Here is a 56,429-nt window from a genome sequence, read left to right on the forward strand (position 1 = left end):
TGGGCGCTCAATGTCATGACCGTCCATCCGGTATAGGGCACCTGGACAAGCAGGCCCTCCTGAACGAGCTGATGGAAGGCGGTCCTGATCGTTCCGCGCGAAACGCCCACCTGCTCGGCCATCTGGATCTCGGTAAGCCGAGCGCCCAGCGGGATGTCTCCAGACAGGATCGCATCGCGCAGCCGGTCAGCCGCCTGGGCCTCGGTGGTGCGCTTCTGCACCTTCTTGACGGTGAAAATCGAGCTCGTATCCATGACCGATGCAATACCAAATCGGGACCAGATTGTCGAACAAGAAACAATTTTGGATTCAAGGCCCTGACGGGAAAGGAACGGCTCCCCGAAGGGAGCCGCCGGAAGATCAGCCGCCGATTTCGACCGGGGCATAGTTGCCGTCGTCGCCCTTCTTCCACTCGTAGATGACGAATTCCGGCCGCGTGAGATCGCCCTTGGCGTCGAAGCCGAGATCGCCGATGACGGTGGAGAACGGCCCGTTCGCCTTGATGAATTCGGCGAGCGTGGCCGAGTCCTTCGACTTGCTCTTCCCGATGGCCTGCGCGATGACCTGCAGGGAGGCGTAGGAATAGAGGGTATAGCCTTCCGGCTCGAAGCCCGCCGCGCGGAACTTGTCGACGATCTCCTTGCCGGCGGGATTCTTGCGCGGATCGGACGCGAAGGTCATGAGGATGCCGTCGACGGCGTCGCCGGCGATAGAGGCCAGTTCGTTCGAATTGACGCCGTCGCCCGCCATCATCTTCGCGTCAAGGCCGAGATCCTTCATCTGCCTTTTGATCAGGCCGGCTTCGGTGTGATAGCCGCCGTAGTAGATGAACGTGGTTCCGGCCGCCTTCATCTTCGAGATGAGCGCCGAATAATCCTTCTCGCCGGGCGTGATGCCCTCGAGGAGCACTTCCGTGATGCCGGCCGCGTTCAGCGCCTTCTTGGTTTCCTCGGCAAGGCCCTGGCCATAGGGCTGCTTGTCATGGACGATTGCGATCTTGCCGTCCTTGAAGTTCTCCAGGATGTACTTCGCCGCGATCTCGCCCTGCTGGTCGTCGCGGCCATTGGCGCGGAAGGTGTTCCACAGGCCGCGCTCGGTATAGACCGGATTGGTGGAGGCCGGCGTGATGTTCAGCATGCCGTTTTCCGCATAGACCTCCGATGCGGGGATCGAGACGCCGGAATTGTAGTGCCCGATGACGTATTGCACGCCGTCGGCGACGAACTTGTTGGCGACGGAAACGCCCTGCTTGGCATCCGAGGCATCATCGCCGAGCACGATCTTGATCTGCTCGCCATCGATGCCGCCCGCCGCGTTGATGTCCGCGGCAGCCTGCTCGGCGCCCTTCTGCAATTGAAGGCCGAACACGGCGTTCGGGCCGGTGATGGGTCCTGCCACGCCGACCACGATATCCGCGTGCGCTGCATGCGCGAGCCCGCACGAAAGCAGGACGCCAGCAGCCAGTCGAATATATGCTTTCATTTCACCCTCCTGAGGATACGGGCAATTGATCTGTTTGCCGCGCACGGCGCCCGCATGCGCACGCGGCGTTCATAGCGATCGGGCCGCAACTGCCGGCCGGAAACCCTCTTCGTTCGTTCCCTTCGGCTCCTGGCACACGGCCCTTCCATCGAATGGAGAAGCGCTCCATTCGCACGGCAATCGATTATCGATGGTTAAACTTACTGTCAATTGATTGTTTGACAATCAATTATTTTTCGGCCATTGGCTATGCGCAGGCAGATGAGCGACCGCCGTCCCGCCCCTCCCGGAAAACGCATCGCCGAGTGTAAAAGATGAACAAAATCAGGAACTCAGAAGCATTGCTCGCACAGGGCGACGTCCAGTCACGGCGGATCGTGCTCGAAATCGCGGATCGCACGCTGGAGCGGCTCGACAGCTACCACCGCATCCGCTCCATCATGCGAATGGACGGCGATGTGCTCACCATCGGCACGCGGTCCTGGGACCTGTCGAAGAAGCGGAACGTCTACCTGTTCGGCGCGGGCAAGGCCTGCAACCACATGGCGATGGCGGTGGATCACGTTCTCGGCGACCGCCTGACACGCGGCATCGCCATCGTGAAGATCCACGAGGAGACCGACCGTTTCAACAAGACGGAAGTCCATGTCGGCGGCCATCCGCTGCCGAACGAAGAGGGTTTCCGGGCTTCGAGGAAGATGATCGAGATCGTCGATCACGCGGGGCCGGACGATCTTTTCATCGCCGTCATCAGCGGCGGCAGCTCGGCACTGATGTCCTGCCCCATCGACGGCATTTCCCTCCAGGACGAGATCGACACGACGGACGTGCTGCTGAAGTCCGGCGCCGGCATCGTCGAGATCAACGCCGTGCGCCGGCACATTTCGGCGTTGAACGGCGGCATGCTCGCCAAACGCATTCAGGATGTTGGCGCGGAGCTGATCGGCTTCGGCATTTCCGATGCGGTCGGCTCGCCGGCGACGGGCGATATCTCCGTCCCCTATGCCGCCTACAAGAGCACGCCCATCGGCCCCGACGCCACGACGCTGGACGACGCGCGGGCGACCATCGTCAATTACGACGTCGCCGATCGCCTGCCGAAAAGCGTGGTCGACTACCTGATGAATGCGGGGCCGGACAAGGAAACGCCGAAGGCCTTTCCGGACAACACCTATTTCCTGCTCAACACGCTGCCGGATTCCTGCGTCTACGCCAAGGAAGCCTGCGCGGAGATGGGCATTCCCGCCGTCATCCTCACCTCCTTCCTCGAAGGTGAAAGCCGCGATGCGGGCACCTTCCTCGCCTCGATGGCGCGCGAGATCCAGACCTACGGCAATCCGGTCAAGGCGCCCTGCGTGCTGCTCAGCTCCGGCGAGGTCACGACGCAGATCCTCGACAATTCCACCATCAAGGGCCATGGCGGCCCCGGCCAGGAGATGACGGTGAGCTTCGCCATCACGGCCGCCAAGACGAAAGGCGCCTGTCTGCTCTCCATCGACAGCGAAGGCACCGACGGCACGGCGAAGGTCGCCGGCGGCATCACCGATTCCACCAGCCTCAAGGCGGCAACCGGCAAGGGTATCAGCCTCTACCAGGCGCTGCGCGAGCACAGCTGCTTCCAGGCGCTCGACGCCATCGGCTCCGCGGTTTTCACCGGCAATACCGGCACCAACCTCTGCGACCTCAACATCCTCTACGTCCCGGCGCTCGAGAAGGGCAAATGACCATGGAAGACAAGATCACATCCGTCCGTGCCCAGCAGATCATCGACTGCAAGTGCCGCCCGGCCGTCGAGGTCGAGATTCGTACGGAGAGCGGCGCCGTCGGGCGCGGGGCTGCCCCCACCGGCACCTCGGTCGGCATGCACGAGGCCTTCATCCTGCGCGACGGAGACCGGTCCAGCTACAACGGCCTCAGCGTCCACAAGGCGGTCGAATATGCCATCGATATCATTGGTCCGGCCCTCGTCGGCATGAACGTCTTCGACCAGCGCGCCATCGATATGAGGATGATCACGCTCGACGGCACGCCGGACAAGCACAATCTCGGCGGCAATACCATCTATTCCGCCTCCATCGCCGCCTTCCGCGCGGCGGCCGACTCGCGCCGCATGCCGCTCTACAGGCACATTGCCGGCCGGGACATCCACACAGTTCCGGTGCCCTGCTTCAACATCGTCAACGGCGGACGCTACGAGACGCTGACGCAGGCCTTCAACGAATTCCTGATCGTTCCCTACGGCACCGACAGCATCGACTTCGCCGTCGAGATGGCCGTGACGGTGTTCCAGAAACTCGCTGAAGTCCTGACGAAACATCTCGGCCACAAGCCGCAGGTCGCAAGCTCCTACGGCTATGCCGCGCCCTCAGACGACCCGGAGGTCATTCTTGCCCTGATGCAGGAGGCCATCGACGCCTGCGGCTATACCGGCCGCATCGCCTTCGCGCTCGATTGCGCCTCGAGCGAGATATACGACAAGGAGGCCCACACCTACCTGCTGAAAGGCAAGCAGGTCACCAGCGACGAGCTGATCGCCTATGCCAAGGGCCTGACGGAAAAGTTCAATATGGTCTTCATCGAGGATCTCCTCGATGAGAACGACTGGGACGGCTATAGCAAGGCGGTTCGGGAGCTGACCCGCACCATCGTTCTCGGCGATGACCTCACCGTCACCAGCCCTGCCCTCCTGAAACGCGCCCATGAGACGCGGGCCGTCGATGGCTTCATCCTAAAGCCCAACCAGGTCGGCACGATCACCGAGGCGATGGACGCCCACCGTTTCGCCAGCGAGCATGGCATGTTCTCCGTCCCCTCCGGCCGCTCCGGCGGCATGGTCGACGATGTGGTGATGGATTTTTCCGTCGGCCTCGAAGTGCCCTTCCAGAAGAACGGCGCACCGCGCTCGGGCGAGCGCATAGAGAAGCTGAACTTCCTGATGCGCGCCAATGCCGCAAGCCCCGGCTGCCGCCTCTACGACATCAAGCCCCTCCTCCGGTTCTAAATCTCAAGAAAAGGTTGTTTCCATGTATCCCAGGATCGATTTCACCTATCTCTCGGAACCCGACATGATCGCCGCCGGCGTGCTGGACGCCGGGCGCTGCGTCGAGGTGTGCGAGGAGACCTTCAGCCTGCTCGGCAAGGGCGACTACCTGATGGGCGGCGCCAACCACAACAGCCACGGCCTCAACATCGTCTTTCCGAAGGAGACGACGTTCCCGAACATGCCGGTCGCCGGTCCCGACCGGCGCTTTGCCGCCATGCCCGGCTATCTCGGCGGCCGCTTCGACGTCTGCGGCAACAAGTGGTACGGCTCGAACCACGCCAACATGGAAAAGGGCCTGCCGCGCTCGATCCTGACCATGATGCTCAACGACAAGGACACCGGCGCGCCGCTGGCCCTGATGTCGGCCAACCTCTTGAGCGCAGCGCGCACCGGCGGCGTGCCGGGCGTCGCCGCAAAGCATCTCGCCAACAAGGACGCCGAGGTCGTCTCGGTCGTCGGCTGCGGCCCCATCAACAAGGCCTGCTTCACCGCGATCATGACCCAGCTCGGCGCGGTCAGGAAGGTCGTCTGTTTCGACCTCTTCCTCGACAAGGCGAAGGAATTCGCGAGCTGGGCGGCGGCGGAATACGGGGGCGAAGCCGTCGGCGTCGACGATACCGAGGCCGGCTTCCGCGGCGCGGACGTGATCACCGTCGCAGCCTCCCGCCTGAAACCGCTGTTCTTCAAGGACGAGTGGATCAAGGAAGGCGCGACGATCCTCGTTTCCGGCCCGTTCAACACGGACGAATCCTTCCTGACCAGCGCCAGGATCGTCTACGACCATACATCCCTGCAGGAAGCCTATGTCGAGGACGCCATCGCCTCCGGCAACAAGGATGCCTATTACGGCGGCGTCATCGGCGGCCCGTTCTTCCGCCTCATCGATGCCGGCAAGCTGCCGACGCTGAAGGATTCGACGGGCCTCGGCGATGTCGTCAACGGCGAGAAGCCCGGTCGAGAGAACAGCAGGGAACGCGTGATCTTCATCGCCTGCGGCATGGCCGTCTTCGATATCAGCTGGGGCTTCGATCTGCTCCAGAACGCCAAGGCCAAGGGGATCGGCCAGAGCCTCAACCTCTGGGAAAGACCCAGTCAGGGATGATCCTTGAGGGTCATGCGCCCCACGCCGTGGGGCGCAGGTCTTTTCACGGCGGCCCGCCCGTCAGGCGCGTGCCCGATTGGCGAGCCAGAAAGAGATCTGCGCGACGATGCCCGCGCCGAACAGGACCGAGCCGGCAGCAAGCATCGGATTGCCGCCGAGGCCGCCAAGCGCCGTGCAGGCGGCCCCGATCGCCATCTGCGCGGAGCCGTAAAGTCCCGAAGCGGAACCGGCGGCCTGCGGGTTGACGCCGAGCGCCTCCGTCAACGCCGCCGGGGACGCGAGCCCCGCGCCGAAGCTGAAGACCAGCATGGGCATTACCGCGAGCGCTACATTCAGCCAGCCCGAAAGGGCGGCGGCGAGAAACAGGGTCGCGGCGATGCAGCTTATCAGATTGCCGAGGATCATCAGGCGCACGGTCGGCATGCGTGAGACGGCGCGGCTTGCAGCAAGGCTTCCGAACCATATGCCGGCGACATTGATCGCCAGATAGACACCGACCTCGTAGGTCGGCCGGTGAAGCTGGTTGACGAAGATGAAGGGCGCCGCGCCGATATAGGCATAAAGCGCGGTGGTGGCGCAGCCTCCGCCGATCGTATAGCCGAGAAAGGCCCGCGAGCGCAGCAGCGCCAGATAATTGCGCATGACCTGCCGCACGTCCTTTCCGCCGGCCGCCGGGCGATCGCGAAGCAGCGCATGGATGAGCGCGAGATTGGCAAGGCCCAGCAAGGTGAGCGCGACGAAGATCGACCGCCAGCCCGTCGTCTCGGCAAGCGCGCTTCCGATCAGCGGCGAAAGCCCGGGGCCGGCCATCGTCATCAGGTTCATCAGCGAGAGTTTGCGGGCGGCCTCGGCACCGGACGCACCGTCACGCACGAGCGCCCGGCCGAGCACGAGGCCCGAACAGCCGCCGAGCGCCTGGAACAGGCGCGCGACGATCAGCACCTCGACGGTCGGCGCAAAGAAGGCCGCAAGGCTCGCCGCCGTATAGACCAGCATGCCGGCGATCAGCACCGGCCGGCGGCCATAGCGGTCTGACACCGGCCCATAGACAAGCTGCCCGACGGCAAGGCCGGCAATATAGGTGCTGAGCGTCAGCTGCGTGGCATGGGTCGTTGCGCCCAGGGATCTGGCCGCCAATGGAAGCGCCGGCACGAAGATATGCATGGCAAGCGTGCCGCTGAGCGTGATCAGCGCCAGCAGCCATAAAGGCGTGCGGACAGGCGCGGCAGGCGCCACGGCCTCCGACCGGTCGGACAGGATCGTCATGATTTTCTATCGCTTTCGTTCATGGTCAGCAGCTGTCCGCAGACCTGTTCGAGAACATGGCGGGAGATCGCCAGATCGGTCTGCGTGATACCGGCAAGGACTTCGTCCTCGATGCCTTGCGACACGCTTTCCACCTGCCGCACCAGCGCCCTGCCCGCCGCGGTGATGGCGATCGCCTTGGCCCGCCGGTCCTCCTCGTCGGGATGCTGCTCGATTAGGCCGGCCGCATCCAGATTGGCGAGGATGCGGACGACCGAGGACGTATCGAGCGTCAGCACGGCGGCCAGATCCTTCTGCCGCATGGGTCTGCCTGCCTGCGCCAGCCGCAACAGCGGCAGCCATGTCGCCTCCGAAAGGCCGAACACCTGAAGCCGCGCATCGACAGCCTTGCGCCATTGGCGCGAGACCAGACTGACGAGCGTGCCGAGGCGGCGGCTGGAAAGAGGAAGCATCGGGTTCGATGACATCGCGTCACCTATTTAGTTTGCATGCAAACTAAATAGGTGACATGCAAACCAATTGCAAGACCCCGCGTGTCGTGAGGATGGATGCCTGCCCAAGGCCATTTCGGTTCGGCGCGAAGCATCGCTGCCTATCTTCGCCTCGGCTCGGCACGCGGGTTCGATGATGCAGAGACCAATCTGCTTTTGCGCAGTCCATTGCGATTAGAAAGCAAGGATCGAGGTTCGGCGTGGCTGCAGAGATGGGCTCGCTCATCAGCACGAAACAAGGAGCGACAGCCATGGCCAAGCCGAAGACGACCGCGCCCGACCAGACATTCCTACCCTTCGACCTCTACCTTTCGGAGAACATCCGAGGCTGCTGCGTAGCGCCCGAGCGCGGTGCATCCAGCATCCTTTCCGGCCCGCAAAGCTCACCTGTTCGATGCTCGGCCATTTGATCGCGGCCGCAGGAGGAGCGTGAAGAGCGGGGCACCGATGAGGGCGGTGATGAGGCCGGCGGGGAGTTCGTTGGGGGCGATCAGGCTGCGTCCGACGATGTCGGCCATCGCCAGCAGGAGCGCGCCGAGGATCATCGCGACGGGCAGGAGGCGAGCGTGTCTTGGGCCGGTGAGCAGGCGGGCGGCGTGCGGGGCAAGCAGGCCGATGAAGCCGACGGCGCCCATGGAAGAGACGGCGACGGAAACGCACAGGCCCGCGCAGGCGATCGTCACGATGCGCATTCCTTTCGAGGCGAGGCCGAGGGCGCGAGCCGTTTCGTCGCCGAGGGCGAGCGTGTCGAGATGGCGCGCGGCCGCGACGGCGGCGAAAAGCAGGAGGGCAAGCCAGGGCATCAGCATGAGGGCATCCTCGTAGCCGCGGCCATGGGTGGAACCGGCAAGCCACGACAGCGCTTCGGCCGTCTGCAGCCGCGCCTCGACCACGACGAGGGTTCCGGCCGCGCCGAGGCTCGCCGCCGTCGCCACCCCGGCAAGCACCAGCTTTTCGGGCGAGCGGCGCAGGCCGAAGGGCAGGACCAGAAGAAGCGCGGCGAAGGCGCCGCCGGCCGTCACCATCTGGAAGGGCAACGAGCCGGGCGCAAGCCCCGCAAGCAGAGCCAGCAGGCTGAAGAGCGCCGCGCCCTGCGTCAGGCCGACCGTTTCCGGGCCGCAGAGCGGGTTGCGGGTCACGGCCTGGAGCAGGACGCCGGCGGCGGCGAGAAACGCGCCCGCGCCGAGCGCGATCAGGAGGCGGGGCGCCCTGAGATCGAGATTCGCGAGCACCTCGCCGGGGGAAAGCGAGAGGCCGTCGCCGAAGGCGAGACCGGCGAGCAGGATCGCGGGAACCGCGATGGCGATGCCGCCGGCAAGAGAAAGACCGCCGAGCCGCTTCGACAGGCCGGGATCGCGATGCCTTCGCTCCGCGCCGGTGCGGGCGACCCGCAGGACGACCAGCATGGCCGGCGCGCCGAAACAGGCGATGACCGTTCCCGTCGGCAGGACCGTTCCGCTGGTGGAGAGAAGCTGGACCGTCACGTCCGCAAGCAGGACCACGTTGGCTCCCCATAGCGCCGACAGAGGCAGGAGGCAGCGATGGCGTATAAGCCCCAGTGCGCGCAGGAGATTGGGGACGGCAAGCCCGACGAAGCCGACGGGGCCGGCAAGCGCGACCGCCGCGCCCGACAGGACGACGCTTGCCGCAAGGCCGAGCAGCGTCGTTACCCGGGTCATGCCGAGGCTTCTTGCGGCATCGTCCCCGAGCGCAAGCAGATCGAGCGCGCGGGTCGTTCCCAGCAGAAGGGCCAGCGCCGCCAGGATCGCCGGGCCGGCGGTCGCGACCTTCTGCCAGCCCGTCTGGTCGAGAATGCCGGATGACCAGAGGACCAGCCCGGAGGCGCGCTCGTCGGCCATCAGCACGATCGCCGAAGCGAGCGCGGAGAAACTGAGCGAGATCGCGACGCCGGCCAGCGCCAGGCGGACGGGCGGGGCGCGAAATCCGCCGCCCAGCGTCAGGCAGGCGGCCGCGCCGGCCATGCCGCCGAGGACGGTGGCCGCAAGCGACGGCATCTGAAAGGGCAGAAGCAGCGTGGCGATGACGAGGGCGAGATGCGCCCCGCTGGTGACGGAGAGAATATCGGGAGCGGCAAGCGGGTTGCGCAGCGTGGTCTGCATCACCGCGCCGGCGACCGCCAGTGCGGCGCCGATCAGCATCGCGGCGGCGACACGCGGGGCGCGGACCGTTTCCAGTATGGCTTGCGGCAGGGTCGCCGGGCGCTGCGGGAAAGTCAGCACATCGGACCAGCCGATAAGACTGCTGCCGAGCCGGAGATCCAGCACCGCCAGGACGAGCAGCAGGAAGAGGCCGGTGAGCCACAGGCCATTGCCGGAGACAGCTCCAGACATGGCCCTCGATATGGGCAGCCTTGCATCCGTCATCGCACGTCCCGGCTGTCGTCGATCCAGTCGACCAGGCAGAAGGGCCGGCCGTCGCGCGGATGGGGCACCACGTCGACCTTGCAGCCGAAGGCCTCCGAGAGGAGCGCCGGCGTCAGGGTTTCGGCGGGGGTGCCGATGGACAGCACTTCGCCCTTGCGCATCAGCACGACGTCGTCGGCCAGGTCCATGACCTGGTTGAGGTCGTGGAGGACGGCCACGATCGTCAGGTTCTCCCACCGGTTGAGACGGCGTAGCAATGTCAGCAATTCGGCCTGGTGGCGAATGTCGAGAAAGCTCGTCGGCTCGTCGAGGAAAAGTAGCTTCGGCTCCTGCGCAAGCGCCATGGCCACCCAGGCGCGCTGGCGTTCCCCGCCGGAAAGCGTGGCGATCTGGCGTTCCCGCATCGCGCCGAGATCGACCCGCTGGATGGCGGCCTCGATGGCCCCGCGGTCCCGCGCGGTCAGGCGCCCGAGCCAGGGACGGTGCGGATAGCGGCCCTGTTCGACCAGTTCCTCGACATTGAGCCCTGCCGGGGTTTCGGGATTCTGGCTGAGCACGGCAAGCTGGCGGGCGATATCGCGGCGGGAAAGCTCGACGAGGGGCCGGCCGGCCAGCGTCGCGACGCCGCTCGTCGGCGTTTCCAGTCCGGCGAGGCATTTCAGCAGCGTGCTCTTGCCGGAACCGTTGGCGCCGCAGATGGCGGTAATGCGGCCGGGGCGTATCGAGACGCTGACGTCGCGAAGCGCATGGGCCCCCTCGAAGACCATGCCGACGGCTCGCGTCTCGGCAACAGGAGCCATGCTCATGAACGAACCTCACGCATCGCCTTGCGCAGCGCCGAAAGGCTGCGGTAGCCGACATCGACGGCGGCCTCGTCGAGGCGCGCGCCCTCCGCCCGCCGGCGCATGACATGGGCCATGCGCATGCGCCGGCGCCATTCGGAAAAGCTCATGCCCGTCTCCATGCGGAAGCGGCGGGTCATGGTGCGGCGGCTCATGCCGAGCCTGTCGGCCCAATGGTCGATGTCGAGATCGATGGAGGGCGTGTCGGCAAGGTCGTTGCACAGTTTCTGAAGCCGCCTGTCGGTCGGCATGGGCAGGGCGAAAGGGCTTTCCTCGGCGCTGGCGATCTCCTCGAGGATCAGCGCGACGAGATGGCCGCCACGCCCCTCCACGTCATAGAGGATGGGCTCGCCGAGCAGGGCCGAAACGGTGGCGGAAAGCAGCGCCGACATCGGGATGACCCGGATGGGCTCCCAATTGACCTGCGGCGTATCGTTCGCCTCGATATAGAGCGACTGCATGGCGACGCGGCCATGTGCGGTGACGGCATGGGGCACGTTGGGCGCGATGAGCAGGCCGTAGCCGCTTGGGACGATGAAGGAGGCGGAGGGGATGCGGGCCGTCATGAAGCCGTCCTTGATCAGCAGGAGTTGCCCGCGGCGATGGCTGTGCCAGCCGGAATCGACGCTGCCCTGATAGACACGTGCCATCGCGGCCATGGGGCGCGGGACGTTCTGAAGATCGATGGCTTGCGGCCGCCTCATATCGCCTCCATGCTGCGCGGGACGCTTCGTTTCCCCTGCAGAAGGGGCGCTGCCGCCTTCCGCGGCGGGAGCCATAGTCTGAACGAGACGATTTTTCAAAAGCATGGATTGGCCCGTTTTCGGCGAAAATGGAAAGAGGGTGCGAGTAGGCCGGAACGTGGCCCGATCGCGCCCAAATTTGACCTGACAATATTGAGTAAAAAAGTCTACTTAAATCGTGAAAATCGGTGGGAATGCTGGAAAACCGGCACCGGCTTGCACCGCTCCCGCCGCATGCCTTCATGAAACGACAGGTCTGCCCAATGATGAATTCCGTCCCCTTCCCCCGCGAAATCCTTTCCCGGCATCGCGGCAACGCAAGATATGCCGCCCTGGTTTCGGGCGTCGCGCTGCTGACGCTCTCCGGCGCGGGCGCGCTCGCGCAGGACAGCGCCGGCGTGACGCAGCTGCAGGCCGTCACCGTCGAGGGCGGCAACGCCAGGAAGGGCGCGCGCCTGGAGCAGCGCGGCTATGTGGCGCGCGACAGCGCATCGGCCACCAAGACCGCCACGCCGGTCAAGGAAACGCCGCAGTCCATATCCGTCATCACGCGAGGCGCCATGACGGACCGCGCCGTGCAGACGGTTTCCGACAGTCTCGTCTACAGCGCCAACGTCAACGGGCAACGCTACGGCAACGACACGCGCTCGGAATACTTCACCGTGCGCGGCTTTCCGGCCGATCTCTATCTCGACGGGCTGCGCATTCCGCAGATCGCCAACCAGCCGGGCGGCTATGCGGGCTTCCGGGTCGATCCCTATTTCCTCAATCGCGTGGATGTGCTGCGCGGCCCGAGCTCGGCCCTGTTCGGCCAGACGAATGTCGGCGGCGTCATCAACATGGTCAGCAAGGATCCGTCCGAGACGCCCGGCACGGAGGTCTACGGCCGCCTCGGCAGCTTCAACCTGAAAGAGGTCGGCTTCGACACGACCGGGCCGCTCGGCGAAGACACCGGCATGAGCTACCGGGTCGAGGGTATCTATCGCGACAGCGATACGCAGGTCGATTTCGGCAAGAACGACCGCTTCGCCATCAGCCCGACTATCCGGTGGTCGCCGGACGAGGACACGAGCCTGACGGTCTACGGCGCCTATATGAAGGACGATGCGGGCCAGACCGGCGCGATCATCCCCGCCGTCGGCAGCGTGCTTCCCAACAGCCTCGGCCTCACCATCCCGCGGGATTTCTCCGACGGCGATCCCTCGCTCGCCATCTATGACAAGGAAACGGCCTATATCGGCTACCGTTTCGAGCATGCACTGAACGAAGACCTGACCCTGCGGCAGAACTTCCGCTATTCCTATCTCGACACCAACTACCAGAACCTCTTCACCAGCGGCTGGGTCCTCGGTTCGCAGCAGACGATCACCCGGACGGTCTACAATGCCCAGCCGACGCTCAATGCGCTGGCGCTCGATACCAGCCTGGAATACCGCTTCGACACCGGGCCGGTACAGCACACCGTTCTCGGCGGCCTCGACCTGCAATGGCAGAAGCTCGCCAACGATACCGGCTCACGCGCGGGGCCGACACAGGATGTCTTCAACCCAATCTACGGCCCTGCCGTCATGCCCGCGACGCTGACCGACCATCTCGACCAGGTCCAGCGGCAGGTCGGGATCTACGCCCAGGACCAGATGGAGCTGGGCAACTTCCGCCTCACGGTCGGCGGGCGGCAGGACTATGTCAGCATCGATTCCGACAACACCAAGCTGGCGACCGGCGTGACGACATCCTATTCGCAAGACCCCAGCGCCTTCACCGGCCGGGTAGGCGCGGCCTATGTCTTCGACAACGGCTTCGTTCCCTATGCCCTCTATTCCAAGTCCTTCCTTCCGGTGCTGACGCTGGCGCCCCAGCTGCTCAAGCCGACGACCGGCGAGCTGAAGGAAGTCGGCGTCAAGTACATGTCGCCGGACGAGGACTTCTCCGTCATGCTGTCCGGCTTCGAGGCGACGCAGCAGAACGTCGTCCAGCGCGTCGCCACCGTCTACCACCAGACGGACGAGATCCGCGTGCGCGGCGTCGAGCTCGAAGCCACGGCTAATCTGTGGGACGGGCTGAACATCATCGCCGCCGCAAGCGTGCAGGATCCGGAAATCACCCGCAGCCAGACGGCCTCGCAGGTCGGCAAGATGCCCTTCACCGTGCCGAAGCAGCAGCAATCGCTGTTCGTCAGCTACGAGGTTCCGACGCCCGACGGCTGGGACGGCAAGCTCACGGTCGGCGGCGGCGTGCGCCATATCGGCAAGACGGCGGGCGACAGTACCAACAGCTTCTTCGTACCGGGCTACACACTGGTCGATGCCTTCGCCCGCTACGAGCATGACCGCTTCGCTTTCCAGCTCAACGGCTATAATCTTGGCGACAAGACATACGTCGCGGGATGCGCCACGGCCACGCAATGCTACTATGGACAGGGACTGACCGTCGTGGGCACGGTGAGCGTCAAATGGTGATCGGCACGAGCCGCAGGGCCTTCCTCGCCGGCGTGGCGGCGCTGTTCGCCGCACCGCCTCCGAGCGTTGCGGCCATGGCGACAAGGGTCGTCACGCTCGAATGGACGGCGACGGAGATCGCGCTCTCGCTCGGGCTGCGTCCTGTCGGCGTCGCGGAACTCGACGCCTATCGCAACTGGGTCGCGGTGGAGAATGAAGGGCTGGCGGCTGCGGTGGATGTCGGCCGGCGCCAGCAGCCGAGCCTGGAGGCGATCCGCAAGCTTTCACCCGATCTCATCCTCTCCTCCCGCCTCCGGCATCAGGCCCTGCGGGAAAAGCTCGCCGCACTCGCACCGACGGAACTCCTCGACGACCAGCCGGCGGACGGCGACATGCTGGCGGCCGTCTATGCCGGCGTGCGCCAGGCCGGCAAGGCGCTCGGCCGCGAGGATGCCGCGGCAGCGCTTCTTTCAGGGTTCGATGAACGCGTGGCCGCGTTGAAGGACAAGGTGCTCGCCGGCAATGCCGGGCGGAAGCTCGTCGTCGCGCAGCCCCTGCCGGGCACCCCGCGCCTTCGCGTCTTCTCGTCCAATGCCGCCATCGCGCAGCTTCTCGACAGGATCGGCTTTCCGCCGGGCCTTTCCCTGCCGCCGCAGCCCTTCGGCTTCACCGCGATCGACCTGGAGGGCCTCGCCGCGCTCGACGGGGAGACGATGCTGGTCCTGCTTTCCGACAGCGTTCCACAGGAATTGGCGGAATCCGCGCTCTGGCCGATGCTGCCGGTCGTGGCCGCCGGCAAGGTCATCACGGCGGGCGCTGCGAACTGGCCCTTCGGTTCCGTGGCGGCCCTCACCCGGATGATGGACACCATCGCCAGAAAGCTTGCCTGAGAAAGCGGGACGCGATGCAGCAGCCGGATGCCTTGAAGGCCTTTCTCGCGAAGATGTCCGCCTTCGGCGTGCAGACGGCGCTCCTCCCGCTCGCCCATGACAGCCTGCCCTTGTCCGCCCTTCTGGAAAGGGACCGTCTTGCGGAGATGCTCGGCAGATACGGCCGGCGCTACGGGCAGGGGCAGGAACGCCGCGCCGTCGCCACGCAATGGTCGAAGCATTATTTCCTGCAGGTCGTGACGCCCGTTCTCGCCGCGGCAATCCTCATCGACTGGCGGCTGCCGCTTCCCCTGGAGACGACGGCGCTGGATATCGATGCCGAAGGCGCGATCACGGCCCTTCGCGTTTCGTCCTACGGCAAGGCTGTCGCCCCCTCCTCCGGCACCGACCGTTTCTCGTTCCTGACGCACGCACATCTGCCCTTCGTCGTGGATGCGATCAGCCAGGCCAGCGGGCTTTCCCGCCATGTCCTGTGGAGCAACGCCGGCAATCTCTTCGAAGGCGTTGCACGGCGGCTGGAGGCCGTTGCCCCGGAGGGTTCCGCCGGCATCCGCGACGCCACGGCCCTCATGGAGACCAGCCATCTGGAGGATGGGACGCGCAACCCGCTATACCGCCCCATCCTCTATCTCGATGAAGCACGAACCATCCGCAAGCGCCGCGTCTGCTGCGCCCGTTATCTCATTCCATCGCTCGGCTTCTGCCGAACATGTCCAAGTCCCTTGATGCAGGAAAACGCCGCCGGACATATCGATGCCCGCTCGTAGTGGCCGCTTCTTCAAGAAACCCTACCCGGTCCGCTGCGCCGTCGGCATCAGCGCCCTCGCCATCGAAGGCATGCGCGTCGAGGTGACGGCAATGGCGGTGAAGACCGTCGGTTGAAGGGTTTTAACAGATCCCTCGCTCGAACGGCCAGCGGTGTCAGCCATCGCGCTGAGGGGTCGGTTACTTCTGCGGCATTACATGATGCAAAAGCTCCGAGACCTATGGGTTCTCGGGGCTTTTTTGTTTTGGTTGCAGGAAGGGAGAGAGGCATTTTCCGGTTGACAAGCCGGGGCAAATCGCCGCTTCGATGATTCATTATATTCTTCAAAATATAGCGACGGCAATGCTTCGACCTATCGAAATCATACTCTCCCAAGGCAGGATCGGCGACCGCACCAGCGGGGCGATACCGGGCGCGGCGGCGCTTGCCCATGCTCTCTCCCATAGACACACATTGCCGATGACGACGCTCGGCAACCCGGCGCCGCCGTGCATCGACAATTGGGACCGGGCCCTTGAAGGGGCAGAACAGACGCTGCATGAGCTTGCTCATGCCGTCGAGCAGAGCCTGTCGGCCAAGCGGCTGCCGCTCGTTATTGCGAACACGTGCTCGGCGAGCCTGGCGACGCTGCCGGCCGCGACGCGCCAGCTCGATAACCTTGCGGTGCTCTGGATCGACGCGCATAGCGATTTCAACACCCCTGAAACGACGGCATCCGGCTATCTCGGTGGAATGGCTCTCTCAGGGGCGAGCGGCATCTGGAACACCGGGCATGGTGGCGGTGTGGCGCCCGAACGCACGCTCCTGATCGGAGCGCGCGATATCGATCCTTCGGAGGCCACCCTGCTTCAAACGGCGGGGATACAGGTCATTTCGCCCACCGAGGCCATCGGCGCCGATATCGCCAGACGGATCGGGAGCAGCCCGGTCTGGGTCCACATCGACTGGGATGTCCTTGAGCCTGGCTTTGTTCCTGCAGCCTATCGAATTGAAGGCGGCTTTTTGCCCGACGAGTTGCAGGCCATTCTCGCCACGATCCCGGCATCGCAAATCGCGGGAATCGAGTTGGCGGAACTGGAGCTGCCGGACGATCCCGTTGCGGCGGAGCGAGCCATCCACACAGCCATGGCAACTGTTGCCATGCTGTTCGGCTGATCCTCATCGATCAATCAGCAAACCGCCTGCACCGTCCCCGTTTCGGTGCGGCTGTCGAATGCCATTTCGATCCTGCGTTCGATGTCGGCTTCCATGGTTGGCACGCCTTGCATCAAAGTCGGCACAAGATCGCGCATCCTGCTGCGAACGGGGGGCTGTCATTCGATACGATGCACCAACCGCGATCGTTCACTTCTCGATCAAGTCGCGGATACGTTCAAGAAGGACCGCGGAAACCGCGATGCCTTCCCGGTCGCTCGCCTCTCGCATGCGATAACGCCGATCGCCCGGCAGGTGCGCATTCTGGTCGGAAAAGCCGGAAAACAGGGATTCCGCGCCTTCATCAGCGGCAGCGCCGCCGATGATATCCGGCGAAAAGGCCAGCAGCAGCTCACCATGACACGGCGCGGCATTGGCACCCTGATCGAAATGCTGCGATTGGCGGCTCGTGCGATCACCGATCAGGGGACCGGCCATCAGCTCAATCATGGTCGCGATTGCCGATCCCTTGTGACCGCCGAAGGGAAGCATCGCCCCCGCCAGAACCTCGGCCGGATCGGTCGTGGGCTCACCCTGTACGTTCACACCCCAGCTATCGGGAATCTCCTTGCCGGCGTTGCGGTGCATGGCAATATCGGCACGGGACGCGGCAGAGGTCGCGAAATCGAAAACATAAGGCGGCCTGCCCTTTCGCGGCCAGGCGAAGGCTAGCGGATTGGTGCCCAACAGCCCTTTCGTTCCGCCTGCCGGCGCGACCCAGGCGTGGGTGGGGTTCATCGAGAGGCCGACGAGACCGGCCTCGGCGACCCGCTCGACCAGCGGCCACAAGGCTGTCGAATGGAATCCGTTCGTGACGGCAAGCAAACCAAGCCCGATCTTGCCAGCCTTTTCGATCAAGGCCTCGATCCCTCTTTCGGCAGCCAGGCACGAAAAGCCGAATTGAGCATCGATCCGAACGACCGCCGGAGAAACGCTCTCCGGGGCGGGATCGGCATGCTTGTTGAAACGCGGATGCATCATCGTGTCCAGCGTTCCCGGCAAGCGCTGCAGGCCGTGAGACAAGCTGCCATCGCGCTGGGCGGCCACGAGAATCCCCGCCAGACAATGGGCCTGTGGCGCATTGAGGCCATGGGAGAGTAGAAAGTCCGTCGCCAAAGCAGCCAGGTCGTTTTCCGGTAGCCTGATGTCGGGTGGCATCTGTCGTTTCCTGCATTCGAGACGGTCCATTCGACAACAGGTCGAGCGGGGTTTCGTCGGTGTACTCGCCGAGGCGGACAATCTCCAGCACCGAAATCCTCGCCTCCACGCCGATCACGGCTTTTTCGGTCCCCGGCGTGATCCGGGGGACCGTCCTTCCTGGCCTTCATCGATGACGACGAAGCCATGCAGATAGAGGTCGAAGCCGTCCGGCGCGCGGTCACCTTCAAGCGAGCCGGACGCAGTCCCGTCCTTCCGCCTTCGCTCGATACAGCGCTCGATCGGCGCGGTTCAATAGATCGACCAGATCCTCGCCAGTTGCCGCAATGGCAACTCCGAAACTCGACGTCGCGCCATGCCCGTCCGGGAGCATGTCAAGCGCCCCGTCCTTGAAACTGGACCGAACGGTCTCGGCGAAATCATGCGCGGCGGCGGCTTGCACCGACGGGAGCAGTATCACGAACTCCTCGCCGCCATGGCGCCCGATGATCGCTCCCTCGGGAGCCTTCGCTTTGAGGGTCTTGGCGAAGGACTGGATAACCCGATCGCCACTTCCATGCCCGAACCGGTCGTTGATGACCTTAAAATGATCCAGATCGCCGAGGATCAGCGCGACCTTCGTCTGGGTCGTTTGCCGCGCAAGCGCATCACGCGCGCGAAGTTCAAAACCTCGACGATTGAACAGCCCGGACAACGCATCGGTCTCCGCCTCAGCCCGAATTCCATCCATGACATCGACAGCGATGATCGCGAAAATCGCAACCCCCAACGTGGAGCAAATGAGTGCATCCGAAATCGACACGATCAACCAATATGTGCTCTCAACCTCCAGGCTCGCAATGCCGGGAATCTGGAACGCAAAAGGCCGTGAAAGGAAAATCAGGCAGGAAACAGAAACGAGGCCAAAAAGCAGCTGCTCGACCGGCGTCCGCGCAGGCCGCCTGGCAACATCGACCAGCATCAAAAGGCAAATCGCCGCTGCTCCCCAATTGAGAATGACAGCCCTGGCCTGCAGGTTCGGCTCTACGAACAGGAAGAAGTACAGCACGGCAAGCGTCACCGCCCCGATGAGAGTCAACGCGCCGTACCAGGGCGTTTGCGCATAACGCCGGGAAAGCGCGATGGACAGCAGCATCATCGACAACAGGATCAGCGCATTCGCAACCTGCCGCAAAACTGGTGCCTGCTCGGAAAAGGCGAAATAGAGTGCGCCAAAGCACAAAACCCTCACCGCATATGCAAGAGCAAAAATGGCGATGTAGTCGAGCTGGCGCTGACGCCGCCACAGCACGAGCAATGACATGCAGTATATTGCAGACATTGCCGGATTCAGAAGCGCGATAACGCTTTCGTAGCTCATATCTGGACGACCAGAGCAGCCAATTCCCCACTCCCCGCTTCAAAACAAGGTCATACTGCAGGGATTTGGTAAACCGCCGGTGAGCGTCTTCTCAACCACATTTTTTGCTTCACCGCGTGTCGATCAGCGGGCGGTATAGCTGACGCTCATTGTCGTGCCGGCAAGCGCACGCTGCGCAAGCTTCTGCGGCTCCAGATCGCCAAGCTCAAGAGGCAGCGGCGTGTCGAAATGGACATCCATCGTGAAGAAGCCGGTCGGGTTTGGCATATCCTGCACGAAACGAAGCAGCGCTTTCCTGGAGCCGGCATCGATCTGGCTGTCCGGCAGCGCCTCCACGGCTTTTCCCGCGATATCGCGCAGACGCGCGATATCGACTTCCGGATCGCTCTCGCCGGTTTCAGACGGTTGTGCTGCATAATTGGCGAGGGTTGGCAGGGCCACGCTTTCCCACAGGCCCTGATTATCCAGGCGCAAGCGCAGATGCGTGAGCGTTGCCGTGGGATTGGCTGCGAGCGTGGCAACCGACGAGCCGACCGGCACATTGATTTCAGCCGAGAAGGAAGCCTTGCCGAGTTTGGTGCTGCTGATCTCCGCATTCTGTATGTGCAGGTAGCCAGTCTGTGCATTGAAGCGATAGGACGCAGCGAAATCCAGCGGCCATTGCTGGACGGCACTGATGTAGTTCGACATCTTGCTGCTGGTTTGCAGCGCCAGGCGAGCGCCGTCGACCACGATGCGTCCCCATTGCGGCGGACTGCCGCTCAGGTCGGGCGCGTCGGATAAATAGTCCTGCAATCGGTCGAGTTCGATGACGAGCCGGTCCGTCTTCCAACCCATCATGCTCATGGCCTGATAGACGCTGTTCGAAACGATGCAGCCGTCCGGTATTTCCCTTACGGCGAAGCCTTCACCGGGCTTGAGAATATCGATTCCCTTCAGGAACTCCTCGCACCGATTGGGCGGCATATCGTCCGAAACCGGTTCCGGTGCCTGGGCAAATGCCGAAGTGGCGGCGATACAAATAAGAGCGGAAGAAAGAACGGAACGCATTTTATCAGGTCTCAAAAAATCATCTCCATAAGGGCGCGGGACCGATTTTACCCGAAGGATGTGCCGCGACGAAAGACGAGCTCCTGATTTTTGCTGGATTGCTCCCCTGATCGGAAATTACGTGGCCCGCGCCTTGGATGAGGGGCACCGTTACAGGGAGACACCTGCAAGGGACGGGTATCGAGGAGAGTTGGACGATCATGAACGCCAAGCCAGCGCTGGCGAAGCGCGGGACGGGCGAAACGATGCGGACCTATCAATGAACGCCTTCACGCGCTGTTTGGCCGTGTCACGCTACAACCCGATTGCGCAGCCCGCCGAGCCCCGCGATCGTGATTTCCACGACGTCTCCCGGAACGAGGCGCCCCACTCCGGATGGCGTTCCCGTATAGACGAGATCGCCGGCCTTCAGTTCGACCAGGCGGGAAAGCGCGGCGATGATCTCCGGCAGGGCCCAGATCATCTGTAAAATATCGCCGGACTGGCGCAGCGTTCCATTGACGTGCAGACGGATGTCTCCGCTCGCCGGATGACCGATGCGCGCAACAGGGTGGATAGGGCCGCAAACGGCGGAGCCGTCGAACCCCTTGGCCATCGTCCAGGGGCGACCGAGCTTCTTGGCCTCGGCCTGGATGTCGCGCCGGGTGAGGTCGTTGCCGATCGCATAACCCCACACGCGGTCCAGCGCCGCGGCCGCATCGATATTGCGGCCGCCGCTGCCGAGCGCTGCCACCAGCTCCGCTTCGTGCTCCAACTGCCCGGTGCAACTCGGATAGGGAATGTCCGCTTCTCCCACGATCAGGGCGTCCGCCGGCTTGTCGAAGAAGAAGGGCGGCTCGCGGTCCGGGTCGTGGCCCATTTCGCGCGCATGGTCGGCATAGTTGCGCCCGACGCAGAAGATGCGCCGCACGGGAAAGCGCGCCGTGGAGCCGGCAACGGGCAGGCTAACCACCGGCGGTGGGTCGATGACATAGTCGCTCATGGTTTTCTGCCTCAGATGTTGCGCAGCATGCCGCCGTCGACGCGCAGGCTCGTGCCGGTGATGTAGCCCGCACGCCCCGAGCAGAGGAAGCACGCCGCATCGGCGAACTCGCGCGGCGCGCCGTAGCGTCCCATCGGGATCGTCGCGCGGGAAGCCGCGGCGACCTCGTCCGCCGTCTTGCCGGTCCGCTTGGCGGCGGCGGCATCCAGCTGGTCGACGCGGTCGGTGTGGATACGGCCGGGAATGAGGCCGTTGACCGTCACGCCATCGGCCGCCACTTCGGCGGCGAGCGTCTTCGCCCAGCCGACGAGGGAAAGGCGCAGCGTGTTGGACAGGCCGAGATTGGGGATCGGCTGCACGACACCGGAAGACAGGAGCACGAGAATGCGGCCGAAGCGCTGCTCGCGCATATGCGGCAAGAGGGCCGTGGCGATGCGGATCGGCGCCTCGACCATGGCGCGGAACTGCGGGACGAGGCTGTCCGCATCCAGCGCGGCCATCGCGCCCGGCGCGGGGCCGCCACCGTTGAGCACGAGGATGTCGGGCTTGTCGCCGGCCTGCAGCTCGGCAATCGCCTGCTCCACGGCCGCCGGATCGGCAAGGTCCGTAACGAGCGTGGAGATGCGGCCCGACGCGGACGCCGCAATGGCCGAGCGCACCGGTTCCAGCCGTTCGGCGGAACGGCCGCCGAGAATGACATTGGCGCCTTCGGCCGCAAGGCTTTCCGCGATGGCCCGGCCAAGGCCGCCTGAAGCACCGAGCACGAGGGCGGTGCGGCGGCTGAGTTCAAGATCCATGGTTCTCTCCTGTCAGGCCCGACGGGCGCGGGCGGTTCTTGCGGCTTCGGCCACGAAGGCGCGAAGAAGCGGGTGCGGATGTCCCGGGCGGGACGAAAGCTCGGGATGCCCCTGCATGCCCATGTAGAAGCCGTCCGTCGCCTCGATCGCGTCGGCGATATCCTGGCCCGGCTCGCCCCCGAGCGCGCTTACCAGCACGCCCCGGCTTGCCAGCCCCTCATGCAGGGCGGGGGCCAGCCTGTAGCGGTGATTGCAGGCGATTTCGCTCTCGGCCCCGAGAAGCTGCCGAAGGCGGCTGCCCGGCACGGACCGGGTAATGCGCCGGCCGAGCCTGTATTCGCCCGTCTCGATGCGGATGAAACTGTGACGGGCGGCGGCGGGAGCCGCCTCCGCCATGTCCGTATCCTCCCAGCCGGAAAGCTCGCGGGCGACCGCTGTCGACATGCTCTGCATGCCGAGGCAGAGGCCCGCGATCGGGGTTGCGCCTGCCCGCGCGGCGCGGGCAAGCGCGATCTGCCCCGCCACCGCCGACATCTGCGATCCGCCGGGCAGCAGCACGCCGGCGACACCGGCGAGCGGATCGGCCGGCAGGTCGCGCGGATCGAGGAAACGCAGCTCGGCTCCCGGCGCCTCGGCGTCGATGGCATCCGCCAGCGCGGCAAGCGGCGCCGGGCAGGTTTCGAGAAACTGTTCCACCGGCCCCGCAAGCGCGAGGACGAGGCCGGACGGCGCGACGGCGGCCGGCTCGGCGGGAAGCACCCGGCCGAACCGGTCCCGCCAGCCGATCACGCGGCCGTCGGCGTCGATGAAGCGGTTCTCCTCCAGACGGACGGTCCTGTCTTCCGCGCCCGCTGCGGCAAGCCGCGACACGGCATCGCCGTCGGCAAGAAAAGCCGCATGCACGGGCACGACGGCCACCGCTTCGCCCGAAAGCTCGGCGAGAGGGCGGGCGCTTCGCCCGGTGAGGCGATCCGCCCAGATCAGGCCGCTCGGGATGAGCGCGCCTTCATCGGCGACATGCTGTTCGGCATCGGGATGGCGATCAAAGTCGAATCGTGCCGCCGGCCAGAACAACCGCCCGCCTTCGGCAGCCGCGACGAGCGCCGCCGCCGCACCGTAGAGCGCGGGATGATCCGTTTCGTGCCGAACGAGGATGATGCGTCTCATGACCTCTCCCGAGAATCCATCACATGCACTTGTTGAATGGAAACGTACAATCTTACTGCGCTATTTTTCCCATACTTATCCTCCTAATCGGAAAAGTTTCAATCCCAATATTGTATTTTTTTTATCATTATAGACAATACAGGGATCGTAACGGAGGTAGCATCCATGAATTCCAGACTCTCGCCCCGCATGGCCGTCGTCGGCGCGTCGCCGACCGCGGAAATATCGAACAAGCTGCGGGCGCTGGCCGCCCGTGGCGCAGACGTCATCAACCTGGGCGAAGGGGAACTGGACTTCGCGACCCCTCCCCATGTCTGCGAGGCCGGCATCCAGGCCATTCGCGACGGAGACACCAAATACACGGCCGTCTCCGGCACCGCCGCGCTCAAGGCGGCCATCGCGCGCAAGTTCGAACGGGAAAACGGCCTTCGCTACGCCCCCTCCGAGATCATTGCCGGCACGGGCGCCAAGCAACTGATCTTCAACGCCTTCCTGGCGACCCTCGGCGAAGGCGACGAGGTGATCGTACCCGCGCCCTATTGGGTGAGCTATCCGGACATGATCCGGCTGGCAGGCGCAAAGCCCGTCATCGTGCCGTGCCACGCGCGGGACGGCTGGAAGCTGACGCCCAAGGCGCTGGCGGCCGCGCTGACCCCGCGCACCCGCTGGGTCATCCTGAACTCGCCGAACAATCCGACGGGCGCGGTTTACGGCCGTTCCGAACTCTCGGCGCTGGAAGAGGTGCTCGCAGGACATGACGCCCTCGTCATGGCGGACGACATCTACGAGCATATCGTCCACGACGGCAGCTTCGTGGCGCCTGCGGCCGCGATGCCGCGGCTGGCCGGCCGCGTGCTGACGATCAACGGCGTCTCGAAGGGCTATTCGATGACGGGATGGCGGCTCGGCTATGCCGGCGGGCCGGAATGGCTGATCCGCGCCATGGACGTCCTGCAATCGCAGAGCACGTCCAATCCCTCGACCATCTCGCAGGCCGCGACCATCGCCGCGCTCGACGGCGACCTCTCCTTCCTGGACGGCTGGAAACGGACGCTGCTGACGCGCCGTGAACAGGTACTCTCCGCCATCGCGGCGATATCCGGCCTCTCCGCGCTGCCCACGCCGGGCGCCTTCTACGTCTTCGCCGACTGCACCGGCCTTTTCGGCAGGCGGACACCGGCAGGCACCGTCCTGGCCTCGGACCTCGATGTCGCCGGCTATCTTCTGGAAGAGGCCCATGTCGGCATGGTGCATGGCTCGGCATTCGGCATGCCCGGGCACCTGCGCATCGCCTATGCCATCGACGACGGCAGGCTCGCCGAAGCGCTGTCGCGCGTGGCCGCAGCCCTCGACGGGCTCGCCTGACCCCCGGCATACGAAAGCCCCCGCCGCGACCGCGGCGGGGGCTTTTCTTCGAGACGCGATCTCAGGCGGCGAGCTTGAGGCCCGTGCGCGAATCCGCGGCGAGCTTTTCCATCACGGCACGCAGCTTCGGCTGGACGGCGGCTGGGATATCGCGCAGCGGCAGGCGGACGGACCCGCCGTCGAAGCCGCGCAGGTTCATCGCCGCCTTCACAAGCTGCGGCTGGCCATGCGCGCGGGCGAGCGCACGATAGTCGTACCAGAGCGCGTGCAGGTCGCGGGCGGTCGATGCGTCGCCGGCTTCCAGCGCGCGGTAGGTCGCCAGGATCAGTTCCGGCAGCGCACCGCTGTTGGTCGTCGAAAAGCCGTCGAAACCGGCCATGACGGGGCCGAGGAAGGCGAGGTCCGAGGCGCAGAAGGTGCGCACACGACCGCGCAGGTCGTTCGCGATGCGGTCGATCGCCGTCGGGTTGAGGTCGCCCTGCTTCAGGCCGACCATGCCGTCGATATCGGCCAGGCGGCCGATCAGGGCCGGCGAAAGCGTGATGCCGATGCCCGGCGCGTTGTAGATGATGATCCCCGTCTTGGAGAGCGGCGCCACGTCGCGGAAGAAGTCGACGATCTGGTCGTCGGTGATCTCCGAAACGTAGGGCGCCGTCACCATCGGCACGCCGCCGAGATCTCCGGCGAGCTTCGTCAACTCATAGACGTCGCGCGGATCGGAGCCGGCCGAGCAGAGCATTGCCGGAATGCGATCGCCGATCACGTCCATGACATGCGTGAAGACGTCGGCGCGCTCCGCCACGGTCATGGTGGGAAATTCGCCATAGGTGCCGCCGATGAGCACGCCGTCATAGCCGAGGGCGATGACGCGCTCGACGTTGCGGGCGAGCCCCGCCTTGTCGAGCGCACCATCCCTTGTGAAGGGCGTCATGGTGATGTTGAAGATGCCTTTCAGGCGCGCCTGCGCCTCCTGACGGTCCTTCATTCGTATTCTCCTTGCAATTGGTTACGCGTCGATGCGGGTGAGAGCGCGCGGCACGGTGCCGAGCTGGCGCCAGCCCGTTTCCGTGACGACGATGGTTTCCGAGACCCCCACGGTGAAACGTCCGTAGATGCGGAGGGCGGGCGGCAGGTGGAATGTCATGCCCGGCTGGAGCGCGGTCTTGACGCCGGCATTCAGCGAAAGGATCGCCCCCTCGCCCCAGTCCGGCGCGAACGAAATGCCGACAGAATAGCCGAGGCGCTTGCGGAAATTGTCCGTATAGCCGGCGGCATCGATGACCTTCTGGCAGGCAATGTGCGGCACCTCGCAGGCAACGCCGGGCCTGATCTCGTCCAGCGCGGCGGCGAGCGCGTCCTGGCAGACCTTCATCATGTCCTCGGCCTCCTGCGGCACCGGGCCGACCCAGGCCGAGCGCATCAGCGCGGCGTGGTAGCGGTCATGCACCGCGGCCATTTCGAGGAAGGCGGGATCGTTCGCCGAAAGGGCCGTTCGCCGCCATGTCCCGTGCGGCACGCCCGTGCGCCGGCCGGTCGAGACGAGCGGTTCCATGCCCATATATTCCGAGCCCGCCCGGATGGCGGCCTCCATCATGGACGCGACAAGGTCGTTGTCGGAGGCGCCCGCCCGGACGGCGGAAAGGCCGGCCCGCATGCCGGCATCCACATAGGACGCCGCCTTTTCCAGCTTCTCCACTTCGAGCGGCGACTTGACGGCGCGCAGCGCCTCGACGATGCCGGCGCCGTTGTGAACCGTGCCGAGGGCCGACTGGAGGGTCTCGTAGACGGCGATCGGCAGGAACCAGCCGCGCTTGTCGATGGCGACGCGCTTGCCGAAAAGGCCCTTGCGCGTGATCACCTTCATCAGGAAGCCGATCGGATCCTCGCTGTCCTGGTAGACCTCGGCGTCGGAGATGAACGTATTGGCGATGAAATTGAAATATTCGAGCTGGCGGATGACGAAGACAGGATCGCCCTCGGCCGGCAGGACCAGCGCCTGGAAGGTGTAATAGCCCGGCGTCTGCTGCCCCGTCAGATAGAAGATGTTCTCCGGTCCCGTGATGACCAGGGCATCGAGCCCGGCCTTGGCAAGGCCGGCCCGCGCACGCGCCTGCCTCTTCTCGTATTCGTCTCTTGGAAAGGCCGACTCCTGGCCCAGCACGACACCTGCGCTATCCATCTCATTCTCCCAGGGATAGGGGCGCGGAAGGCGCCCGGAAATTCAGCCCGAGGCCGGGCTCATGGCGGACGGCGACCTTGCCGTCCGCATAGGTCAGGCCTTCGGCCGGATCGTTGACCAGCCCGTCCGCGCCGTAGAGCTCTGCATGGAGGGGCCGCGTCGCCGCGGCGAGGTGAAGCGCGGCCGCCGTCGCGATCCCGCCCTCGTTCATCTGGCCGATCATGAAGGGAATGCCCGCCGCTGCCAGGGACCGCGCGGCGGCAAGCGCGGGTGTCAGCCCGCCGAGCTTGATCAGCTTGAGGTGCCCCTGAAGCCGGCCCGCCGCCGACGGCGCGCGCGCCACCAGCGTCTCGACATCAGCGCCGGAGGCAAGGCTCTCGTCCAGCATCACCGGCATCGGCGCACCGGCGGCAAGCCGCGTCATCGCATCCCAGTCGCCGGCCGCGATCGGCTGCTCGACATAGGCGAGCCCGAAGCGCGAAAGCGCCGCAAGCCGCTCCGGCGCCTCCGCCGCCGTCCAGGCGCCGTTCGCGTCGGCGGCAAGCTTGACCGTTTCGCCATGGGCGGCGCGGATGCGCGCATGGCGGGCGCAATCGGCCTCGATATCCTGGCCGACCCGCAGCTTCAGGTCGCGAAAACCGCGCGACAGGTAAAGCGCCACCTGCCCATCGAACGCCTCGTCGGTCGACAAAAAGAGCGTCTGGTTCGTGGCATGCGAAAGCGTCCGTGCCTCGCCGGCCAGAAGATGCGCGAGCGGCAGTCCGGCGCGCCGGGCATCGAGGTCCCAGAGCGCGATGTCGAACAGCATGCGCACGGGTGCCGGCAACGGGCTTGCGGCAACGGCGGCACGAACCGCATCCGGCGGTGCCTGCCAATCGAAGCCGGCGATCGCCGCGCGGGTGCGCCGCAGCAGATCCTCCGGCTCATAGCCGTTCAGATAGGTGCAGTTGATGCGCACCTCGCCGATCCCGCGATGCCGCCCGTCATCGAGTTCGAGGTAAAGCGTGTCGAGACCGGGCACGGGGCCGGAACTGGCGGTGTGCACCGTCAGGCCCGCATAGGTCAGCAGCGAACGGTAGAGATGGATCCGCATCGTCACGCCGCCAGGATGCGCCGCGCGATGTCGGCATAGATCGCAGCGCTCATGACGAACTCATCCGCCGGCACGAATTCATCGGGACGATGGGCAACGCGAATGTCGCCGGCGCCGATCACCACGCCCTCCGCGCCCGCCTCGATGAAATGCACGAGGTCGCATGCCCCCTGGAAGCCGAACGGGCCGGCTTCGGCAACGCCCGCCGCCCGGCAGGCGGCGATGGCGGCCTGCACGACGGGCGCCGTTTCCGGCGTGTCTGTCGCCCCGCCCGTGGTCGCGTGATAGCCGACGATCTCGGCATGGATGCCATGCGTCCTTTCCGCATCCGCCAGCAGCGCGCGGATTTCCGCCTCGGCGCTCGCATCCGTCTCGCCGGGGATCAGGCGGCGGTCGAGCAGCAGCTCGCATTCGGCCGGGATGACATTGTCGGCATGCCCGCCCTTGATGCGCGTCACCGTCAGGCTCGGATTGCCGACGAGCGGATGGCTGCGCTGCGCCAGGACATCGTCATGGAACGCGGCCAGCAACGGCATGAGCTGGCCGGCGCGGAAGATGGCGTTGTCGCCGAGATGCGGACTGCCGGAATGCGCCGCCTTGCCCGTTATCCGCACGACGGGCCGGAAGGACCCCTTGTGCGCCGAAAAGCACGCATTGCCGGTCGGTTCCCCGACCACGACGGCATCGATCTCCGGCCGCGACGCCGCATAGTGGCGTGCGCCGGCGCTCGCCACCTCCTCGTCGCCGGTGAAGACCACCATCAGCGTGCCTGACCATGCCTGCCGCTCGGCGACCAGCATGCGCGCCGCCTCGATCATGGCGGCCAGCGGCCCCTTGCAATCGCAGCTTCCCCGGCCGTAGAGCCGGCCGTCGCGCTCGGTGAGGGTGAAGGCATCGGAGGTCCAGCCGTCGCCGGCCGGCACCGTGTCCATATGGGTGTTAAACGCGAAGACGGGGCCGGGCCCGTTGACCAGCCGCGCCTCGACATTGAAGCGCGCGGGGGCATATTCGATCAGCTTCACCTCGAAACCGAGCGATGCGAGCCGTTCGCGCGCCCACTGCGCCACCGCGCCCTCCCCGCCCGGCGGGTTTTCGGAGTTGATGGCGACGAGTTCATCCAGCTCGCGCTTCATGCGAGCGGCATCGGGGCGGATATTCATATCGGACTTCCCTGAAAAGGCACGAAGTTCAGTGCAGGATCTGGTTGAGGAACTGCTTGGCGCGGTCGCTGGCCTCACCGCTGAAGAACACCTCGCTCGTGGCGTTCTCGATGATCGAGCCCCGCTCCATGAAGATGATCCGGTCGGCCGCACGGCGCGCGAAGCCCATTTCGTGCGTGACGCAGACCGAGGTCATCCCATCGGCGGAAAGCTCGGTCATGACGTCGAGCACCTCGCGGATCATTTCCGGATCGAGCGCCGAGGTGGGCTCGTCATAGAGCATCAGCTTGGGTTTCATCGCCAGAGCGCGGGCGATGGCCACGCGCTGCTGCTGGCCGCCCGACAGTTCGTCCGGCAGGTGATCGGCGCGGTCGGGAATGTGGACCTTGTGCAGGAGGTCGACCGCCAGGTCATGAGCGTCGAGACGCGAATAGCCGAGCACCTTCATCGGCGCCAGCATGATGTTCTCGACCGCGTTGAGGTGCTGGAACAGCTCGAAATTCTGGAACACCATGCCGATCTGCGCACGCAGCTTATGGGCGTTGCGCAGATCGCCGGTGATCTCCCGGCCTTCGAAGGAGATCGATCCTGCGCTCGGCGGCTCCAGAAGGTTGAGGCAGCGCAGCAGCGTGGACTTGCCCGAGCCGGAGGGGCCGATCAGGACCACGGTCTGGCCCTTGGTCACGGAAAAGGAGCAGTCCTTCAGGACATGCAGGGAGCCGAAATACTTGTTGACGCCATTGACTTCGAGGAAAGCGGAACCGGTCATCGGATGGCCTCAATTATTCTCGGCAGCAGGCTGCAGCAGGATGGAAAGGACGGAGCGCTTCGGCGCGCGGCTGCGCTTGGGTTCTAGCGAGCGTTCCATCCAGTACTGGCCGGCCATGAAGATGGTCGTCAGCGCGAGATAGTAGATGCCGGCCGCGCTCAGCGCCTCGAAATAGCGGAAGGTCGCCGATGCGGTCTGGTTGGCCACCAGCAGCAGCTCCTCCACGGCGATGACCGAGACGAGGGCCGATGTCTTGAGCATGCCGATGGTCTGGTTGCCGATCGGCGGCAGCATGATGCGCGCGGCCTGGGGCAGGACGACATAGCGCATCACCATCAGCTTGGTCATGCCGAGCGCCATTCCTGCCGTGCGCTGCCCGCTCTTGATCGCCTGAAGGCCCGAACGGATGATCTCGGCCATGTAGGCGCCTTCGTTGAGCGACAGCGCGATGACACCGGAAGCGAACGCGGTCAGGCGGATGCCGAAGGTCGGCAGGACATTGTAGATGAAGATGATCTGGAAGAGGACCGGCGTGCCGCGAAACAGCCAGAGATAGAACACCGCGATCAGCCGGACAGGCAGGAACTTCACCTGATTGACGAGCGCGAGCACAAAGCCGGCCAGCAGGCCGAAGACGAGAGAGCTGACCGTGATCAGCAGGGTCATGGCCGCACCGTGGAAGAAGGTGGGCGAGAGTAGATACTGGAAGACCAGATCAAGTGACATCAGTCAGCTTTCCCTGTTTTTAAAGCGGAGCGGAGACCGCATGGAGTATCGGCGCGAGGGAACCGGAGGCGCCTGGCGCCCCCGGCCCGGCAAAGCTCAGTCGAACAGCGAAACCGACGGCGGCAGCTTCCACTTGGCGATCAGCTTGTCATAGGAGCCGTCCTCGGCCATGGCCTTGATGGCCGCCGCAAGCGCGGCCTGCAGCTCGGTCGCGCCCTTCGGCGTCGCGATGCCGATCTGGGTATCCATCTCGAAGGGCTCGCCGGCGATCTCGAAGACACCCGGCATCTTCTCCAGCGCCATCACCGCGCCCGGCGTGCTCTCGTAGTTCGCGTCGGCCCGGCCCTGGCTCAGGGAAAGCGCACTGTCCTGCGCGGTGGGCAGCGTCAGCACCTTCACCTCGCCGAGGCCCTTGGCCTGGCAGCGCTCGTTGTCGGCACGCGCCTGGCTTTCCGAAATGCCGCCGAGCGTCACGGCGACGGTCTTGCCGCAGATCGTGTCGTCCCGCCCGGTGATCCCCTTGGGATTGCCGGTCTGGACCATGACGTTGTTGCCGATCTCGAGATAGGGCACGAAATCGACCTGCTCGGCGCGGGTCGGATTGATGTACATGGCGGAGTTGATGATATCGATGCGCCCGCCCTGAAGCGCCGGGATAAGGCCCTTGAACTCCATGTTCATCGCCGCCGGCTCGACCTTGAGCTTTTCGGCGAGCGCCTGAAGGAAATCGATATCGAAGCCGGTGAGCTTGCCCTCGCTGACATATTCGAACGGTGCGAAGCTGGCCGCCACGCCATAGGTCAGCTTGCCCGCCTCGACGAGCTTGACGCCGTCGAGGGACTGGGCGGCAGCAGCAGCGCCGCAAACGGCAAGCGGCGCTGCTGCGAGAAGAAGAATGCGAAGAAGACGGTTCATGCGGAGTTCCCCATTCGTGTTTGCAGAATTCGAATTTGCAGACCGTGCCCCTTGATGGAGCCTTATTGTTTTTAATTTATCAACTTGTACAATTTGACCGACACCCCGTCAACCCATATTGCGATGGAGAGCACTCGCGAAATTTGCCGACAAGACGTGTTCGCGGAGCGGAATTTCCTGAGCATCCGCGGTTCCGCACCTATTTTACGGTGCAAAATCATGCAGAAATCGCAACGAGAAGTTTGAAAAACGCACAAGCTGCCTGTATGATAGGCAAATAACAGTACAATTTTCTTTCGGGCTATGGACAAAAATCCCCGTCAAAACCGCTACCTCCTGGCAAATCGCATCGTCGAATTGGCGCGCGCCTCGCGTTTTCAGGTGGATTATCACCTGCGCGAGCAGCAGCTTGCCGACGTGCTGCAAGTCTCCCGCACGCCGATCCGCGCGGCATTGATGCTACTGGCGGAAAGAGGCGTGGTGGAAGCCCGCAAGAACAAGGGCTTCTTCATGAAGATCGGCGCCGAGGCGCTCGGCCGGACGGAGGTGGAGGTCCCCAGTTCGCCGCAACAGGATCTCTATGCCCGCATCGTCGAGGACAGGCTGACGCACCAGCTTGGCGAGACGGTAGGTCAGGCGGAAATCTCCCGCCGCTACGGGGTCGAGCGCAACGTCCTGCAGAAGACGCTCTCGTCCCTGATGGCCGACGGACTGATCACGCGCGGCCCGGGGCGCAACTGGACTTTCCAGCCGACCCTCGACAACAAGTTCGCGCTGGACGCCAGCTATGAATTCCGCTGCGTCATCGAGCCGTCAGGCATATTGATGGAGAGTTTCCGGGCCCATCCGGCCGCGCTCGAACATATCCGGCTGGAACATTTGAACCTTCTCGCCCGACCGGATTTCAACAGCCTGCCGGCGCGCCAGCTCTTCGAGCTCGACGCCAGCTTCCACGAGACCATCGCGGAATGTTCCGGCAACACGTTCCTGCTCCAGTCCATCCAGCACCAGAACCGCCTTCGCCGCCTGCTGGAATTCGCCAGCTACACCAACGGGCGGCGCGTGCGTGAATGGTGCCAGGAGCACCTGCGCATCATCACCGCGCTCCAGGAGGGTGACCGCGCGCGCGCGGCCGATCTGATGAAAGGCCATCTCGAGAGAGCGAAGGCCAGCGCCGAGCGGACGAAGCGCGAAGGCGCCTGACCGGATGCGCGGCATCGCCGCGCAAAGGATGGGGAACGCGCGCCAACACCCTATCCAAGCCGCATCCCGCTCGCATCGAAGACATGCCACGCCGCTTTTCGGAAGGAGACGCGAACTGTCGATCCGATATCGGCATTCGTTCGCTCGCGCATGCTGGCGAGGATACGCTCCCCGGCAATCTCCGGCGACGAACCGAGACCGGCGCGACCTGTTTCACCCGGCCTGTGAAAGGATACGAGCCCGCGCTTCATGAATAAGGCCAAAGGCAGAGACGAGAGGGCTCACTAATTTGTAAAAGACATGTCAGGTAATGACACCGGCAACTCAGCCGCAGGCGCGCCGCGCCGGATCATGTTCAACGCGCTTGCCTGCCGGGAGAGCTGATTGAAGGTGACAATGCTCCATGATGACATCTGCCTGCTCGGAGATGGACAACTGAGCGGTCGATGTATCGGCGCTGATCGCAGGCCGCCGCAGAAGCGGATGGGGAGCCGGCCGGGCCGCCTCCCCTTCGATGCCCGCACGGGCAGGGTTCGTCGCCCGTCTAACGGACGTAGAACGTAAAGCCGCCATCGGCCGCTTCATCGACGGCAACCACGTTGCGCAACTCGACATCCTGCGCCTTCAGCGCTTCCGTGAGCGCCTTGTTGCCGGCGATAGCCTTCTGCAGCGACTTGGTATTGGCTGCATAGCTGTCCGGATTGGCCATCGGGTCGCCGTTGTCGAGGGTGCTGATGTCAACGACGGTGAAGTTCTTTCCCTTCAGCGCCTTGACGGCACTGTCGAGATGCGACTGCTGGATATCCGCGCCGGGCCACATTTCAGCACGAGCGACGCCGGCCAGGGATGAGAGAGCGATGAGCGAAATGCCAACTGCGGATGCAAAGCGGTTCATAGTGATCTCCATGCGGTCTCCAGATCCGGTATGAATCTTCATCGTGACCGTGAGGAGATCATGCGGCGCCGAATTTGCATGAGCTCTGCGCGAACTTTACATCCGTGTAAGTTTCTGCCGCCCCAAGTCCCGCCCGCGAACGCCAACGGCCGGGAATTCCGTTCCCGGCCGTCGCCATGCGATCTTGATTGTGTCCGGCCTATTGTTGGCGGACCGGAATCCCGTTGGTGTCGTAGGCCTCGACGACGACGGAATCTTCCACGGTTTTCAGCGCCTGGCTAGCCTCGTAATATTTCCGCACATTGAGCAACCGCGCAGCGGCCTCGACAGACCGCAGGCTGGCATTTGCCGGGACAAGCGTCGCCGAGACCGTAACGCCGATATCCGCAGCTTTCAGAACCGTGATCGCCAGTCTGTATTCACCTTTTGCAATATACGCATTGGCCTTATCGACCGATGCCCGCGTCTCGTCCGTCGGCTTGAAGCCTTTCGACAATACGAGCAGAACATCGAGGGGGATGTAGGCGTCTCCTTCTTTCGCCCGCTTTCCGACCGGCACGGCGAGATCCGTCGCGTGGCGCTGCACGACCTGCATGTCGGTCTTTGCTTCGCTGACGAGGGCTATCGCCTTGTCGGGCGCGCCGTCGAAGATTGCCTGACGCGCTTCGCGGATTTCCCGCACGGCCCGGTAGGCTTCATCGATGGGCCGGATCAGGCCGGCACTGTCCCTGGCAGAGGCTCGAACCGGAGCGGCATGGGCAGGCGCGAGCGCATCCACGCTGAGAAGGACGATCGAAAGCGCGGTGATTGCGGTATGGAGATGAAGGGGCATGGTGCACTCTTTCTCCGGCCGCTTTCCGGGCGGCGCCGGCATGAGGCAGAATAGACCCGCATGTTCGCGCGGGGCTGGCGCGAAGCTTACAGAATATTGATTTTCGCCCGGGGCGGAAACCGGATCGAAACCGCAAGGCCGGGGCCATTGTCCGAAAGGACGAGTGACGCGTCATGCCGGACGGCGACAGCGCTGACGAGTGCAAGGCCGAGCCCGGATCCCGGCGCCGGCTGGCCGCCTTCGACCCGGTGGAAGGGCAGGAGCACGTCGCTGCGCCGGTCGGCGGGAATGCCCGGCCCGTCGTCGCAGACCCGCAGCACCACCGCCCCCTCCCCGTCCTCCGCCGCATCCAGGGTGACGGTGGTGCCCGGCGGGCAATGCCGGCCGGCATTCTGGACGAGATTGGCGAGAGCCTGCCGCAGCATGGGGGCATCGCCGAAAACGGCAAGCCCCCGGAAAACGTCGGGATCGCAAATCAGCTTCTGCCCCATGTCCTCCAGCAGCGGCGTGAAGGTCTCCTGCATCTCGGCCAGCAGCTCCGCGACGAACACCACCGAAAAGTCCGCCTCACCCGCCGAAGCCCGAATGCGGGAAATGCGCATGATCGCATCGAACGCGCCCGTGACGCCCTCCAGTTCCGCAAGGACGTTCTCCATTCTCTCCTGCAGCCGGGCATCGCCGGTCGTCTCGGCCAAGGCCTGCTGCACCTCCAGGGAGATCCGGCCGAGCGGCGAGCGCAGGTCGTGGGCGATCGTGTTGACCGTGTTCCTGGTAATGTCGGACAACACCGCAAGCCGATCGATATGCGCGTTGATGCGCTGCGCGATCCTGTCGATCTGGTCATTCAAGGACGACACGGGGATACGTACCGCCATATCCCCGCGCGACACGGCTTCAAGCGTCTCCGACATCGCCTCCAGCTTGCCGAACATCCGTCGGCTTACCGCATAGCCCGCCGCTATCGATGCAATCGTCACTGCGGCGCCGGCGAGCAGCAGCGAATAGAGCAGTTGCCATTCCGTCCGTTGCAGTACCCGGATATTGTACCCGACGACGAGTGTCGCCGCCCCGTCAAGCGGAGTGGTACTGCTGGCATGAAGACGATAGAGCCCGTTCGGGCGCGGCAGGAGCTGGTTGAATTCGAGCGTCATCCAGCCTTCGGAAAGGGGCAGGGTATCGAGATTGCCGGCGAGCCGCCGCCCGTCTGCATCGAACAGCCCAGCCACCCGGCGACCGGCCACCGCGGGCGTCTCCATCTGGCCAATGGCGTCGACAAGCGCCTGCTGGCCGTATCGGTCATATATCTGCAGGAAGAGCTGCTCCTCCTCCAAGAGCTGGTTGTCCACATCGCGCTCCATGGCGCCGCTGAGCACGATATAGAGGATAGCACCGAGCGCCAGTAGCACAGCCATGAAGGCGCCGAGCGAGAGCAAGGCGGCCGTGAAGGCGCCGCCCGAGAGGATGTTACCGCGGCGCATGGATGCAATAGCCGACATTGCGCATCGTGTGGATCAGGGCGACCGCGAAGGGCTTGTCGATCTTGGCGCGCAACCTGCTCATATGCGTCTCCACCACGGAGGTCTGCGGGTCGAAGCTGAAATCCCAGACCTTCTCGAGCAGCATGGTCTTGGTGATCATGCGGCCGGCATTGCGCATGAGCGCCTCCAGAAGAGCAAACTCCTTCGGCTGCAGGTCAATGCTCGTATCGCCGCGCCGGGCCGTGCGCGAGAGAAGGTCGAGCTCGAGATCATGAACCGTCAGCACAAGCGCCGCCCCCGTCGCCGCCGTCGGACGGCGGGCAAGGACAACGATGCGCGCGAGAAGCTCCGAAAAGTGGAACGGCTTGGTGAGATAGTCATCCGCGCCGGACATCAGGCCCTCCACCTTGTCGCCGACATCGGACATGGAGGTCAGGAACAGGACCGGCATCGTCTTGCCGGCCGCACGCAGCGCCTTCAGCACCGCCATGCCGTCCATGCCGGGCATCATGCGGTCCATGACGACGAGATCGACCTCGTTATAGAGACAATGACTCAGGGCGTCGCGACCGTCCGCGTAGCACTCAACGGAATATCCTGCCTGTGACAGCCCCTTGCGCAGGAAATCGGAGGTCTTGCTGTCGTCTTCTGCGAGAATGATCTTCATGGGCGGCTACCGGCAATCCCTAGTCGTCCTTTTTGCCATAGGACCGGCGGCGGCACAGCTTAAATCTTTGTCATCTTGGGTCTCGCGCGGCAGGCTGTTCCGGCGGCGCCATCGTCAGGACTGGCGCTCCGGCACGTGGACGACCAAACCGTCGAGCGCGTCGGCGATCCTGATCTGGCAGGAAAGCCGCGAGTTCGGGCGGACGTCATAGGCGAAGTCGAGCATGTCCGCCTCCATAGGGCCGGGCGGGCCGACCTTTTCCTGCCACGCGTCATCGACATAGACGTGACAGGTCGCGCAGGCGCATGCCCCACCGCATTCGGCCTCGATGCCCGGCACGGAGTTGCGCACGGCGTTCTCCATGACACTCGTTCGGGACTCGGCCTGGATTTCGAATACGGTGCCATCCTTTGCGACGATCGATATTCTGGGCATGGAAACACTCGAAGTTTGGTTGCCGACTACTGACGCGAGTGGCCGCAGGCCACGGGACTATTGAAGCAAAGCCTTGAGGTCGGTCGCGGGGTCGCCGACGATAACGGCGGAAGGCGACCTGCCGGCTTCGATCAACCTCTTGGCGACCATGTAGACCCGCGGGTCGTTCATCGCATCGACCGCAAGCAGCTCCTCGCCGCGATAATACCAATAGGACACGCCGCCTGCCGCGCCGGGGCGCGTCGTCACGGTATCGTAGCCGGCCGAAAGCCCCGCGATCTGCAGCTTCACCTCATACTGGTCGGACCAGAACCACGGTTTTGCGTCATACCGGCTGGGCGTTCCCGTCAGGGACCGCGCAACGGCCTCCGCCTGCTCGATGGCGTTGCCGACACTTTCCAGACGAATCCGGCCGGACCGCCAGGGGAATGAAGCGCAATCGCCGGCCGCGTAGATCTGCGGGTCGGAGGTCCGGCAATTCTCGTCCACGGCAATGCCGTTGTCGATGGAAAGGCCGGCGGCGGCGGCCAGTTCGACATTCGGGACGACGCCAACGCCGGCAATGACGAAATCGACCGGGATGACCGAGCCGTCGGCAAGCCGTGCGGAGCGGACATGCCCTTCCTCGCCCTGCAGCGCCTCGAGCGCCGCGCCCTCCAGCAGCGTGACGCCTTTCCGGTCGTGCAGGTCTCGAAAATAGGCTGCGGTTTCCGGACACGCGACGCGCTGGAGGATGCGCGGTGCAGCTTCGATCACCGTCACCTTCAAGCCCAGCTTGGCGGAGACGGCCGCCGCTTCGAGACCGATATAACCGCCCCCGACGATAAGCACACGCTGGTCCTGACGGAAATGCTCCGCCATGGCGTTGATGTCGGCGAGATTGCGGACGCAGAAGACGCCATCGAGATCGCCCCCGATCTGCGCCGGCAAGGTCCTCGGGCGCGCACCGGTGGTCAGGATGAGGCGGTCGTAAGGGACGGTGGCGCTATCGGCGAGCGCAACGACTTTCCGGTCGCGGTCGATGGCCGAGGCCATTGACGAGAGCCGGAGGTCGATGGACCGTTCCTCATAGAAGCTCGGCGGGCGGAAATAGAGGCGGTCCTCGGTGATTTCGCCAAGGAGGTAGCCCTTCGACAAGGGCGGCCGCTGGTAAGGCGGATGCGCTTCTTCGCCGATCAGGGTGATCGGCCCCTGATGCCCCAGGTCGCGCAGCTTGGCGCAGGCGGTAAAGCCCGCCTGCCCCGCCCCGATCACCACGATGCGGGCGCAAGGATCGATCGGCTCGTCACGCATGGGGCACCTCTTTCCGTTTCAATTCGCGCGAAGCGGCGCCATCGCCTTCTGGATGCTGGCGATCAAGGCGTCGCGGCGGGCGGAGAGATCCGCCGGCGTCTGGCCATTGGCCTCCTCGGTGACGCCGGCGACCAACGTCTCGGCGATCGCGGGATCGAGATGAAGGACGCCGAGATCGTCCCACCAGCGATTGAAGCTGTCGGTGTAGCGTTCGCAGAAGGCGGCAAGGCCGCCCTCCCCGGCGCCGAGATGGAAGAGCATGGTCGGCCCCATGGCCGCCCAGCGCAGGCCCGGCCCTGCCCACATCGCCTTGTCGACATCCTCGACGCTGGCGACGCCGGATTTGACGAGATGGATGGCCTCGCGCCAGACAGCCGCCTGAAGGCGGTTCGCCACATGGCCGGGCACCTCGCGGTTGACGCGGATGGTGACCTTGCCCACCGCCCCGTAGAAGCGCTCCGCCGCCTCGACGACACCCTCCGCCGTCCGCTCGTTACCCATGATCTCGACCAGCGGGATGAGGTGCGGCGGATTGAAGGGATGGCCGAGGATGAAGCGGCCGGGCTCCTTCCAGCCCTCCTGCATCTCGCTGAGCGTGAGGCCGGAGGCGGAGGTCGCGACCACGGCATCGGCACCGAGCGAAGCTTCGATTTCCCGGTAGAGAGCGTGCTTGATCTCGATGCGCTCGGGCACGTTCTCCTGGACGAAGGAAGCGCCCTCGACGGCCTCGGCGGCCGACTTGCAGAAGCGGACACGATCCTGGCTGCCGCCCTTGACGAGGCCGAGGCCTTCAAGGGTCGGCCAGGCGCGGGCGACATAGTCCCGGACGGTCTTCTCGACGGTCGGCGAATTATCGTAGACCGCGACATCGCGGCCGGAGGCGAGGAAAAGCGCCGTCCAGCTCGCACCGATCACACCGGCGCCCAGTACTGCGGTTTGCTTGAATTCGGTCATCAGAATAATCCTGGTTGAAGGGGTGATGCGGCGGTCAGCCCGCCGTCGATGGTGATGCAGTGGCCGGTGACGAAGGCGCTTTCGGTGGAAACCAGCCAGGCGACGACATTGGCGACATCCTCCGGCTTGCCGAAGCGGCGGGCCGGATGGCGGGCGATGGAATCGGCCCGCGCCTTTTCCGGGTCGCTTGCCAAGGCGAAGCCGCTTTCCGCCATTTCTGTCATGATCCAGCCGGGGCTGACGGCATTGCACCGCACCTTGGGGCCATGGTCGACGGCAATGGACCGCGTGAGGCTGTGAACGAAGCCCTTCGAGGCATTGTAGATCGCCATGGACGGATCGGCGACCATGCCGGAGATCGAGCCGAGATTGACGATATCCCCGCCGCCTTCCGCCATCAGCGGGATGACCGCGCGGCACATGTTGAAGACGCCCCGGCAATTGACGCCGACGAGCTGATCCCACTCGGCATCGGTCGTCTCGGGCACCGTCTTTTCGATCTGGATGCCGGCATTGTTCACGAGCACGGTAATATCGCCGTGCTGCGCGGCCGTGGCAGCGATGCGACTTGCATCTTCCGGGCGGGAGACATCGCCCGTCACCCAGATGATATCCGCCGGAAGATCCGCCGGGCGCTCGCCGCGCCCGCAGGTGACGACGGTCGCCCCGTCCCGCCGCAGACGCTCGACGATGGCGCGGCCGATGCCCCGGCCTCCGCCCGTGACGATCGCGATCTTGTTTGCTTCTGCCATCGTCCCGCCCCGCTACCCGTGAGAGACCATGACGTGGCGGACGGACGTATAGGCATCCAGCGCATGAATGGACATGTCGCAGCCCGTGCCCGAACCTTTCATCGCGGACCAAGGCATTTCCGGCGTGGCGACGCCATGGGTGTTCACCCAGGTGAAGCCGTAGCGAAGGCGGCTCGTCATATCCATCGCCCGGCCGACATCGCGGGTCCAGACGGACGAGGCAAGGCCGTAGCGGCCGGCATTGGCGATGGAGAGCGCCTCGTCGGCATCCGAGAAACGCGAGATCGTGACGACCGGACCGAAGACCTCGTTCGTGGCGATCTCCGCATCGTTGTCGACATTGGCGATCACGGTCGGCTTGTAGAAGAAGCCCTGACCCTCGCCGCGCTCGCCGCCGACGACGACCTCGCAGCTCCGGCGGGCGCGCTCGACGAAGCCGGCGACGCGATCCACCTGGACCGCCGAGACCACCGGCCCCATCTGGGTGCCCTCGGCCTTCTGCGCGCCGATGCGGATCTCCCCGACCTCGCGCGCGGTCGCGGCCACGAGCGCGTCGTAGACGCCGTCCTGCACCATGATCCGGCACGGCTGGGCGCAATCCTGGCCGGCGTTGAAGAAGCTGCCATAGCGGATCGTCTGGGCGACCGCATCCACATCCGCGTCGTCGAACACGATGACCGGCGCCTTACCGCCGAGTTCCAGATGGACGTGGCGGATCTGCTGCGAGGCCGCCCGCATTGCCGCCATGCCGGTCGCGGGCGAGCCGGTCACGGCGATCGCCTCGATCTGCGGCGCATTCATCAGCCTGTCGCCGATGGTCGCACCGCGGCCATGCACGACGTTGAAGACCCCCTTTGGAAGAATGTCGGCAAAGAGTTCCGCCACCTTCAGCGTGGAGAGCGGGGTGATTTCCGAAGGCTTGAGGACGATGGTGCAGCCGGCGGCGATGGCCGCGGCGATCTTCCAGGCCGCCATCATCAGCGGGTAGTTCCAGGGGGTGATGGCGGCCACGGGACCAACGGCCTCGCGGCGGATCATGCTGGTATGGCCGGAGACATATTCTCCTGCAACCGGACCCGTCATCGTCCGGGCGGCGCCGGCGAAGAAGCGGAACGTGTCGATGGTCAGCGGCATCTCGTCATCATGGGCTGACGGCCACGGCTTGCCGACATCGAGGCTTTCGATTTCGGCCAGTTCAAGGCTGTTCCGTTCGAGAGTGTCGGCCATCTTCAGAAGAAGGCTGGCGCGCTCGGAAGGCGCCGTGCGGGAGAACCTGTCGAAGGCGGCGGATGCGGCAGCTACCGCGGCATCCACCTGCCCGGGCGTCGCCTCGTTGACGGCGACAATCTCGCTGCCCGTCGCGGGATCGAGAACGGGAAGCGCCTCGCCGCCGCCGGGGACAAGGGCGCCGTCGATGAAGAGGTTCGTCTGCATCAGAACCCCACCTTGTCGCCGCCCTTGAGGCCGAGCCGCTCGCGCGCTTCGGCGGGCGTGGCAACGGTCAGGCCGAGCCTTTCGACGATCTCACGGATACGGCGGACCTGCTGGGCATTCGAGGTCGCAAGCTCGCCCTTGCCGATGAACAGGCTGTCTTCGAGACCGACACGCAGGTTGCCGCCGAGCAATGCGCTCTGCGTGGCGAACGGCATCTGGTGGCGTCCAGCCGCCAGCACGGACCATTCGTAGTTTTCCGGGCCGAAGAGCCGGTCGGCGATCTTGTGCATGTGGACGAGGTTTTCGAGGTCTGCCCCGACACCGCCGAGGATACCGAACACCATCTGCACGAAGAAAGGCGGCTTGATCAGGCCCTGATCGATGAACCACTTGATGTTGTAGAGATGGCTCAGGTCGTAGCATTCGAACTCGAACTTCGTGCCATGCGCTTCGCCGAGATTCTTCAGCGCATATTCGATGGTCGCGAAGGTGTTCGGGAAGATGAAGTCCCGCGTCATCTCCAGGAATTTCGGCTCCCAGTCGTGCTTCCATTCCTTGTACTTGCCGAGCAGCGGGAAGATGCCGAAATTCATCGACCCCATGTTGAGGCTCGCCATTTCCGGGCTGGCCGAGGTGGCGGCGAGAAGGCGCTGGTCCATCGTCATGCCGAGGCCGCCGCCGGTGGAGATGTTGATCACCGCATCCGTGGACTGCTTGATGACGGGCAGGAACTTCTGGAAGGTTTCCGGGCGCGGATCGGGCTTGCCGGTCTCGGGATCGCGGGCATGGAGATGGATGATCGATGCCCCGGCTTCCGCCGCCTCGATGCTGGCCGTCGCGATCTCAGCCGGCGTGATCGGCAGATATTCGGACATGGTGGGCGTGTGGATGCCGCCGGTCGGCGCGCAGGTGATGATGACGGATTTCGACATGTCAGAGCCTCATTTGCTGGACCTGAGCGGAAAGACCGCCGTCCAGCACCCATAGTTGTCCGGTCGCGTAGCGGGCCTCGTCGCTCGCCAGCCAGTTCACGAGATTGGCGATATCGTCGGGCGTGCCGTAGTTGCGGATCGGGTGGACGTTGCGGACCGCCTCCTTGAGGCTGTCGATCGTCCCTCCCCCGCCGCCCGAGCCGGCGCCGGAGAAGAAGCCTTGCAGCATGGGCGTGTCGACATAGCCGGGGCAGATCGCGTTGACGCGGATGCCCTCCGGCCCGTGGTCGACGGCCATGGCGCGGGTCAGCGCATGCACGGCGCCCTTGGTGGCGCAGTAGGCCGCAAGGCCCGGATCGGCGATGAAACCGTCATAGCTGCCGAAATTGATGATCGACGCGGTGGTTCCGCCGGCCGCGGCCTTGCGCAGCAGGCGAAGGGCATGCTTGGAGGCGAGGAAGGTGCCCGTCACATTGACGGCGAAGCTGCGGTTCCACTCTTCGAGGGTCGTGTGCTCGATCGTCTTCTCAAGCTCGATCCCGGCCGCGTTGACGAGGATATCGAGCTTGCCGGACGTTCGCTCCACTTCCGCCATCGCGGCGATGGCCTCCTCCTCGGACGTCACGTCGAGCCGGACGAAACGGCCGTTATTGGCGAGCGCCGCGCCCATGCTGCCGGCATCGGAAAGGTCCGCGGCGTAGACCGTCGCACCCTCCCGGACGAACCGGGCGCATATCGCCCGGCCTATGCCGCCGCGCCCGCCCGTCACGAACGCGACCTTTCCTTCAAGACGTCCACCCATCGTCATGTCCTCCATCGTCGTCCGGCTTACGCCGCGGTTTTCGCATAGGCGTCGAGGACGAGGCCGTGGAAGTGATGCACGGCATGTTCGGACTGGCCCGATCCGTCGGGATCGTTGACGATACGACCCTGCGTGAAGGCGGGCGTGCTCATACCCTTCTGGACGCTCTCGACGATCTTGATGTCCTCGACCTGCAGCACCTCGTCGAGATACTTGATGGTCTGGAGTTCCATCTCGTTCGGCTCGGTGTCCTCGAGGAAGAAGTCGTAGGTCTCGAGCGTGCGGTTGGGGCCGGCCGGGATGATGTTGAGGATGATCATCGAGGAACGGCCGGGGTAGCGCATGATGCAGGTATTCGGCCACAGCCACCAGACGGCATGGGTGGTGACGGTGGCGTTCGAGACGTCATAGGCGCTGTTGGCATTCTTGCCGGCATCCGCCATATGGCTGGAATAGATGCCGTGCGTCGTCACCTTGTAGGTGTCCATGTCGACGAGCGTGCAGAAATCCTTGTGCGCCGTCGGGCAGTGATAGCATTCGAGGAAGTTGTCGACGACGTTCTTCCAGTTCGACTTGATGTCGTAGGTCAGGCGCCGCGCGAAGGTGAGCTTGTCGATATCGGGCGCCCAGTGACGGATCTCGGTTTCGAGATCGCCGGTCTGCGACTTCAGCGACGATGCATTCGGATCGAGATTGACATAGATGAAGCCGCAGAACTCCTCGACCTGCACCTGATCGAGACAGATGTCCTTGGTGTCGAACTCCTCCAGCGTCTCCGTATGCGGGGCGCGCACGAGCTGGCCGTCCAGGCGATAGACCCAGGCATGATACGGACACATGATGCGGGTGGACTGGCCTTCGCCCTCGAGAAGCGCATGGGCGCGGTGCTTGCACACATTGTAGAAGGCCCGCAGCACGCCTTCACGGTCGCGAACCACGGCGATCGGCTGGCCGGCGATCTCCACGGTCACGTAGGAGCCGGGCTCACGAACCTTCTCGACATGACAGACCCACTGCCACGTCCTGGCGATGATCTCCTGCAGATCGACCGAGTACCAGCGCGGATCGGTATAGGCGGCGGCGTTCAACGACAGCGAACGCGAGGCATTCGGCGAATAGCCCTTCTGGATGGCGGCGAACTCGTCCTTCGACGGAAGCAATGTCATGGCGGCGTCTCCCAGGTCCGGGGCAACGTGCTGTTGCCCTTCACGATGACCTAGCTTCCCGCCAACCCGAGCCCCTTTCTATGCGCGGTACGCCATCGATTTAGCTTTTTTCGCCGCCATCAATTGCTGCCGGATTTGCGGTGCATGGGCCACGCGCGGAACTCGAAGGGAATGCGGCCGTCGACCCGGTCGGTACGCGGCGACAGGCCGAAACGCTCGCGGTAGGCGCGGCTGAAATGCACCTGGCTCGCAAATCCCGACGCGATCGCGATCTCCGACATGGGCATGTCCGTCTGGGTGACAAGGCCGCGGGCGCGATCCAGCCGGATATCGCGATAGTAGATGGCCGGCGATTTTCCGACATAGCGCATGAACAAGCGGTTGAGCTGGCGATGGGATATTTCCACCTCGTCCGCGATCTCCGGGATCGAGAGCGCATTTTCGAGATGCTGCTCCATGACGATAATCGCCTGCCGGATCGTGTTGGGCACATGCGTGCCGAGCGGCTCCGAGCTCGCCGGGTTCTGCGACGTTCCCGCCGGGCGCAGGGACGGATGGAAGATATAGCGAGCCGAGGCATTGGCGAGCGCATCGCCGGAAATCGCCCGGATGATGTGCAGCGCGATATCCGAAGAGGCTATGCCGCCCGAACAGGTGAAACGCTTCTCGTCGCGGACGAAGATATCCTCGGAGACATCGACATCGCCGTGCAGTTCCTTGAACGCGTCGATATGCTCGTAATGCACGGTCGCCCGATGGCCGCGCAGCAGCCCGGCATCGGCCACGATGAAAGCGCCGGTATCGAGCGCGCCGACGATGCTGCCCGCGCGGGCCCATTTGCGGAGCGCCGCGAGAAGCTGAGGCGTCTTGCCGGTCTCCGGCGTCCAGCTTGCCGACATCACGACGATGTCGGACGGGTCGTTCTGGATATTGGCGAGCTTGTGCGTTTCCACCACGAGGCCATTGCTCGCCTGGCAGGGACCGCCCGGCGCGGACGCCAGCATCCAGCGGAAGCGGGTGACGCCTTCGAGATAGTTCGCGGCGCGGAACGGATCGATGAAAGCCGTCGTCGCTGCCAGATTGAAATTCGGCGTGACGAGGATGTGGATCTGGATCGCAGGTTGGTCCATCGGCAGGCCGTCCAAATATGTAAAATCGATGGCGTAATTAGTTAAAACACGCCTTCGCTTTGTGCAACACTTTCATCGGGAACTAAAAAACCGGGAGAGTGACAATGCGAAATATCTACAAGCTCGGCATCTCGACCTGCCTCGCGGCACTATCCGCAACCGTGCTCCATGCCGCCGAACTCGGCGCCAAGGACGAGCCGATCAAGCTCGCCATCAACGAATGGACGGGCCAGCAGATCACCACCCGCATCGCCGGCCACATGTTGGAAACGGCAGGCTACAAGGTCGAATATGTGACCGCCGGATACCAGAACATGTGGCAGGCCGTTTCCGAGGGCCAGCTCGATGCCGCGATGGAAGTGTGGGGCTCCAACGTCACCGACCAGTATCGCCAGCTCAACAAGGCGGGCAAGGTCGAGGATCTCGGCGAGCTCGGCCTCGTCGCGCGCGAAGGCTTCGTCTATCCGCCGCATGTCGCCGAGCTTTGTCCCGGCCTGCCGGCCTGGGAGGCGCTGAAGGATTGCGCGGCCGCCTTCGCCACCGCCGAAACCCTGCCGAACGGACGCCTCGTCGATTATCCCGGCGAATGGGGCACGCCCGGCGCCGACCGCATCAAGACGCTCGGCCTCCCCTTCAAGGCGCTTCCCGCCGGCTCGGAAGGCGCGTTGGTCGCCGAGTTCCGCGCCTCGGTCGAGCGCAAGACGCCGCTCATCGCCGTGTTCTGGCAGCCGCACTGGGCAATCGCGGCCTTCGACCTGAAATTCGTCGAACTGCCGAAGGGCACGCAGGAATGCTACGACGATCCGGCCTACGGTCCGAACAAGGACGTGACCGGCGACTGCGACTTCATCCCGACGCGCGTCTTCAAGGCCGCCTGGCCGGGCCTGAAGGACAAGTGGCCGGCCGCCTACGAGATCATCAAGAACTTCACCCTCACCACCGAGCAGCAGCAGCCGCTGATGGGCGCGGTCGATGTAGACGGCAAGCCGACCGAAGCCGTCACTGCCGAGTGGCTGAGCGCCAATACCGATACATGGAAGCCGATCGTCGACGCCGCGACGAAGTGAGGAGGCGTCCATGTCCCAGCCCTCACCCCATGCCGCCATCTCCTGCAAGGGGGTCTGGCAGGTCTATGGCGCGGATGCGCGCCAGCAACTGAAACGGGCGCTTGCGGAAACCGGGAACGACGCGCGGGCAGCGGCCGCATTGCTGCGCGAACGCGGTCTCGTGCCCGCCGTGCAGGACGTCACCTTCGACGTCCGCGAAGGCGAGGTCTTCGTCATCATGGGCTTGTCCGGTTCGGGCAAGTCCACGCTGATCCGCACGATCTCCCGCCTTGCCGAGGGAACCGCCGGCTCGATCCTCATCCATGGAGAGGACATCCTGACAGCCGGCAAGCAGCGGCTGATCGAGCTCAGGCGGAACAAGCTCGGCATGGTCTTCCAGCATTTCGGCCTCTTCCCGCACATGACCGTGGCGGAGAATGTCGGCTTTCCGCTGAAGATGCAGGGCCTCAACCGGCCGGACCGGCGCAAGCGCGCGCTGGAGATGCTGGAGCTTGTCGGCCTTGCCGGCCGCGAGGACGCCTTTCCGCGCGAGCTTTCGGGCGGCCAGCGCCAGCGCGTCGGCATCGCCCGGGCGCTCGCCGTCAATCCCGACCTGCTCTTCCTGGACGAACCCTATTCCGCCCTCGACCCGCTCATCCGTCGGCAGCTCCAGGACGAATTCCTGAAGCTTCAGGCGGGTCTCCAGAAGACCTCCGTCTTCATTACGCACGACATCACGGAAGCGCTGAAGCTCGCCGACCGCATCGCCATCATGCGCGATGGCGTGGTGGTCCAGATCGGCACGCCGGACGAGATCATCGTCAACCCGGCCGACGACTATGTCCGCGAGTTCACGCGCGACGTGCCGAAGGGCCGCTACTCGCATGTCAGCGCCATGATGAACATGCCCGAGACGCTGCCAAAGATGCCCGACGATCCGAAGATCGAGGAGGACATGACCATCGATGACGCGCTCGCCTCCTGCATGGCGCTCTACCAGCCCGTCCCGGTCTGGGGCCGTGACGGCAAGATGGCCGGCATCGTTCATCCGAGCCAGTTGGCCGGCGCGCTGCAGGCGGAACGGACATGATCGAGATCAGCGCAAGTGGGACTGTGGGTTTGGCCAGCAACAGAATTGAGATCGAGAAGACGCGCATGAACGGATTGACGCCCGGCGTGCGCGTCGCGCTCCTCTGCGTGCTCGTCGGCGCGGCCTGTCTTCTGCTCGCCCCCAGTCAGGCCTGGATCAGGACCTGGCCGCAGGCGCTGACGCTTCCCGCGACGGCGTGGATCGGCAGCGGCCTGACGACAGCCTTCGAGTTCCTGAAACCGGCCGCACGCTTCGTCGCCAAGCTGCTGGAATATCCGATGGTCGGCGCGAACCGGCTTCTCGTCGGATCGCCCTATGCCCTGACGATCGGCGTCCTCGCTGCGCTCGGCTGGCACATCGGCGGCAAACGCATGGTCGCGCTCGTGCTGGCCGGCCTCGGCTTCGTCCTTGCCAGCGGGTACTGGGTCGCCAGCATGAACACGCTGGCGCTGGTCTTCGTCTCGGTGCCCCTCGCGCTCATCGTCGGCGGCCTGATCGGCGTGTTCGCCTATGAGTTCCGCGCGGTCCGGCGCGCGGTCGAGGCCATGCTCGACATCATGCAGACGGTCCCGACCTTCGCCTATCTCACGCCGCTGCTGCTGCTGTTCGGCTTCGGTCCCGTGGTCGGCCTCATCGCATCGGTGATCTACGCCGCTCCGCCGATGGCGCGCAACGTCCTTCTCGGCTTGCAGCGCGTCGAGCCCGATATCCGCGAAGCCGCCATCATGAACGGCGCGACGCGCGCCCAGCAGCTCATCCTCGTCGAGATCCCCTCGGCCGCCCAGCAGATCATGGTGGGCGTGAACCAGACCATCATGGCCGCGCTGTCGATGGTCATCATCGCCGCTGTCATCGGCGGCTTCAACGATATCGGCTGGGAAGTGCTGCTGACGATGCGCAAGGCCGCCTTCGGCCAGAGCCTGATCGCCGGCGTCGTCATCGTGATCTTCGCCGTCCTCGCCGATCGCATGAGCAGCGCCCTTGCACGGGATCGCAAGCGGCACTCGTGGAAGGTCACGGCAACGATCCTCCTGCTCGGCATCGTCATTGCCGCCCTTCAGGGCTCGCTGCTTCCCGCCGCGAACGACTTTGCGGCGTTCAAGGGCACGACGGCCGTCATCGACCGCTATCTCGGCGCCTTCACCGCCGCGAACGGCGCTGTTCTCGAGGGCCTGAAAAACACCACGATGTTCTTCGTCCTCCTGCCGCTGCGCATCGGCCTCGACGAGGCCGTGCTCCCCTTCACCTGGGGGTTCCAGTGGACCACCGGCATCAGCATCGCCGTCTTCAGCGTGGCTGCCGCCGCCGCGGTCGTGCTGGGCTTGCGCAATCGCGCGCTTGCCGGCCTGTCCCTGCTGGTTGCCACCGGCATCCTCGTCACCGGGATCGCCAACCTGCCCTGGCCCTTCGTGCTCGTCGCGCTCGGCGGCCTCGGCTGGCTTGCCGGCGGGCCGAAGCTCTCCGCCTTCGCCGTGCTGATGGTGGGGGCCGTCCTCCTGATGGGGCTTTGGGAGCCCGCTCTCCTCTCGCTCTATCTTTGCGCGGCCTCGGTCCTCGTCTGCGTGGTCGCCGGCGGCGGACTGGGATTGCTGTGCGCCGTCAGCGAGAACGCCTGGCGGGTCATGCGCCCGGTCTGCGACTTCCTCCAGACTATCCCGCTCTTCGTCTTCCTCATTCCCGTGCTGATGTTCTTCCAGATCGGCGAATTTTCCGCCTTCCTCGCCATCTGCGCCTACGCCATCGTCCCGATGATCCGCTACACGCAGCATGGCCTCACCTCCACGCCGGAGGAGCTGATCGAGGCCGCCGTCGCCTCCGGGGCGGACGAATGGCAGGTCATGCGCGAGGTCCGGATCCCCTATTCCGCGCCGACGATCCTGCTCGGCCTCAACCAGACGATCCTCTACGCCTTCTCGATGCTGGTGATCGCCGCGCTGATCGGCACCACCGACCTCGGCCAGCAGATCTATCTCGCGCTCGGCCAGGGCGATGTCGGTCTGGGGGTCGCGGCGGGCGCCGCGATGGCGATCCTCGCGCTGGTGGCCGACCGCCTGATCCAGGGCTTCGCGGCGCGGCAGCGCCACGCCCTCGGGCTCTGAGGAGGAAGAGACCCATGAACGCCGCTCCCGGGCCGAAGAGCGTCTTCTACTTCTACATCACGCCCGAATTCACCATGCTCGCCTTCACCACGGCGCTCGAAACGCTCCGTCTCGCCAATCAGGTCCTCGGCCGCGAGAAATACGCATGGCGGATCGTCTCGTCCGACGGCGGGCCTGTGCGGGCAAGTTGCGGTCTCCAGCTCGGCGTCGACCTGTCGCTCGACGAAGCCAGGGGCCAGACGCGGGCCGCCGCCGCGCGAATGGTCGTCATATGCTCCGGCCAGAACGTCGAGCGATACGCCAGCCGGAGCCTTGCGAGCTGGCTGCGCGAATGCCGGAAGGCGCGCATCACGCTCGGCGCCGTCTGCACCGGCGCGCACCTGCTCGCCCAGGCCGGCCTGCTCGACAGGCGCCGATGCACGATCCACTGGGAAAACCTCGCCGCGTTCTCCGAGCGCTTTTCCGACGTCCAGCCGAGCGCCCAGATCCTTGCGGTCGATGACGGAATCTACACCTGCGCCGGCGGCACCTCCTCGCTCGAAATGATGCTGGAGATCATCGGGCGCGAGGAAGGCAGGGGCACGGCGGCCGCGATCTGCCAGCTCGCCATCGTCGCCAGCCTCCGCGACGGTTCCGAACGGCAAAGGCTGCCCTACATGCTGCCCCTCGGCGTCGACAATCCGAACCTTCGAACGCTCGTCGGGATCATGGAGGAGAACATCGCCGATCCGATCGCGCTGAGCCTCGTCGCGATCAGGGCCGGGATTTCACGGCGGCAGATGGAGCGCTATTTCCGCGACACATTCGATTGCAGCCCGGGCAAATATTACATGCGCCTCAGGATCGAGCGCGCGCGCTCCCTTCTGCGGCAGACGACGATGCCGGTCGTCGAGATCGCCGTCGCCTGCGGCTTCGTTTCCGCTTCCCATTTCTCGAAGATGTACCGAAGTTTCGAAGGCATGTCGCCGCATGAGAGCCGGGCGCTCAGGAAGCAATGGCTGGAGCCGGCGCCCATCCCGCCGCCCTTGCCACCTGTGGGACAGGTCACGCCCCATTCCTCTCTCGCTGCCTGAAAACCTATCCCGCTGATTGCGCGGGCGCCCACTGTTCGCCGACCGGTCGCACACCGCGATCTGGCCGGGGTCCGCCGCTCGGCCCGGAATCGAGCCATGTCCGGATTCCTCAAAATCATGTCCAGAATAGTCATGTCGCGCCCGGCAGACATGCGAGCCTTCAGTGCTGGCCCGGCGCTGAAACTGCCGCGGCGTCCCGGATGGAAAAGGGGCTGCCGACGCTGGGAGGCCAGCTTGGGAGGAGGAACCGATGTCTGACGAATTGAAGTATCTGGCCAATCTGGTCGCCCGCGGAAAGATGGACCGCCGGTCGTTTCTGGGCCGCGCCGCAATGCTGGGCGCCTCGGCACTCGCCTCCGGTCTTCTGACCAGTGCCGCGCGCGCCGAGGGGCCGGTGAAGGGCGGCACGATGCGCGTCGGCCTTGGCGGCGGCCAGACGACGGATACGCTCGATCCCGCTTTGGCGGCGAGCGAGGGCCCCAATACATTGATGGCGCAGTTCGGGGAGAAGCTGCTCGAAGTCGATGCCAAGGGCGAGATCGTTCCGCGCCTGGCGACGGAATTCGGCTCCTCCAAGGACGCCAAGACCTGGACCTTCAAGATCCGCGAGGGCGTGACCTTCCACAACGGCAAGTCCGTGACCGCGAACGACGTCGTCGAGACGATGAAGCGCCATGCCGACAGCTCGAGCAATTCCGCCGCGCTCGGCCTGATGGCGGGCATCACGAAGATGACGGCTTCCGGCAACGAATTCATCGCGGAACTCGCCGATCCGAATGCCGACTTCCCCTATATCATGGCGGACTATCACCTTCTCATCCAGCCCGACGGCGGTCGCGCCAACCCGGCGGACGGCATCGCCGCCGGCCCCTACAAGGTCGTCAGCCAGCAGCCCGGCGTGCGTTACGTCTTCGAGAAATATGCCGACTACTGGGATGACAGCCGTGGCCATGCCAACACGCTCGACGTGACGATCATCAACGACGACACCGCCCGCATCGCCGCCGTGCAGTCCGGGCAGGTTGACATGATCAACCGTGTCGCGCCGAAGGTGGCCGAACTCGTGGCGAACCTGAAGACCGTCGCGGTCAAGTCGGTTCCGAGCCGGGGTCATTATGTCCTCGTCATGCGCACGAACGCCAAGCCCTTCGACAACAACGACCTGCGCCTCGCCCTGAAATACGCGATCGACCGCCAGTCCCTTCTCGACCGGGTGCTGCTCGGCCACGGCACGCTCGGCAACGACGTACCGATCAACAAGTTCTACCCGTTCTTCGCCGACGATCTTGAGCAGCGTGCCTATGATCCGGACAAGGCGAGCTTCCATTTCAAGAAGTCCGGCCACGAGGGCCCCGTCCTGATCGAGACCTCGGAAGTGGCGTTCCCCGGTGCGGTCGATGCGTGTCAGATCTTCCAGCAGAGTGCCGCCGCAGCGAACATTCCGCTGGAAATCAAGCGCATCCCCGGCGACGGCTACTGGTCGGACGTGTGGAACAAGCGGCCCTTCTGCGCCTCGTACTGGAACGGCCGGCCGACGCAGGACATGGTCTATTCCACGATCTACACGACGGGCGCCGCCTGGAACGAATCCGCCTTCTCGAACGAGGAGTTCGACAAGACCGTCGTCCTCGCCCGCGGCGAACTCGATGCCGGCAAGCGTGTCGATCTCTACCGCAAGCTCGCCCTCACGATCCGCGACGAGGGCGGTACCATCGTGCCGATGTTCAGCAACTTCATCGACGCCGTCGGCCAGAATGTCGGCGGGTGGACCGACGATCCGAACGCGCCGCTGATGAACGCGCTCGCGCCGGTCAAATGCTGGCTGACGAACGTATAAGACGGCCCAAAGTGCGGGCGGCGGCGATGCCGCCCGCATCGTCCTCTTTCTGGAGATAGCAGCAGAATGTCCGCGCCTCTCACCGTCATGATTACCGCCGCCGCCTCGGGGATCGGCCGCACGGTCGCCGAAGCGTTCGCGGCCGCCGGCCACCGTGTCTTCGTTTCCGACGCCGATGCCGGGGCGGTCGAAACCATGTCGGCGGAAAATCCCGCCATCAGGGCAAGCCGGGTCGATGTCACCTCGCCGGAGGAAATCGAGGCCTGGTTTGCCACGGTGAAGGCCGAGGCAGGCGGCCTCGACGTCCTCATCAACAATGCCGGCATTGCCGGCCCGACCGGGCGACTGGAAGACATCGCCATCGACGGCTGGTACAAATGTATCGACGTGTGCCTGAACAGCCAGTTCCTGACGAGCCGATGCGCGATCCCCCTCATGAAGGAGAAGCGCGGCGGCAGCATCATCAACCTGTCGTCCACCGCCGGCCTGTTCGGCTACGGATTGCGGACGCCCTATGCAGCGGCGAAATGGGCGGTCATCGGCCTCACGAAGTCCATGGCCATTGAGCTCGGCGACTGGGACATCCGCGTCAACGCGATCTGCCCCGGCTCGGTCTCCGGCGACCGGATGGACCGCGTCATCGCCGCCGAGGCCAACCTGCGCTCGACGTCGCCGGACGAAATCCGGCGTGAATATACCAGCGGCCAATCCATCAAGCGCTTTACCGAACCGAAGGAGATCGCCGACCTCTGCCTGTTCCTCGCATCGCCGGCCGCCGGCATGATCAGCGGGCAGGCCATCGCGGTCGACGGACATACGGAAACGTATCACATCTAGGACCAGCTTCCCAGGCGGCTTCTGTCCATCTGGACTTGCCACCCTTATTGGTCTATTTCTCATACCATGAAACGTCTCCTGAAGAAGTCGATCCTGATCACCGGCGGCGCGAAGGGTGCCGGGGCGGCGAGCGCGAAGCTGTTTGCCGAAGAGGGCGCGCGCGTGATGATCGCGGACCGGGATGCGGAAGCCGCCCGGCATCTGGTCGAGACGCTTTGCGCCCGCGGTCTCGACGTCGCCTTCGTGCATGCCGACGTGTCGCGCCCGGAGGAAGCGGAGATCGCCTATCAGGCGGCGAAGGACGCCTTCGGCCAGGTCGACGTCCTGTTCAACCATGCCGGCATCATCATCGTGAAACCGTTCCTCGAATGCACGCTGGAGGAATGGGACGAGCTGATGGACAACAATGCCAAGTCGGCCTTCCTGATGACGAGGCTCGTGCTTCCCGAAATGCTGGAGCGGGGCAAGGGCGTGCTGGTCTTCACCTCGACCACCGGCGTGCGCGCGGCGACCCATCTCGAGGCGCTCTATTGCGCCTCGAAATCCGCCATGCATCAACTTGCGCGGGCATTGGCCGTCGAGTATCGAGATCAGGGGATCCGGTCCAACCTGATCTGCCCGAGTTTCGTTCGCACCCAGCATGGTGAACATGAGATCGAACAGTTGCGCGGCTACGGGATTTTCGCGTCGGAAAACGACGTCAACGCCATGCAGGGCCGCATCTGCGAGCCCGAGGAGGTCGCGGAAGTCGCCCTGTTTCTCGCCTCGGATGCCTCGAGCTTCGTCAACGGGGCGGAAATCTTCGTCGACAATACATTCACAGCGGTGTGACCCGTGCTCTGGGGCCTGAGACCTGTCGAGCCGCAGGCGGCGCACGGGCTCGCCGTCGATCTGCTGCGCCGGCAGATCCATTCAGGCCTCCTGCTGCCCGCCGAGCGGCTGCCGGCCGAGCGCCAGCTCTCCGACAGGTTCGGCATCAGCCGCGTGACGCTGCGCGAAGCGTTGCGCGTGCTTGAAACCAACCAGTACATCACCGTGCGCCGCGGCGCCCAGGGCGGGGCCTTCGTCACCGATGAGGATCGCCTGACCCAGCTTGCGCGCCGACGGATGTCGCGCGCACCGGCCGCCGCCATGCGCGTGGTGGAATTCCTGACCGTCAACCAGCTCGCCGCCGCGCGCCTGGCCGCCGCCCGGCGCGGCATGGCCGACCTCAAGCGCCTGCGCCAGGCGACGGACATGATGCATGCCGCCGGGACCGCGCCACAGCGCAAACAGGCCGAGGCGCTGTTCCTGCTCGCCCTTGGCGACGCCTCGCAGAACCCGCTGCTGGCCCGCGCCATCGAGGATGGCCTCGCCGAACTGTTTTTGCCCTTCGAAGGCGCATTGCCCGACAGCTCCGCCTCCGAGGCGGTGCGATCCTTCGAAGGCCTGTTGCACGCTCTGCAGGGCGAAGACGCCGAAGCGGCCGAAGCCGCAATGGCCGACCTGCACGGCATGCTCTGGGCCGCGATCCGCCGCATGACCCGGTCCGCGGCCTGAGACATTCCGGCAGAACAGTGCGGCAAGCCGCTTTCCCGATTGGGAAAATCCTAAATTTCACGGCTGCCTAAATAGACGCTTGACAACTGCGCTCCGATTCATTGGTATTAAGTCCATACCAATGATCCATTCGGGAGGAACGCCATGAACATCGCGTCGAAGGTCGTCGGACGAACGACCGCAACAGGGCGGCTCGAGGGGAGGACGGCGATCATCACCGGCGGCGCCAACGGAATGGGCCGCGCAGCGGCCCTGATGTTCGCGGAAGCCGGGGCGCGGGTGGCCATCTTCGACATCCAGGCCGCCGCCGGCGAAGAAGCCGCCGCCGAAATCGAGGCCGCGGGCGGCGAGGCGGTCTTCCTGAAAACCGACGTGACGGACACGGCGGCCGTGCGCGCCTCGTTCGCCGCCGTTACGGCCAAGTGGGGGCGCGTCGACACGCTGTTCAGCCATGCCGGCACGATCATCGTCAAACCGCTGCACGAAAGCACGGATGCGGATTACGACCGGTTGATGGACATCAATGTCCGCTCGGCCTTCGTCGTCTGCCGCGAGGCCGTATCGCACATGCTGGAAAACGGCGGCGGCTCGATCGTCATCACCTCCTCGATCGGCGGGGAGAAGGGTTTTGCGCTGGAAAGCCTTTACTGCATGACCAAGGGCGCGGTTCTCCAGCTCGCCCGCTCCATTGCCATCGAATATCGCGACCGCGGCATTCGCGCCAACGCCGTCTGCCCCGGCTTCGTCAAGACGGCGCATGGCCTGCGCGAGATCGTCGAGCTCGACGGCCTCGGCCAGAACTGGAACGAGGCCGATCTCAACGCCGTGCAGGGACGGCTCTGCGAGCCGGAAGAGGTGGCCGCCGCCGCCCTGTGGCTGGCCTCCGACGATGCCAGCTTCGTCAACGGGCAGGCGCTCTATGTCGACAACGGCTGGTACGCCAAGGGCTGAACATCACCATAAACAAGAGGGGTATGACCATGAAACGACTGATAGCATCCGCAATGCTGGCGCTCAGCCTCGGGGCCGCGGCACCGGCCTCGGCCTTCGAGCCGGAATCCACCGATACGATCAAGCTGATGGTGGCCGACTGGTCCTCGATGCTGATCGACACCGAGATCCTCAACATCATCCTGTCGACCTACGGCTACAGCGTGGAGACAGTCGTCGCCGACGACAGCGCCCGCTATCCCGGCTTCGAAACCGGCGACCTCACCATCGCGCTGGAAACCTGGCAGACGACGCAGGACAAGCCCTTCACCAAGTCGCTTGCGACCGGCAACGTTCTCGACATGGGCGAACTCGGCCCGCACGCCAAGGAAGAATGGTGGTACCCCTCCTACATGGAGGAAAAGTGCCCCGGCCTGCCGGACTGGAAGGCGCTGAAGAACTGCGCCGAAGCCTTTTCCTCGCCGGAAACCGCACCCAAGGGCCGCTATCTCGGCGCGCCCGTCAGCTGGGGCGGCTTCGACGAGGAGCGCGTGAAGGCGCTCGACCTGCCTTTCGAGGTCGTTCATGCCGGTACGGAAGCGGCCATGTTCGCCGAACTCCAGTCCGCCTACGAGCGCAAGGC

General features: G+C 64.8%; 53 protein-coding genes (2 of these 53 cut by a window edge). 20 read left to right on the top strand and 33 right to left on the bottom strand.

Translation table 11 applies throughout. The features are described from left to right. Together DSD28_RS03750 and DSD28_RS03755 are read right to left on the bottom strand one after the other, a co-directional pair. Positions 1-254, bottom strand: partial view of a GntR family transcriptional regulator gene (locus tag DSD28_RS03750; RefSeq protein ID WP_162911238.1) — the start only. Its footprint begins 448 nt before the window's first position; 254 of the gene's 702 nt are visible here — the first part of the coding sequence; it begins with the start codon at positions 252-254; its stop codon lies beyond the left edge, outside the window. 106 nt (positions 255-360) lie between these two features. Next, on the bottom strand, positions 361-1,482 hold the full coding sequence (locus DSD28_RS03755; RefSeq protein ID WP_119255030.1) for a branched-chain amino acid ABC transporter substrate-binding protein: 1,122 nt from the start codon (positions 1,480-1,482) through the stop codon (positions 361-363). A gap of 314 nt (positions 1,483-1,796) precedes the next feature. On the opposite strand from DSD28_RS03755, the gene DSD28_RS03760 reads away from it, so the two are divergent. Genes DSD28_RS03760 through DSD28_RS03770 form a run of 3 tightly spaced genes read left to right on the top strand, consistent with a single transcriptional unit; the run spans position 1,797 to position 5,627 of the window. After that, positions 1,797-3,206 (top strand): glycerate kinase type-2 family protein, encoded by a 1,410-nt coding sequence (locus DSD28_RS03760; RefSeq protein ID WP_119255031.1) that lies wholly within the window; start codon positions 1,797-1,799, stop codon positions 3,204-3,206. Continuing rightward, the gene (gene eno / locus DSD28_RS03765) at positions 3,203-4,483 is read left to right on the top strand and encodes a phosphopyruvate hydratase (RefSeq protein WP_245424734.1); all 1,281 of its coding nucleotides are present in this window, start codon (positions 3,203-3,205) and stop codon (positions 4,481-4,483) included. The genes DSD28_RS03760 and eno overlap by 4 nt, the downstream gene beginning before the upstream one ends. A 22-nt stretch (positions 4,484-4,505) precedes the next feature. Next, positions 4,506-5,627, top strand: coding sequence for a tyramine oxidase subunit B (locus DSD28_RS03770; RefSeq protein ID WP_119255032.1), 1,122 nt, complete (start codon positions 4,506-4,508; stop codon positions 5,625-5,627). Between the two features lie 60 nt (positions 5,628-5,687). On the opposite strand, the gene DSD28_RS03775 is transcribed toward DSD28_RS03770, so the two are convergent. The 5 genes from DSD28_RS03775 to DSD28_RS03795 form a co-directional block, all read right to left on the bottom strand. Then, positions 5,688-6,893 (bottom strand): multidrug effflux MFS transporter, encoded by a 1,206-nt coding sequence (locus DSD28_RS03775; protein WP_119255033.1) that lies wholly within the window; start codon positions 6,891-6,893, stop codon positions 5,688-5,690. Then, the gene (locus tag DSD28_RS03780; protein ID WP_245424735.1) at positions 6,890-7,360 is read right to left on the bottom strand and encodes a MarR family winged helix-turn-helix transcriptional regulator; all 471 of its coding nucleotides are present in this window, start codon (positions 7,358-7,360) and stop codon (positions 6,890-6,892) included. The genes DSD28_RS03775 and DSD28_RS03780 overlap by 4 nt, the downstream gene beginning before the upstream one ends. Before the next feature lie 407 nt (positions 7,361-7,767). Continuing rightward, complete coding sequence (locus DSD28_RS03785) at positions 7,768-9,768, bottom strand: iron ABC transporter permease (protein ID WP_245424736.1); 2,001 nt, start codon at positions 9,766-9,768, stop codon at positions 7,768-7,770. Next, the gene (locus DSD28_RS03790; protein WP_245424737.1) at positions 9,765-10,574 is read right to left on the bottom strand and encodes an ABC transporter ATP-binding protein; all 810 of its coding nucleotides are present in this window, start codon (positions 10,572-10,574) and stop codon (positions 9,765-9,767) included. The genes DSD28_RS03785 and DSD28_RS03790 overlap by 4 nt, the downstream gene beginning before the upstream one ends. Then, the gene (locus tag DSD28_RS03795) at positions 10,571-11,314 is read right to left on the bottom strand and encodes an AraC family transcriptional regulator (RefSeq protein WP_119255036.1); all 744 of its coding nucleotides are present in this window, start codon (positions 11,312-11,314) and stop codon (positions 10,571-10,573) included. The genes DSD28_RS03790 and DSD28_RS03795 overlap by 4 nt, the downstream gene beginning before the upstream one ends. A gap of 302 nt (positions 11,315-11,616) precedes the next feature. Between DSD28_RS03795 and DSD28_RS03800 the strand changes: the two genes are divergently transcribed. The 5 genes from DSD28_RS03800 (at position 11,617) to DSD28_RS03820 (ending at position 16,602) form a co-directional block, all read left to right on the top strand. Next, positions 11,617-13,812: a TonB-dependent siderophore receptor gene (locus tag DSD28_RS03800; RefSeq protein WP_119255440.1), complete on the top strand. Its 2,196-nt coding sequence runs from the start codon at positions 11,617-11,619 to the stop codon at positions 13,810-13,812. Beyond that, positions 13,806-14,681, top strand: a complete 876-nt coding sequence (locus tag DSD28_RS03805) for an ABC transporter substrate-binding protein (RefSeq protein ID WP_245424738.1) — start codon at positions 13,806-13,808, stop codon at positions 14,679-14,681. Before DSD28_RS03800 ends, DSD28_RS03805 begins: the two co-directional genes overlap by 7 nt. A 14-nt stretch (positions 14,682-14,695) precedes the next feature. After that, the gene (gene fhuF, locus DSD28_RS03810; protein WP_119255037.1) at positions 14,696-15,448 is read left to right on the top strand and encodes a siderophore-iron reductase FhuF; all 753 of its coding nucleotides are present in this window, start codon (positions 14,696-14,698) and stop codon (positions 15,446-15,448) included. Beyond that, entirely contained in the window at positions 15,435-15,563 is a 129-nt protein-coding gene (locus DSD28_RS03815) for a hypothetical protein (RefSeq protein WP_432430837.1), read from the top strand. Before fhuF ends, DSD28_RS03815 begins: the two co-directional genes overlap by 14 nt. Positions 15,564-15,789: 226 nt before the next feature. Beyond that, a complete protein-coding gene (locus DSD28_RS03820; RefSeq protein ID WP_119255038.1) occupies positions 15,790-16,602 on the top strand; it encodes an arginase family protein in 813 nt (270 codons plus the stop codon). A gap of 189 nt (positions 16,603-16,791) precedes the next feature. On the opposite strand, the gene DSD28_RS03825 is transcribed toward DSD28_RS03820, so the two are convergent. The 6 genes from DSD28_RS03825 to DSD28_RS03850 form a co-directional block, all read right to left on the bottom strand. Further along, positions 16,792-17,799, bottom strand: coding sequence for an Ldh family oxidoreductase (locus DSD28_RS03825; RefSeq protein WP_119255039.1), 1,008 nt, complete (start codon positions 17,797-17,799; stop codon positions 16,792-16,794). A 226-nt stretch (positions 17,800-18,025) separates the two neighbouring features. Next, positions 18,026-19,159, bottom strand: a complete 1,134-nt coding sequence (locus tag DSD28_RS03830) for a GGDEF domain-containing protein (protein WP_119255040.1) — start codon at positions 19,157-19,159, stop codon at positions 18,026-18,028. 123 nt (positions 19,160-19,282) lie between these two features. Beyond that, complete coding sequence (locus DSD28_RS03835) at positions 19,283-20,209, bottom strand: hypothetical protein (RefSeq protein WP_119255041.1); 927 nt, start codon at positions 20,207-20,209, stop codon at positions 19,283-19,285. Between the two features lie 289 nt (positions 20,210-20,498). Beyond that, positions 20,499-21,191: a fumarylacetoacetate hydrolase family protein gene (locus DSD28_RS03840; protein WP_119255042.1), complete on the bottom strand. Its 693-nt coding sequence runs from the start codon at positions 21,189-21,191 to the stop codon at positions 20,499-20,501. An 11-nt stretch (positions 21,192-21,202) separates the two neighbouring features. Then, positions 21,203-21,988 carry an SDR family oxidoreductase gene (locus tag DSD28_RS03845; RefSeq protein ID WP_119255043.1) on the bottom strand — a complete coding sequence of 262 codons (786 nt, stop codon included), beginning with the start codon at positions 21,986-21,988 and terminating at the stop codon, positions 21,203-21,205. 12 nt (positions 21,989-22,000) lie between these two features. Continuing rightward, positions 22,001-23,155 (bottom strand): glutamine amidotransferase-related protein, encoded by a 1,155-nt coding sequence (locus DSD28_RS03850; protein ID WP_119255044.1) that lies wholly within the window; start codon positions 23,153-23,155, stop codon positions 22,001-22,003. A 165-nt stretch (positions 23,156-23,320) separates the two neighbouring features. On the opposite strand from DSD28_RS03850, the gene DSD28_RS03855 reads away from it, so the two are divergent. Next, positions 23,321-24,520, top strand: a complete 1,200-nt coding sequence (locus DSD28_RS03855) for a pyridoxal phosphate-dependent aminotransferase (RefSeq protein ID WP_119255045.1) — start codon at positions 23,321-23,323, stop codon at positions 24,518-24,520. A 61-nt stretch (positions 24,521-24,581) separates the two neighbouring features. Here the strand turns inward: DSD28_RS03855 and DSD28_RS03860 are convergent, their stop codons facing one another. The 7 genes from DSD28_RS03860 to DSD28_RS03890 all read right to left on the bottom strand — a co-directional run bounded on the left by DSD28_RS03860 (position 24,582) and on the right by DSD28_RS03890 (position 31,362). Next, positions 24,582-25,505: a dihydrodipicolinate synthase family protein gene (locus DSD28_RS03860; RefSeq protein ID WP_119255046.1), complete on the bottom strand. Its 924-nt coding sequence runs from the start codon at positions 25,503-25,505 to the stop codon at positions 24,582-24,584. 21 nt (positions 25,506-25,526) lie between these two features. Further along, positions 25,527-26,699, bottom strand: a complete 1,173-nt coding sequence (locus tag DSD28_RS03865; protein WP_119255047.1) for a M24 family metallopeptidase — start codon at positions 26,697-26,699, stop codon at positions 25,527-25,529. Between the two features lies 1 nt (position 26,700). Beyond that, the gene (locus tag DSD28_RS03870) at positions 26,701-27,792 is read right to left on the bottom strand and encodes a mandelate racemase/muconate lactonizing enzyme family protein (RefSeq protein ID WP_119255048.1); all 1,092 of its coding nucleotides are present in this window, start codon (positions 27,790-27,792) and stop codon (positions 26,701-26,703) included. A 2-nt stretch (positions 27,793-27,794) separates the two neighbouring features. Beyond that, a complete protein-coding gene (locus tag DSD28_RS03875; RefSeq protein ID WP_119255049.1) occupies positions 27,795-28,952 on the bottom strand; it encodes a M20 family metallopeptidase in 1,158 nt (385 codons plus the stop codon). A 28-nt stretch (positions 28,953-28,980) separates the two neighbouring features. Then, positions 28,981-29,721, bottom strand: coding sequence for an amino acid ABC transporter ATP-binding protein (locus DSD28_RS03880; RefSeq protein WP_119255050.1), 741 nt, complete (start codon positions 29,719-29,721; stop codon positions 28,981-28,983). Between the two features lie 9 nt (positions 29,722-29,730). Further along, positions 29,731-30,447 carry an amino acid ABC transporter permease gene (locus DSD28_RS03885; RefSeq protein ID WP_119255051.1) on the bottom strand — a complete coding sequence of 239 codons (717 nt, stop codon included), beginning with the start codon at positions 30,445-30,447 and terminating at the stop codon, positions 29,731-29,733. 96 nt (positions 30,448-30,543) lie between these two features. Next, positions 30,544-31,362 (bottom strand): ABC transporter substrate-binding protein, encoded by an 819-nt coding sequence (locus tag DSD28_RS03890; protein ID WP_119255052.1) that lies wholly within the window; start codon positions 31,360-31,362, stop codon positions 30,544-30,546. 303 nt (positions 31,363-31,665) lie between these two features. Between DSD28_RS03890 and DSD28_RS03895 the strand changes: the two genes are divergently transcribed. After that, positions 31,666-32,565 (top strand): GntR family transcriptional regulator, encoded by a 900-nt coding sequence (locus DSD28_RS03895; RefSeq protein ID WP_119255053.1) that lies wholly within the window; start codon positions 31,666-31,668, stop codon positions 32,563-32,565. Positions 32,566-33,109: 544 nt separating this feature from the next. Here the strand turns inward: DSD28_RS03895 and DSD28_RS03900 are convergent. The 13 genes from DSD28_RS03900 to DSD28_RS03960 all read right to left on the bottom strand — a co-directional run bounded on the left by DSD28_RS03900 (position 33,110) and on the right by DSD28_RS03960 (position 45,335). Next, entirely contained in the window at positions 33,110-33,460 is a 351-nt protein-coding gene (locus DSD28_RS03900) for a hypothetical protein (protein WP_119255054.1), read from the bottom strand. Between the two features lie 199 nt (positions 33,461-33,659). Beyond that, entirely contained in the window at positions 33,660-34,292 is a 633-nt protein-coding gene (locus tag DSD28_RS03905; protein WP_162911239.1) for a YfdX family protein, read from the bottom strand. 86 nt (positions 34,293-34,378) lie between these two features. Continuing rightward, entirely contained in the window at positions 34,379-35,788 is a 1,410-nt protein-coding gene (locus DSD28_RS03910) for a sensor histidine kinase (protein WP_119255056.1), read from the bottom strand. Next, entirely contained in the window at positions 35,757-36,437 is a 681-nt protein-coding gene (locus tag DSD28_RS03915) for a response regulator (protein WP_119255057.1), read from the bottom strand. The genes DSD28_RS03910 and DSD28_RS03915 overlap by 32 nt, the downstream gene beginning before the upstream one ends. A gap of 114 nt (positions 36,438-36,551) precedes the next feature. Then, positions 36,552-36,872, bottom strand: coding sequence for a 2Fe-2S iron-sulfur cluster-binding protein (locus tag DSD28_RS03920; protein WP_119255058.1), 321 nt, complete (start codon positions 36,870-36,872; stop codon positions 36,552-36,554). A gap of 57 nt (positions 36,873-36,929) precedes the next feature. Next, positions 36,930-38,165: an NAD(P)/FAD-dependent oxidoreductase gene (locus DSD28_RS03925; RefSeq protein WP_119255059.1), complete on the bottom strand. Its 1,236-nt coding sequence runs from the start codon at positions 38,163-38,165 to the stop codon at positions 36,930-36,932. Positions 38,166-38,183: 18 nt separating this feature from the next. Then, positions 38,184-39,119 (bottom strand): 3-hydroxyacyl-CoA dehydrogenase NAD-binding domain-containing protein, encoded by a 936-nt coding sequence (locus DSD28_RS03930; protein ID WP_119255060.1) that lies wholly within the window; start codon positions 39,117-39,119, stop codon positions 38,184-38,186. Further along, positions 39,119-39,871, bottom strand: a complete 753-nt coding sequence (locus tag DSD28_RS03935; RefSeq protein ID WP_119255061.1) for an SDR family NAD(P)-dependent oxidoreductase — start codon at positions 39,869-39,871, stop codon at positions 39,119-39,121. The genes DSD28_RS03930 and DSD28_RS03935 overlap by 1 nt, the downstream gene beginning before the upstream one ends. A 12-nt stretch (positions 39,872-39,883) precedes the next feature. Beyond that, positions 39,884-41,305, bottom strand: coding sequence for an aminobutyraldehyde dehydrogenase (locus DSD28_RS03940; RefSeq protein ID WP_119255062.1), 1,422 nt, complete (start codon positions 41,303-41,305; stop codon positions 39,884-39,886). Then, on the bottom strand, positions 41,305-42,237 hold the full coding sequence (locus tag DSD28_RS03945; protein ID WP_119255063.1) for a 3-keto-5-aminohexanoate cleavage protein: 933 nt from the start codon (positions 42,235-42,237) through the stop codon (positions 41,305-41,307). The genes DSD28_RS03940 and DSD28_RS03945 overlap by 1 nt, the downstream gene beginning before the upstream one ends. A 1-nt stretch (position 42,238) precedes the next feature. Further along, positions 42,239-43,039, bottom strand: coding sequence for an SDR family NAD(P)-dependent oxidoreductase (locus DSD28_RS03950; RefSeq protein ID WP_119255442.1), 801 nt, complete (start codon positions 43,037-43,039; stop codon positions 42,239-42,241). Positions 43,040-43,065: 26 nt separating this feature from the next. Continuing rightward, positions 43,066-44,205 carry an aromatic ring-hydroxylating oxygenase subunit alpha gene (locus tag DSD28_RS03955; RefSeq protein ID WP_119255064.1) on the bottom strand — a complete coding sequence of 380 codons (1,140 nt, stop codon included), beginning with the start codon at positions 44,203-44,205 and terminating at the stop codon, positions 43,066-43,068. A gap of 119 nt (positions 44,206-44,324) precedes the next feature. Continuing rightward, positions 44,325-45,335 (bottom strand): GlxA family transcriptional regulator, encoded by a 1,011-nt coding sequence (locus DSD28_RS03960; protein ID WP_119255065.1) that lies wholly within the window; start codon positions 45,333-45,335, stop codon positions 44,325-44,327. 104 nt (positions 45,336-45,439) lie between these two features. On the opposite strand from DSD28_RS03960, the gene DSD28_RS03965 reads away from it, so the two are divergent. The 10 genes from DSD28_RS03965 to DSD28_RS04010 all read left to right on the top strand — a co-directional run. Continuing rightward, entirely contained in the window at positions 45,440-46,402 is a 963-nt protein-coding gene (locus tag DSD28_RS03965; RefSeq protein WP_205536158.1) for an ABC transporter substrate-binding protein, read from the top strand. A gap of 10 nt (positions 46,403-46,412) precedes the next feature. Further along, the gene (locus DSD28_RS03970; RefSeq protein WP_119255066.1) at positions 46,413-47,471 is read left to right on the top strand and encodes a quaternary amine ABC transporter ATP-binding protein; all 1,059 of its coding nucleotides are present in this window, start codon (positions 46,413-46,415) and stop codon (positions 47,469-47,471) included. 65 nt (positions 47,472-47,536) lie between these two features. After that, positions 47,537-49,570, top strand: a complete 2,034-nt coding sequence (locus DSD28_RS03975) for an ABC transporter permease (protein ID WP_119255444.1) — start codon at positions 47,537-47,539, stop codon at positions 49,568-49,570. A 14-nt stretch (positions 49,571-49,584) separates the two neighbouring features. Further along, positions 49,585-50,643, top strand: a complete 1,059-nt coding sequence (locus DSD28_RS03980) for a GlxA family transcriptional regulator (protein ID WP_119255067.1) — start codon at positions 49,585-49,587, stop codon at positions 50,641-50,643. 250 nt (positions 50,644-50,893) lie between these two features. After that, the gene (locus DSD28_RS03985) at positions 50,894-52,480 is read left to right on the top strand and encodes an ABC transporter substrate-binding protein (protein WP_119255068.1); all 1,587 of its coding nucleotides are present in this window, start codon (positions 50,894-50,896) and stop codon (positions 52,478-52,480) included. A 66-nt stretch (positions 52,481-52,546) separates the two neighbouring features. Next, the gene (locus tag DSD28_RS03990) at positions 52,547-53,317 is read left to right on the top strand and encodes an SDR family oxidoreductase (RefSeq protein ID WP_245424739.1); all 771 of its coding nucleotides are present in this window, start codon (positions 52,547-52,549) and stop codon (positions 53,315-53,317) included. 66 nt (positions 53,318-53,383) lie between these two features. Next, on the top strand, positions 53,384-54,148 hold the full coding sequence (locus DSD28_RS03995) for an SDR family NAD(P)-dependent oxidoreductase (RefSeq protein WP_119255069.1): 765 nt from the start codon (positions 53,384-53,386) through the stop codon (positions 54,146-54,148). A gap of 3 nt (positions 54,149-54,151) precedes the next feature. Beyond that, a complete protein-coding gene (locus DSD28_RS04000; protein ID WP_245424740.1) occupies positions 54,152-54,856 on the top strand; it encodes a FadR/GntR family transcriptional regulator in 705 nt (234 codons plus the stop codon). A 144-nt stretch (positions 54,857-55,000) separates the two neighbouring features. Then, positions 55,001-55,807, top strand: coding sequence for an SDR family NAD(P)-dependent oxidoreductase (locus DSD28_RS04005; RefSeq protein WP_119255070.1), 807 nt, complete (start codon positions 55,001-55,003; stop codon positions 55,805-55,807). 29 nt (positions 55,808-55,836) lie between these two features. Next, positions 55,837-56,429, top strand: the 5' portion of a protein-coding gene (locus DSD28_RS04010; protein WP_162911241.1) for an ABC transporter substrate-binding protein. 364 nt of this gene lie beyond the right edge of the window; the window shows 593 of its 957 coding nt (coding positions 1-593); its start codon is at positions 55,837-55,839; its stop codon lies beyond the right edge, outside the window.

Origin of the sequence: Shinella zoogloeoides (assembly GCF_003574625.1) — a bacterium.
GTDB classification, from domain to species: Bacteria; Pseudomonadota; Alphaproteobacteria; order Rhizobiales; family Rhizobiaceae; genus Shinella; species Shinella zoogloeoides_A.

Excerpts from the sequence above, each read along its gene's own strand:
- DSD28_RS03755 (WP_119255030.1), bottom strand. The coding sequence starts at position 1,482 with ATGAAAGCATATATTCGACTGGCTGCTGGCGTCCTGCTTTCGTGCGGG.
- DSD28_RS03760 (WP_119255031.1), top strand. The coding sequence starts at position 1,797 with ATGAACAAAATCAGGAACTCAGAAGCATTGCTCGCACAGGGCGACGTC.
- eno (WP_245424734.1), top strand. The coding sequence starts at position 3,203 with ATGACCATGGAAGACAAGATCACATCCGTCCGTGCCCAGCAGATCATC.
- DSD28_RS03770 (WP_119255032.1), top strand. The coding sequence starts at position 4,506 with ATGTATCCCAGGATCGATTTCACCTATCTCTCGGAACCCGACATGATC.
- DSD28_RS03775 (WP_119255033.1), bottom strand. The coding sequence starts at position 6,893 with ATGACGATCCTGTCCGACCGGTCGGAGGCCGTGGCGCCTGCCGCGCCT.
- DSD28_RS03780 (WP_245424735.1), bottom strand. The coding sequence starts at position 7,360 with ATGTCATCGAACCCGATGCTTCCTCTTTCCAGCCGCCGCCTCGGCACG.
- DSD28_RS03785 (WP_245424736.1), bottom strand. The coding sequence starts at position 9,768 with ATGACGGATGCAAGGCTGCCCATATCGAGGGCCATGTCTGGAGCTGTC.
- DSD28_RS03790 (WP_245424737.1), bottom strand. The coding sequence starts at position 10,574 with ATGAGCATGGCTCCTGTTGCCGAGACGCGAGCCGTCGGCATGGTCTTC.
- DSD28_RS03795 (WP_119255036.1), bottom strand. The coding sequence starts at position 11,314 with ATGAGGCGGCCGCAAGCCATCGATCTTCAGAACGTCCCGCGCCCCATG.
- DSD28_RS03800 (WP_119255440.1), top strand. The coding sequence starts at position 11,617 with ATGATGAATTCCGTCCCCTTCCCCCGCGAAATCCTTTCCCGGCATCGC.
- DSD28_RS03805 (WP_245424738.1), top strand. The coding sequence starts at position 13,806 with ATGGTGATCGGCACGAGCCGCAGGGCCTTCCTCGCCGGCGTGGCGGCG.
- fhuF (WP_119255037.1), top strand. The coding sequence starts at position 14,696 with ATGCAGCAGCCGGATGCCTTGAAGGCCTTTCTCGCGAAGATGTCCGCC.
- DSD28_RS03815 (WP_432430837.1), top strand. The coding sequence starts at position 15,435 with ATGCCCGCTCGTAGTGGCCGCTTCTTCAAGAAACCCTACCCGGTCCGC.
- DSD28_RS03820 (WP_119255038.1), top strand. The coding sequence starts at position 15,790 with ATGCTTCGACCTATCGAAATCATACTCTCCCAAGGCAGGATCGGCGAC.
- DSD28_RS03825 (WP_119255039.1), bottom strand. The coding sequence starts at position 17,799 with ATGCCACCCGACATCAGGCTACCGGAAAACGACCTGGCTGCTTTGGCG.
- DSD28_RS03830 (WP_119255040.1), bottom strand. The coding sequence starts at position 19,159 with ATGAGCTACGAAAGCGTTATCGCGCTTCTGAATCCGGCAATGTCTGCA.
- DSD28_RS03835 (WP_119255041.1), bottom strand. The coding sequence starts at position 20,209 with ATGCGTTCCGTTCTTTCTTCCGCTCTTATTTGTATCGCCGCCACTTCG.
- DSD28_RS03840 (WP_119255042.1), bottom strand. The coding sequence starts at position 21,191 with ATGAGCGACTATGTCATCGACCCACCGCCGGTGGTTAGCCTGCCCGTT.
- DSD28_RS03845 (WP_119255043.1), bottom strand. The coding sequence starts at position 21,988 with ATGGATCTTGAACTCAGCCGCCGCACCGCCCTCGTGCTCGGTGCTTCA.
- DSD28_RS03850 (WP_119255044.1), bottom strand. The coding sequence starts at position 23,155 with ATGAGACGCATCATCCTCGTTCGGCACGAAACGGATCATCCCGCGCTC.
- DSD28_RS03855 (WP_119255045.1), top strand. The coding sequence starts at position 23,321 with ATGAATTCCAGACTCTCGCCCCGCATGGCCGTCGTCGGCGCGTCGCCG.
- DSD28_RS03860 (WP_119255046.1), bottom strand. The coding sequence starts at position 25,505 with ATGAAGGACCGTCAGGAGGCGCAGGCGCGCCTGAAAGGCATCTTCAAC.
- DSD28_RS03865 (WP_119255047.1), bottom strand. The coding sequence starts at position 26,699 with ATGGATAGCGCAGGTGTCGTGCTGGGCCAGGAGTCGGCCTTTCCAAGA.
- DSD28_RS03870 (WP_119255048.1), bottom strand. The coding sequence starts at position 27,792 with ATGCGGATCCATCTCTACCGTTCGCTGCTGACCTATGCGGGCCTGACG.
- DSD28_RS03875 (WP_119255049.1), bottom strand. The coding sequence starts at position 28,952 with ATGAATATCCGCCCCGATGCCGCTCGCATGAAGCGCGAGCTGGATGAA.
- DSD28_RS03880 (WP_119255050.1), bottom strand. The coding sequence starts at position 29,721 with ATGACCGGTTCCGCTTTCCTCGAAGTCAATGGCGTCAACAAGTATTTC.
- DSD28_RS03885 (WP_119255051.1), bottom strand. The coding sequence starts at position 30,447 with ATGTCACTTGATCTGGTCTTCCAGTATCTACTCTCGCCCACCTTCTTC.
- DSD28_RS03890 (WP_119255052.1), bottom strand. The coding sequence starts at position 31,362 with ATGAACCGTCTTCTTCGCATTCTTCTTCTCGCAGCAGCGCCGCTTGCC.
- DSD28_RS03895 (WP_119255053.1), top strand. The coding sequence starts at position 31,666 with ATGGACAAAAATCCCCGTCAAAACCGCTACCTCCTGGCAAATCGCATC.
- DSD28_RS03900 (WP_119255054.1), bottom strand. The coding sequence starts at position 33,460 with ATGAACCGCTTTGCATCCGCAGTTGGCATTTCGCTCATCGCTCTCTCA.
- DSD28_RS03905 (WP_162911239.1), bottom strand. The coding sequence starts at position 34,292 with ATGCCCCTTCATCTCCATACCGCAATCACCGCGCTTTCGATCGTCCTT.
- DSD28_RS03910 (WP_119255056.1), bottom strand. The coding sequence starts at position 35,788 with ATGTCGGCTATTGCATCCATGCGCCGCGGTAACATCCTCTCGGGCGGC.
- DSD28_RS03915 (WP_119255057.1), bottom strand. The coding sequence starts at position 36,437 with ATGAAGATCATTCTCGCAGAAGACGACAGCAAGACCTCCGATTTCCTG.
- DSD28_RS03920 (WP_119255058.1), bottom strand. The coding sequence starts at position 36,872 with ATGCCCAGAATATCGATCGTCGCAAAGGATGGCACCGTATTCGAAATC.
- DSD28_RS03925 (WP_119255059.1), bottom strand. The coding sequence starts at position 38,165 with ATGCGTGACGAGCCGATCGATCCTTGCGCCCGCATCGTGGTGATCGGG.
- DSD28_RS03930 (WP_119255060.1), bottom strand. The coding sequence starts at position 39,119 with ATGACCGAATTCAAGCAAACCGCAGTACTGGGCGCCGGTGTGATCGGT.
- DSD28_RS03935 (WP_119255061.1), bottom strand. The coding sequence starts at position 39,871 with ATGGCAGAAGCAAACAAGATCGCGATCGTCACGGGCGGAGGCCGGGGC.
- DSD28_RS03940 (WP_119255062.1), bottom strand. The coding sequence starts at position 41,305 with ATGCAGACGAACCTCTTCATCGACGGCGCCCTTGTCCCCGGCGGCGGC.
- DSD28_RS03945 (WP_119255063.1), bottom strand. The coding sequence starts at position 42,237 with ATGTCGAAATCCGTCATCATCACCTGCGCGCCGACCGGCGGCATCCAC.
- DSD28_RS03950 (WP_119255442.1), bottom strand. The coding sequence starts at position 43,039 with ATGGGTGGACGTCTTGAAGGAAAGGTCGCGTTCGTGACGGGCGGGCGC.
- DSD28_RS03955 (WP_119255064.1), bottom strand. The coding sequence starts at position 44,205 with ATGACATTGCTTCCGTCGAAGGACGAGTTCGCCGCCATCCAGAAGGGC.
- DSD28_RS03960 (WP_119255065.1), bottom strand. The coding sequence starts at position 45,335 with ATGGACCAACCTGCGATCCAGATCCACATCCTCGTCACGCCGAATTTC.
- DSD28_RS03965 (WP_205536158.1), top strand. The coding sequence starts at position 45,440 with ATGCGAAATATCTACAAGCTCGGCATCTCGACCTGCCTCGCGGCACTA.
- DSD28_RS03970 (WP_119255066.1), top strand. The coding sequence starts at position 46,413 with ATGTCCCAGCCCTCACCCCATGCCGCCATCTCCTGCAAGGGGGTCTGG.
- DSD28_RS03975 (WP_119255444.1), top strand. The coding sequence starts at position 47,537 with ATGAACGGATTGACGCCCGGCGTGCGCGTCGCGCTCCTCTGCGTGCTC.
- DSD28_RS03980 (WP_119255067.1), top strand. The coding sequence starts at position 49,585 with ATGAACGCCGCTCCCGGGCCGAAGAGCGTCTTCTACTTCTACATCACG.
- DSD28_RS03985 (WP_119255068.1), top strand. The coding sequence starts at position 50,894 with ATGTCTGACGAATTGAAGTATCTGGCCAATCTGGTCGCCCGCGGAAAG.
- DSD28_RS03990 (WP_245424739.1), top strand. The coding sequence starts at position 52,547 with ATGTCCGCGCCTCTCACCGTCATGATTACCGCCGCCGCCTCGGGGATC.
- DSD28_RS03995 (WP_119255069.1), top strand. The coding sequence starts at position 53,384 with ATGAAACGTCTCCTGAAGAAGTCGATCCTGATCACCGGCGGCGCGAAG.
- DSD28_RS04005 (WP_119255070.1), top strand. The coding sequence starts at position 55,001 with ATGAACATCGCGTCGAAGGTCGTCGGACGAACGACCGCAACAGGGCGG.